General features: G+C 44.5%; 40 protein-coding genes and 1 tRNA gene. 23 read left to right on the top strand and 18 right to left on the bottom strand.

The annotated features are described in order from the left end of the window. Window positions 1-175: 175 nt before the first annotated feature. Entirely contained in the window at window positions 176-1,681 is a 1,506-nt protein-coding gene (locus HMPREF9446_RS01450; protein WP_009123657.1) for a sensor histidine kinase, read from the bottom strand. Window positions 1,682-1,744: 63 nt separating this feature from the next. Further along, complete coding sequence (locus tag HMPREF9446_RS01455; protein ID WP_009123658.1) at window positions 1,745-3,418, bottom strand: nucleoside kinase; 1,674 nt, start codon at window positions 3,416-3,418, stop codon at window positions 1,745-1,747. An 83-nt stretch (window positions 3,419-3,501) separates the two neighbouring features. On the opposite strand from HMPREF9446_RS01455, the gene HMPREF9446_RS01460 reads away from it, so the two are divergent. Further along, window positions 3,502-5,199, top strand: a complete 1,698-nt coding sequence (locus HMPREF9446_RS01460; RefSeq protein ID WP_009123659.1) for a Na/Pi cotransporter family protein — start codon at window positions 3,502-3,504, stop codon at window positions 5,197-5,199. 103 nt (window positions 5,200-5,302) lie between these two features. Here HMPREF9446_RS01460 and rd read toward each other — a convergent pair whose 3' ends face one another. Further along, the gene (gene rd / locus HMPREF9446_RS18010; protein WP_009123660.1) at window positions 5,303-5,467 is read right to left on the bottom strand and encodes a rubredoxin; all 165 of its coding nucleotides are present in this window, start codon (window positions 5,465-5,467) and stop codon (window positions 5,303-5,305) included. A gap of 256 nt (window positions 5,468-5,723) precedes the next feature. Here rd and HMPREF9446_RS01465 point away from each other — a divergent pair, with 256 nt between their 5' ends. The 7 genes from HMPREF9446_RS01465 to HMPREF9446_RS01495 all read left to right on the top strand — a co-directional run bounded on the left by HMPREF9446_RS01465 (window position 5,724) and on the right by HMPREF9446_RS01495 (window position 13,193). Next, window positions 5,724-8,408 (top strand): calcium-translocating P-type ATPase, PMCA-type, encoded by a 2,685-nt coding sequence (locus HMPREF9446_RS01465; RefSeq protein WP_009123662.1) that lies wholly within the window; start codon window positions 5,724-5,726, stop codon window positions 8,406-8,408. Window positions 8,409-8,412: 4 nt separating this feature from the next. After that, window positions 8,413-9,033 (top strand): HAD family hydrolase, encoded by a 621-nt coding sequence (locus tag HMPREF9446_RS01470; RefSeq protein ID WP_009123663.1) that lies wholly within the window; start codon window positions 8,413-8,415, stop codon window positions 9,031-9,033. Further along, the gene (locus HMPREF9446_RS01475) at window positions 9,017-9,943 is read left to right on the top strand and encodes a bifunctional riboflavin kinase/FAD synthetase (protein ID WP_039968241.1); all 927 of its coding nucleotides are present in this window, start codon (window positions 9,017-9,019) and stop codon (window positions 9,941-9,943) included. Before HMPREF9446_RS01470 ends, HMPREF9446_RS01475 begins: the two co-directional genes overlap by 17 nt. 130 nt (window positions 9,944-10,073) lie before the next feature. Beyond that, entirely contained in the window at window positions 10,074-10,730 is a 657-nt protein-coding gene (locus tag HMPREF9446_RS01480; protein WP_009123665.1) for a hypothetical protein, read from the top strand. 677 nt (window positions 10,731-11,407) lie between these two features. Next, entirely contained in the window at window positions 11,408-12,205 is a 798-nt protein-coding gene (locus HMPREF9446_RS01485; RefSeq protein WP_009123668.1) for a CPBP family intramembrane glutamic endopeptidase, read from the top strand. Beyond that, window positions 12,202-12,894, top strand: a complete 693-nt coding sequence (locus tag HMPREF9446_RS01490) for a DUF2975 domain-containing protein (RefSeq protein WP_009123669.1) — start codon at window positions 12,202-12,204, stop codon at window positions 12,892-12,894. The genes HMPREF9446_RS01485 and HMPREF9446_RS01490 overlap by 4 nt, the downstream gene beginning before the upstream one ends. A 92-nt stretch (window positions 12,895-12,986) precedes the next feature. Continuing rightward, window positions 12,987-13,193: a helix-turn-helix domain-containing protein gene (locus HMPREF9446_RS01495; RefSeq protein WP_009123670.1), complete on the top strand. Its 207-nt coding sequence runs from the start codon at window positions 12,987-12,989 to the stop codon at window positions 13,191-13,193. Window positions 13,194-13,407: 214 nt separating this feature from the next. Here the strand turns inward: HMPREF9446_RS01495 and HMPREF9446_RS01500 are convergent, their stop codons facing one another. The 3 genes from HMPREF9446_RS01500 to HMPREF9446_RS01510 are packed head-to-tail and all read right to left on the bottom strand — an operon-like array spanning window position 13,408 to window position 15,824. Continuing rightward, a complete protein-coding gene (locus tag HMPREF9446_RS01500; RefSeq protein WP_039968242.1) occupies window positions 13,408-13,830 on the bottom strand; it encodes a SufE family protein in 423 nt (140 codons plus the stop codon). Between the two features lie 45 nt (window positions 13,831-13,875). After that, on the bottom strand, window positions 13,876-14,883 hold the full coding sequence (locus HMPREF9446_RS01505; RefSeq protein ID WP_009123672.1) for a M20 family metallopeptidase: 1,008 nt from the start codon (window positions 14,881-14,883) through the stop codon (window positions 13,876-13,878). An 11-nt stretch (window positions 14,884-14,894) separates the two neighbouring features. Continuing rightward, a complete protein-coding gene (locus HMPREF9446_RS01510; RefSeq protein WP_009123673.1) occupies window positions 14,895-15,824 on the bottom strand; it encodes a S66 peptidase family protein in 930 nt (309 codons plus the stop codon). A 376-nt stretch (window positions 15,825-16,200) separates the two neighbouring features. Here HMPREF9446_RS01510 and HMPREF9446_RS01515 point away from each other — a divergent pair, with 376 nt between their 5' ends. Next, window positions 16,201-17,136, top strand: coding sequence for a phosphate acyltransferase (locus HMPREF9446_RS01515; RefSeq protein ID WP_009123674.1), 936 nt, complete (start codon window positions 16,201-16,203; stop codon window positions 17,134-17,136). Window positions 17,137-17,160: 24 nt separating this feature from the next. Continuing rightward, the gene (gene buk, locus HMPREF9446_RS01520) at window positions 17,161-18,222 is read left to right on the top strand and encodes a butyrate kinase (RefSeq protein WP_009123675.1); all 1,062 of its coding nucleotides are present in this window, start codon (window positions 17,161-17,163) and stop codon (window positions 18,220-18,222) included. A gap of 336 nt (window positions 18,223-18,558) precedes the next feature. Here the strand turns inward: buk and pnp are convergent, their stop codons facing one another. Beyond that, window positions 18,559-20,703 (bottom strand): polyribonucleotide nucleotidyltransferase, encoded by a 2,145-nt coding sequence (gene pnp, locus HMPREF9446_RS01525; protein ID WP_009123676.1) that lies wholly within the window; start codon window positions 20,701-20,703, stop codon window positions 18,559-18,561. 328 nt (window positions 20,704-21,031) lie between these two features. On the opposite strand from pnp, the gene HMPREF9446_RS01530 reads away from it, so the two are divergent. From HMPREF9446_RS01530 to HMPREF9446_RS01540, 3 genes are all read left to right on the top strand, one after another. After that, window positions 21,032-22,183: a TlpA disulfide reductase family protein gene (locus HMPREF9446_RS01530; RefSeq protein WP_009123677.1), complete on the top strand. Its 1,152-nt coding sequence runs from the start codon at window positions 21,032-21,034 to the stop codon at window positions 22,181-22,183. Between the two features lie 191 nt (window positions 22,184-22,374). Next, window positions 22,375-22,839 carry a transcription elongation factor GreA gene (gene greA, locus HMPREF9446_RS01535; protein WP_009123678.1) on the top strand — a complete coding sequence of 155 codons (465 nt, stop codon included), beginning with the start codon at window positions 22,375-22,377 and terminating at the stop codon, window positions 22,837-22,839. Between the two features lie 54 nt (window positions 22,840-22,893). Further along, entirely contained in the window at window positions 22,894-23,286 is a 393-nt protein-coding gene (locus HMPREF9446_RS01540; protein ID WP_009123679.1) for an HIT family protein, read from the top strand. Between the two features lie 103 nt (window positions 23,287-23,389). Here the strand turns inward: HMPREF9446_RS01540 and HMPREF9446_RS01545 are convergent, their stop codons facing one another. Further along, window positions 23,390-24,475, bottom strand: a complete 1,086-nt coding sequence (locus tag HMPREF9446_RS01545) for a mannose-1-phosphate guanylyltransferase (protein ID WP_009123680.1) — start codon at window positions 24,473-24,475, stop codon at window positions 23,390-23,392. Window positions 24,476-24,632: 157 nt separating this feature from the next. On the opposite strand from HMPREF9446_RS01545, the gene HMPREF9446_RS01550 reads away from it, so the two are divergent. The 9 genes from HMPREF9446_RS01550 to HMPREF9446_RS01590 all read left to right on the top strand — a co-directional run bounded on the left by HMPREF9446_RS01550 (window position 24,633) and on the right by HMPREF9446_RS01590 (window position 31,713). Continuing rightward, a tRNA-Leu gene (locus tag HMPREF9446_RS01550) sits at window positions 24,633-24,719 on the top strand. A 237-nt stretch (window positions 24,720-24,956) separates the two neighbouring features. After that, the gene (locus tag HMPREF9446_RS01555; RefSeq protein ID WP_009123681.1) at window positions 24,957-25,865 is read left to right on the top strand and encodes a hypothetical protein; all 909 of its coding nucleotides are present in this window, start codon (window positions 24,957-24,959) and stop codon (window positions 25,863-25,865) included. 125 nt (window positions 25,866-25,990) lie between these two features. Then, window positions 25,991-26,278: a helix-turn-helix domain-containing protein gene (locus HMPREF9446_RS01560; protein ID WP_005633171.1), complete on the top strand. Its 288-nt coding sequence runs from the start codon at window positions 25,991-25,993 to the stop codon at window positions 26,276-26,278. Beyond that, a complete protein-coding gene (locus tag HMPREF9446_RS01565; RefSeq protein ID WP_005633163.1) occupies window positions 26,278-27,357 on the top strand; it encodes an AAA family ATPase in 1,080 nt (359 codons plus the stop codon). The genes HMPREF9446_RS01560 and HMPREF9446_RS01565 overlap by 1 nt, the downstream gene beginning before the upstream one ends. A gap of 163 nt (window positions 27,358-27,520) precedes the next feature. Further along, window positions 27,521-28,486, top strand: a complete 966-nt coding sequence (locus HMPREF9446_RS01570; RefSeq protein ID WP_005633162.1) for a toprim domain-containing protein — start codon at window positions 27,521-27,523, stop codon at window positions 28,484-28,486. A 146-nt stretch (window positions 28,487-28,632) separates the two neighbouring features. Beyond that, window positions 28,633-29,016, top strand: coding sequence for a MobC family plasmid mobilization relaxosome protein (locus HMPREF9446_RS01575; RefSeq protein WP_005633161.1), 384 nt, complete (start codon window positions 28,633-28,635; stop codon window positions 29,014-29,016). After that, entirely contained in the window at window positions 28,982-29,902 is a 921-nt protein-coding gene (locus HMPREF9446_RS01580; RefSeq protein ID WP_005863304.1) for a relaxase/mobilization nuclease domain-containing protein, read from the top strand. Before HMPREF9446_RS01575 ends, HMPREF9446_RS01580 begins: the two co-directional genes overlap by 35 nt. Window positions 29,903-29,906: 4 nt before the next feature. Continuing rightward, a complete protein-coding gene (locus HMPREF9446_RS01585) occupies window positions 29,907-30,626 on the top strand; it encodes a hypothetical protein (protein ID WP_009123682.1) in 720 nt (239 codons plus the stop codon). 94 nt (window positions 30,627-30,720) lie between these two features. Further along, window positions 30,721-31,713, top strand: coding sequence for an IS481 family transposase (locus HMPREF9446_RS01590; RefSeq protein ID WP_009123683.1), 993 nt, complete (start codon window positions 30,721-30,723; stop codon window positions 31,711-31,713). 213 nt (window positions 31,714-31,926) lie between these two features. Here HMPREF9446_RS01590 and HMPREF9446_RS01595 read toward each other — a convergent pair whose 3' ends face one another. From HMPREF9446_RS01595 to HMPREF9446_RS01610, 4 genes are all read right to left on the bottom strand, one after another. After that, window positions 31,927-32,619: an SIMPL domain-containing protein gene (locus HMPREF9446_RS01595; protein ID WP_005863300.1), complete on the bottom strand. Its 693-nt coding sequence runs from the start codon at window positions 32,617-32,619 to the stop codon at window positions 31,927-31,929. Between the two features lie 23 nt (window positions 32,620-32,642). Beyond that, on the bottom strand, window positions 32,643-34,646 hold the full coding sequence (locus tag HMPREF9446_RS01600; RefSeq protein ID WP_009123684.1) for an energy transducer TonB: 2,004 nt from the start codon (window positions 34,644-34,646) through the stop codon (window positions 32,643-32,645). A gap of 259 nt (window positions 34,647-34,905) precedes the next feature. Continuing rightward, window positions 34,906-36,024 (bottom strand): PDDEXK nuclease domain-containing protein, encoded by a 1,119-nt coding sequence (locus HMPREF9446_RS01605; RefSeq protein ID WP_009123685.1) that lies wholly within the window; start codon window positions 36,022-36,024, stop codon window positions 34,906-34,908. A 25-nt stretch (window positions 36,025-36,049) separates the two neighbouring features. Continuing rightward, window positions 36,050-37,273, bottom strand: coding sequence for a site-specific integrase (locus HMPREF9446_RS01610; RefSeq protein ID WP_009123686.1), 1,224 nt, complete (start codon window positions 37,271-37,273; stop codon window positions 36,050-36,052). A 437-nt stretch (window positions 37,274-37,710) separates the two neighbouring features. Between HMPREF9446_RS01610 and HMPREF9446_RS01615 the strand changes: the two genes are divergently transcribed. After that, on the top strand, window positions 37,711-38,676 hold the full coding sequence (locus HMPREF9446_RS01615; protein ID WP_009123687.1) for a CfxA family broad-spectrum class A beta-lactamase: 966 nt from the start codon (window positions 37,711-37,713) through the stop codon (window positions 38,674-38,676). 92 nt (window positions 38,677-38,768) lie between these two features. Here HMPREF9446_RS01615 and HMPREF9446_RS01620 read toward each other — a convergent pair whose 3' ends face one another. From HMPREF9446_RS01620 to HMPREF9446_RS01645, 6 genes are all read right to left on the bottom strand, one after another. Next, window positions 38,769-40,172 (bottom strand): hypothetical protein, encoded by a 1,404-nt coding sequence (locus HMPREF9446_RS01620; RefSeq protein ID WP_009123688.1) that lies wholly within the window; start codon window positions 40,170-40,172, stop codon window positions 38,769-38,771. Window positions 40,173-40,395: 223 nt separating this feature from the next. Continuing rightward, the gene (locus HMPREF9446_RS01625; RefSeq protein ID WP_009123689.1) at window positions 40,396-41,346 is read right to left on the bottom strand and encodes a toprim domain-containing protein; all 951 of its coding nucleotides are present in this window, start codon (window positions 41,344-41,346) and stop codon (window positions 40,396-40,398) included. 231 nt (window positions 41,347-41,577) lie between these two features. Beyond that, the gene (locus tag HMPREF9446_RS01630; RefSeq protein ID WP_009123691.1) at window positions 41,578-42,768 is read right to left on the bottom strand and encodes a primase-helicase family protein; all 1,191 of its coding nucleotides are present in this window, start codon (window positions 42,766-42,768) and stop codon (window positions 41,578-41,580) included. Between the two features lie 4 nt (window positions 42,769-42,772). Next, window positions 42,773-43,087 (bottom strand): helix-turn-helix domain-containing protein, encoded by a 315-nt coding sequence (locus tag HMPREF9446_RS01635; protein WP_005797547.1) that lies wholly within the window; start codon window positions 43,085-43,087, stop codon window positions 42,773-42,775. Between the two features lie 169 nt (window positions 43,088-43,256). Continuing rightward, complete coding sequence (locus tag HMPREF9446_RS01640) at window positions 43,257-44,207, bottom strand: DUF6043 family protein (protein ID WP_009123692.1); 951 nt, start codon at window positions 44,205-44,207, stop codon at window positions 43,257-43,259. Between the two features lie 6 nt (window positions 44,208-44,213). Continuing rightward, window positions 44,214-45,551: a site-specific integrase gene (locus tag HMPREF9446_RS01645; protein ID WP_009123693.1), complete on the bottom strand. Its 1,338-nt coding sequence runs from the start codon at window positions 45,549-45,551 to the stop codon at window positions 44,214-44,216. Window positions 45,552-45,884 lie beyond the last annotated feature (333 nt).

Genomic DNA, 45,884 nt, shown 5'->3' on the forward strand with positions numbered 1-45,884 from the left:
TATAACAATCCCAGGGCATCCGCTCAATAAAGTTGACTTTTTTAATGAAAGAGCCGTGGCTTGCAGGATATTCGTTTCGTGTTTACACGATATTAATAAGATACGGTACTCGTTATTAATATCGTGTAGTGCCTGTTGTTAATATCGTGTATGACAGGATATTGGTTTGTTGTATTTATGCATGCAGTTCCAGCACAAACCTTGCCCCTTTGGTGTAGCTGCTATCCAATGTCAGTGAGCCGTTCATCTTGGTAGCCATTAACGAGCAGATGGGCAGTCCCAAACCGTCACCTTGTGTCAGGTCCTTGATTTCGGTAAAAGGCTTGAAGATGTTTTCGCGCTGTTCTTCCGGAATGCCGCAGCCGGTATCGCTGATTATGAACTGGTGGGTATGGGCGCCACGTTTCTTGAAGTCCAGCCAAATCTTTCCTCCGGCGGGAGTATATTCGGCGGCGTTTTCCAGCAGGTGCAGCAGGATACGTTCCAGATGTTCGGGGCTTATTTTCACATTCAATTTGGGGGCATTGACGGTCAAGGACACATCTTCCTGCGTCTTTCCTTTCATCCTGTCCATCACGGTTTCGCAGAATGTGGCTATGTTCTTCTCCTGCATTTCATAAGGTTCGGACAGGGTGCTCTCGAGCTCTGACAACTCCTGGATGTGGTTGGAGAAGCCGCGCAAAGCCTTGACACCCGGCAATGAAGCGTCCAACGTATCCAGAGTAGGCTCCATCTGGGCGGATATGTTCCGGATGAATTGGGTTTTCAGTTCGTTGTGCTCATTGGCGATGCTGATGGCCTTCTTCTGTTTACGGGTCAGCACGATGAAGCGCAGCAGTACGATGGCACCGAATACCAGTGCGGCGGCAAGGATGGCGGCAAGCACGCAAAGCCCGATGATGATGTATTGTTTGGCGCTCAGCGAGTCGTCCTTGTCCTGGATGGTCGCCAGGCTTTCGTCATATTTCTGTTTCAGTACGTTCAGCTCATCCCGGGCGGTAAGGGCTTTCACGGAATCGGTCCATAAGATATATTTGTCGTATGTGCGGGCTGTCAGTGCGGCATTGTTGGCTTTGCGGGCAATGCCGATAAGGGTTTTGTAGCACTCGTCCACTTTGGCGTAGTTCTTCTGTTCCTTGTACTTCCCGATCAGGCGGTTGATGGCGTCGTCGCCTTGTGCGTTCTGTCCGAAAGTGTAGTAGTAATTGGCCTGGGTGTACAGCAGGTCGTTGTTCAGCGAGTCGTTGCGGGAGGCCTTGGCGGTTTCTTCCAGTCTGGCCAGCTGCTCCTTGGCACGTGCGGGGTTTTTCAGCCCTATGTACATTTGCAAGCGCTCCTTGCTGATGCGGAAACGTAGTTCCGGCAGGGGTTTCCCGCTTTTTTGCTCACCGGCGGCCACTACCATGTCTGCACCGCGCAACAGTTCAAAAGCTTCTTTGTAATAGTTCTCCCGATGGTAAAGGGCACTTGCGTTGACGCCGCATTCCACGGCTTTGTCATACTTGTCCTGCGAGGAAAAAGCATTGTAGGCTTGCAGGAAAAGATAGCGGGCTTTGATATATTCCCTTTTCGCAAGATTCTCTTGTGCTTGTTTCATTAATTCATCGGCGCGGTTTTGTGCGTGAACCTGGCTGTAAGCGCACAAAACCGCTAACAAAAGGGCGGTTGCTATTTTTTTCATTATGTAAATTTGTTTGTTTTGTCCACAAAGGTATATCTTTTAATGAATATTTGGTAATGGAATTTAATATTTAAAACTGCTGCCGCCCAGGAATTCCCTTAACAATGAGGTGGGAGGGATTTCCTTGTCCTGCACGGGAGTGAAATATTTGATGAACTTCAGCAAACGGTATGCTTCCGCATATTCCGGGCAATTGCGCGGAACACTGGTCAGTATCGGCTCTGCGTGGCAACGCAATACGGCAAACTCAAACAGCAGGGCGGAGTTGAACATGACGTCGGCGTTTTCCTGATAGGGAAATATCCATTTGTCCTCGCCCGCCCGCACACTGGGCCAGCGGGAGATGGTTTCCTGCGCCGAGTAACCGCGATAATTATAGTCCCGTATGATGCGGCGCAGCAGGCGGTTGTCTGTGGTGGGAATCCAGTTGTGGTCGTCCAGGGAGATGGTGGTCAGGGCCGACACATAGATTTTGTATTTGTTCTCGGGCGGAATCTGGGGGGTCAGTTCGGGATTCAGTGCATGGATGCCTTCCAGTATCAGGATGGTATGTTCGTCGATGCGCAGCCTGTCACCTTTGTACTCCTTTTTCCCGAGGGTGAAGTTGAACCGCGGAAGTTCCACCTCTTCGCCCCGGAGCAGTGCTTGCAGCTGGGTGTTGAAAAGTTCCAGGTCGAGGGCGTACAGGGATTCGTAGTCATAGTGGCCGTTTTCGTCGCGTGGAGTGTCCTCGCGGTCAACGAAATAGTTGTCCAGCGAGATGGGGTACGGGCGCAGGCCGTTGGTCATCAGCTGTACGCTGAGGCGTTTGCTGAAAGTCGTCTTGCCCGAAGAGGACGGTCCGGAGATGAGGACAAGCTTTACACGGTTGCCGTTTTCGCCGCGGTGGTAGATGTCGTCGGCTATCTGGGCTATCTTCTTTTCCTGCAGGGCTTCGGCCACGTTGATGAGGTCGGTGGCATGCCCGGCCTCGCACGCAAGGTTGAAATCGCCTACGTTGCTCAGCCCCATGATGTAGTTCCAGCGCAGGTGTTCCTTGAAGACGTCGAGCATCTTTTCCTGCTTCACCACCTCTTCCAGTGCGTTGGGGTTGTCTTTGTCGGGGATGCGCAGCAGCAGGCCGTCGTAATATTTCACGATGTCGAACAGCTTGACGAAACCGGCACTGGGCAGCAGGTTGCCGTAGTAGTAATCTACAGTGTCGCCCAAGGTATAATAATAGGTATAGAGCGAACCGGAGGTCTCCAGCAGCTTCACTTTATCGTTCATGCCCCTTTCGCTGAAGATGCGCACGGCTTCGGTGGTGTGGCATTCCACACGGTGAAAGGGTATGTCCCCGGCAATAATCTCCTGCATCCGTTTCTTGATGGCTGCCACGTCTTCCAGTTCGATGGGGCGCCCGATGCGCAGGTTGCAGAAATAGCCTTTGGAAACGGGATGCTCCACAAACAGTTTGCCTTCGGGGAACAGTTCGCTGACCGCTTTGTAGAGTATGAAGCAAAGTGAACGTACGTAGGTGCGCATGCCCGAAGAGTCGCGCACATCCAGAAACTCTATGTCCTTGTTGTTGTAAACACGAAAATTCAGCCCTTCGGAACGGTTGTTTACTTTGGCGCTGACTACTTGATAGGGGAAGTTTAGATTAAAACCGTAATAAATATCCAAAAGTGAGCTTCCTATAGGGAATTCTTTGGAAATATTATTATTTTTGCAACAAATTTGTAACATGTGTTTCATGATGCTCCGTTTTTTATTGGTTGATACGTTAAATATAGGACATTATAACACACGAAGGAACGAAACACCTTAAATAATTAAAGATGGAATATTCTTTTTATGATTTTTTAAAGTTGCTCGGCTCGTTGGCTTTATTCCTGTATGGTATGAAGATCATGAGCGAGGGACTTCAAAAATTTGCCGGCGACAGGCTGCGGAAAATATTGACCGCGATGACAACCAACAGAGTGACCGGAGTATTAACGGGCGTGCTGATTACGGCACTTGTGCAGTCTTCCTCTGCAACCACGGTGATGGTTGTGAGTTTTGTCAACGCCGGGTTGTTGACGCTCTCGCAGTCCATCGGTGTCATAATGGGTGCCAATATAGGTACGACTGTTACGGCATGGATTATTTCAGCTTTAGGCTTCAAGGTGGACATTGCCGCCTTTGCCCTTCCTCTCCTCGCTTTCGGCATTCCTCTCCTTTTCTCCCAAAAAAGCAACCGCAAGTCTGTCGGTGAATTTATTTTCGGTTTTTCATTCTTGTTCATGGGGCTGTCTTATCTGAAGAACAACGCTCCCGACTTGAGCCAGAACCCAGATATGCTGTCTTTTGTGCAGAATTACACTGACATGGGATTCATATCCATACTTCTTTTTGTGGGCATCGGAACGGTATTGACGATGATTGTGCAGGCGTCTGCGGCCACGATGGCCATTACGCTCATCATGTGCGCCAATGGCTGGATCAGTTTCGAACTGGGAGCCGCGCTGGTGCTGGGCGAGAATATCGGTACCACCATTACGGCGAACCTTGCGGCGCTGACCGGCAATACGCAGGCAAGGAGGGCTGCTTTGGCCCACTTGGTGTTCAACGTGTTCGGCGTGATATGGGTATTGTGCCTTTTCACCCCTTTCACCGAAGCGGTGGCATGGTTTGTGGAGAATGTGATGGGTACCAAAGACCCGGCTGTGGCGGTATCTTTCAAGCTGTCGGCGTTCCATACTTGCTTCAATATCTGCAATGTGTTGATACTGATCTGGTTTGTGAAGTTTATAGAGCGTACGGTTTGCGCCATCATCCCGATGAAGGAGCAGGACGAAGAATACCGGTTGCGCTTTATATCGGGAGGTATGCTTTCCACGGCGGAGCTTTCCATTCTGCAGGCAAGCAAGGAGATCCATCTTTTTGCCGAGCGTACCCGCCGCATGTTCGGGATGGTGCAGGACTTGCTGCACACGGACAAGGATGATGATTTCAATAAAGTGTTCAGCCGTGTGGAGAAGTACGAGAATATCAGCGACAGCATGGAACTGGAGATAGCCAACTATCTGAATCAGGTGTCGGAGGGGCGCTTGAGTTCGGAAAGTAAGTTGCAGATACGTGCCATGCTCCGTGAGGTAACGGAGATAGAAAGTATCGGGGATAGCTGTTACAACCTGGCCCGTACCATCAACCGCAAGCGCCAGACCAATCTGGACTTTACGGAAAAGCAATATGAACATATCCATTTTATGATGAAACTCACGGACGACGCTCTGGCGCAAATGATCGTTGTAGTGGAACGTCCCGAGCATCAGAGCATCGATGTGAACAAGTCTTTCAATCTGGAGAATGAGATAAATAACTACCGCAATCAGTTGAAGAACCAGAACATCCTGGATGTCAACAACAAGGAATATGATTATCAGATGGGTGTGTATTACATGGATATCATTGCGGAATGTGAGAAGTTGGGCGACTATGTGGTGAATGTAGTGGAAGCCAGCAGCGATATCAAAGAGAAGAAGGTTCCTTGATAGGGGAACAAGAATCAGGGATTAAGGGGATGCTTGCATCTGTGCTTTATGGCAGGACAAGCAGCCCTTTAATCCCTGATTCTTGTTTTCTGTTTCTGACTTACTATTCTTCCAGTTTTTCGAAATCTTCTTTGCCTACTCCGCATAATGGGCAAACCCAGTCTTCCGGAATGTCCTTGAAAGCTGTTCCCGGTTCGATGCCGCTGTCGGGATCACCTTTTTCCGGGTCGTAAATGTAGTCGCAAACAGTGCAAATGTACTTTTCCATAATCTTTCTTTTTTGTTTTTATTCTCTATTTGTTCTCTAATTGAAACAAATAAAGTTTCCTTTTTGTTTTATTCCGGGCAAAAAAAGTTACTTGCTCTATCTGCCTGGCCATGCTTTGCAGATTGGGTGGAGCGTTTGGGAAGAACGAGGATGCAGGCAAAGGTTCCCTTGCGACAAACTTAAAAAAAAATAATAACATTGCTTTACCAATATATTATTGTAATTTTGCGAATCAAAATTAAACCTAAAGACTTGCATGACTGCAATAAAGGACGATTATTATCACATTGGGCTCACGGATGAAGAAGTGAGCAGAAGCCGCACCGAGCATGGTGTAAATTTATTAACGCCTCCCAAACGCCCCTCGCTGTGGAAATTGTATCTGGAGAAATTTGAAGATCCCGTTGTCAGAGTACTGTTGGTGGCCGCTTTCTTTTCTCTGGTTATTTCCGTTGTTGAAAATGAGTATGCCGAGACCATTGGTATTATAGCTGCCATCTTGTTGGCTACAGGCATCGGCTTTTTCTTTGAATACGATGCCAACAAGAAGTTTGACCTGCTGAATGCGGTAAACGAAGAGACGCTGGTGAAAGTGATCCGTAACGGACACGTGCAGGAGATCCCCCGCAAGGATGTAGTGGTAGGAGACATCATTGTCCTGGAAACCGGTGAGGAGGTGCCTGCGGACGGTGAACTGATAGAAGCTATTTCTCTGCAGGTGAATGAATCGAACCTCACGGGCGAGCCGGTAGTGACGAAGACCACCGTTGAATCCGAATTCGATGACGAGGCAACATACGCTTCAAACCGTATCTTGCGTGGTACCACCGTTGTGGACGGACATGGTACTATGCGCGTGGATTCCGTGGGCGATGCTACGGAAATCGGAAAGGTGGCACGCCAGAGCACCGAGCAGAATACAGAGCCTACTCCGCTGAACATACAATTGACCAAATTGGCGAATCTTATCGGAAAAATAGGTTTCTCCGTGGCTGGACTGGCCTTCCTCATTTTCTTTATTAAGGATGTAGTCTTGGTCTATGACTTTGCGTCATTCCATACTTTCCGTGACTGGCTGCCTGCCCTGCAAGCTACGTTGCGCTACTTTATGATGGCGGTAACACTGATTGTGGTGGCCGTGCCGGAGGGCTTGCCGATGAGTGTCACGCTCAGTCTGGCATTGAACATGCGCCGTATGCTTTCCACCAATAATCTGGTTCGCAAGATGCATGCCTGCGAAACGATGGGAGCGATTACCGTTATCTGTACCGACAAGACGGGTACGCTGACACAGAATCTGATGCAGGTACACGAGCCTAATTTCTATGGCTTGAAGAACAAGGGGGAAATAGGTGAGGATGATCTCAGCAAACTGGTGATGGAGGGTATCAGCGCCAATTCCACGGCATTCCTCGAAGAAAGCGTGCCCGGTGAGAAACCGAAAGGGGTAGGCAATCCTACGGAGGTGGCCTTGCTCCTGTGGCTGAACGGCCGGGGATGCGACTATCTGGCGCTGCGTGAGAAAGCGACGGTTGTTGACCAGTTGACTTTCTCTACGGAAAGGAAATTCATGGCTACCTTGGTGCAATCTCCCCTGATTGGGAAGAAGGTGCTGTATGTGAAGGGAGCTCCCGAAATAGTTTTGGGTAAATGCAAGGAGGTTATGTTGGACGGCAAGCGTGTGGATGCGGGGGAATACCGTTCCACCGTTGAGGAACAGTTGCTCAACTACCAGAATATGGCTATGCGCACACTTGGCTTTGCATTCAAGATTGTGGATGATGCGGAAGTGTCTGATTGTGTGGCATTGGTTGCTGAAAATGACTTGTCGTTCTTGGGTGTGGTTGCCATCAGTGACCCGATCCGCCCGGATGTGCCTGCGGCGGTGGCAAAATGCCAGTCGGCCGGTATCGGTGTCAAGATCGTGACGGGAGATACACCGGGGACGGCAACCGAAATAGCCCGCCAGATAGGTTTGTGGCAGCCGGAAGATACGGAACGCAACCGCATTACAGGGGCTGCGTTTGCCGAACTGACGGATGAGGAAGCGCTGGACCGCGTGATGGATTTGAAGATCATGTCCCGTGCGCGTCCTACGGACAAGCAACGTTTGGTGCAGTTGCTGCAACAGAAAGGCGCGGTAGTGGCTGTGACCGGTGACGGTACGAATGATGCTCCCGCCTTGAACCATGCGCAGGTAGGACTTTCCATGGGTACGGGAACCTCCGTCGCCAAAGAAGCGAGTGACATTACGCTGCTGGACGACTCGTTCAACAGCATCGGTACTGCCGTCATGTGGGGACGTTCCTTGTATAAGAATATCCAACGTTTCATCGTGTTCCAGTTGACTATCAACTTTGTGGCGTTGTTCATCGTGCTGCTGGGCTCTTTGGTGGGAACCGACTTGCCTCTGACCGTTACCCAGATGTTATGGGTGAACTTGATTATGGATACTTTTGCCGCATTGGCGTTGGCTTCCATTCCCCCGAGTGAGAGCGTGATGAAAGAGAAACCGCGTAAAAGCACGGATTTTATCATAACCAAATCCATGCGGTACTATATCTTAGGTATGGGAACGGCCTTTCTGGCATTGCTGATGGGCATGCTGTTCTGGTTTAACCATCAGGAAGGCGGTATGACTACACAGCGCCTCACCGTTTTCTTTACCTTCTTCGTCATGCTGCAATTCTGGAACCTGTTCAATGCGCGTGTGTTCGGTACCTCGGACTCTGCGTTCAAGGGAATTTCCAAATCATACGGCATGGAGTTGATCGTACTTGCCATCCTGGGCGGACAAATACTGATTGTGCAGTTTGGCGGGGCAGTGTTCCGTACCGAGCCGCTTGATTTTATGACGTGGATAACGATTGTTTCTTCTACCTCTTTGGTTCTGTGGGTGGGTGAGCTTATACGTTTCATCCGGCGTTTAACACAAAAATAGGAAGATGAAAAACAAAGGAATCAAAAACCTTATTCTCGATTTCGGCGGAGTCTTGATAGACTTGGACCGCCAGCGTTGTGTGGAGCATTTTAAGGAACTGGGATTACCCGATGTGGAAGTGGCATTGGACTTGTATCATCAGCAGGACTTTTTTCAGAAATATGAAAAAGGCTTGATTACCAGTGCCGATTTCCGGGATATCATCCGCGGCAAAATAGGAAAGCCGGTAACCGATGCCCGGATAGACGAGGCCTGGAACAGTTTCTTGGTCGGTATTCCCGATTATAAATTGGAACTGTTGCTGGAATTGCGTAAGAACTATGTGGTCTATCTGTTGAGCAATACCAACGAGATACATTGGCAATGGTCGTGCCGGCATGCTTTCCCCTACAAGACTTTCCGTGTAGAGGATTACTTTGAGCACATCTACCTTTCCTACGAGATGAATATGGCGAAGCCGGATGCCGGAATCTTTCAGAAGGTATTGGATGATACGGGTATCTCTCCCCGGGAAACTCTTTTCATTGATGATTCCGAAGCCAATTGCCGGACGGCGGAAATGTTGGGCATTTCGACCTATACTCCGAAAGCCCATGAAGATTGGAGCCATGCAGTTAGTTTCTGAGACATCGGATATTGTTCTTCGCCCAAGTGTGGCTACCATCGGATTCTTTGATGGAGTACACCGGGGACACCGCTATTTGATAGGGCAAGTGGCTGAAGTGGCCGCCGCGCGTGGCATGGCTTCATCGGTCATTACTTTTCCCGTGCATCCGCGCAAGGTGATGCAACCCGGCTATCATCCGGACTTGTTGACCACTTGTGATGAAAAGGTGTCCTTGCTTGCCGGAACCGGAATGGATTACTGCATGATGCTTGACTTTACTCCGGAACTGGCGCGACTTTCGGCACAGCAGTTCATGGCCATTCTGAAAGAACGGTACCGGATAGAAGTTTTGGTGGTGGGTTATGATCACCGGTTCGGCCACAACCGTAGCGAAGGCTTCGATGACTATGTGCGCTACGGCGGGGAGCTGGGCATAGAGGTCATGTCGGCGCGTGCATATTCTTATAATGAAGACAGGACGGTCAGTTCTTCCATGATCCGCCATTGCCTGCGGGAGGGCCAGGTTTCGGAAGCCGCGGAATATCTGGGCTATGATTTCTTTCTGGACGGTACGGTGGTGGGCGGTTACCGGGTAGGCCGTAAAATAGGTTTCCCCACGGCAAACCTCCGTGTCAACGACCCGGACAAGATGATTCCTGCAGACGGGGTATATGCCGTCTATGTATATCTGGACGGGATAAGGTATGGAGGAATGTTGAGTATAGGCTATCGTCCCACTCTTGCCAACGGTACGGACCGCAGCATTGAGGTTAATATCTTTCATTTTAAAGCTGATATCTATGGCCGGCCGATGCGGATATCTTTCGTGCGCTATATGCGTCCGGAACTGAAATTCAATACGGTTGAAGAACTCGTGGCCCGTATTCGCCGGGACGAAGAGGAGGTCAAGGCGGCACTTTCCCTGTAATTTACTTTTCAGATTGGTAACTCTTGCATGATTTCTTTTCTCTTTTCTCGTCAGGGGAAGAGATACATCTGTTCTTTTTTCTGTTTCTCAAAAGTCTCTTTTGTAAAAGAGAGTATCATGTTATGTAACGATGGCCTTGAGAGATCCTGCAACATGGCATGGCATCCAATTAGAACTTGCTGAAAACGGTTTGAAGGTGGTCAAGGGAATACACCTTGATTTTAAGTTGGAAGCTTCCGGTTGTTATATACCCGAGTCAATAGGGCGTTTGAAGTATCTCAGCTCATTTGAAATTGAGAATTTCTCTTGTTTGTCCGGCAAACTTCCGGAGTCACTTTTTGATTGTCCGCTCGAAAGTTTGATTATCAAGAACGTAGAATGTTTGGTTGGCCCGCTTTCTCCTAAAATAGAAAAGTTGAAAGAGACATTGTGTTTTCTGGAAATAGAAAACTGCCCTAATTTTGGTGGGGTGATTCCGCCGGAGTTAGGAGCATGTAGAAAAGCTTGTGTTTCATTGTCCGGGTGTGGATTTTATGGTTGTCTGCCTTTTGAAGTGACCTATTTATTGAGGTCAGGCTTCAATAATAACCATTTGACTAGTATTGACTGGCGCTTTTTTACGGATAGCGAAGCGTATCTCCCACCTATGAGGAATAATGATTTTTCAGGCAATGTCCCCGATGAGGTTCTTTCTCTACCTAAATGGAAGAAGCATGCACGCTACTGTTTTTTACCTTTTAATGAAGGCTATGGATTTTGTAATGTAACATTAAAACCTTTAGACTAATAAAACTTATGAAAACAAGAAACATTAATTATCTTTTATCTTTTGTTGTTTGCTTCCTGTTCTTTGCTTGCAATGAAGCGGAAGAAACTCTGTGATGATTCGGCTGACGCGCAAATCTTGAGATCCGGACGGTATAGAAAACCCTATATTGTGAATACAAGAACTTATCCTTCAACAACTTCGTTGCCTGCCAACTTTCAGTCTTCTGAAACAGTAGAGAATCTGCCGTATCTAAATAATTAGAATAATATAGCCTGCATCCATTGTTTTTGTCTTCTATATCCTGATTGTCGGGATTTAGTCTTTTGGCGGAAATGATGGATGCAGTTTATTTATACTCCTCTTTCTGTATTCTTTCTGCATTATTATCGTAAAACGTCTCTTTTTTATTGTTTTTCGATAAATATTTTTTGTTTTTCTTTGTCACATCAATAAATACTCTTTTCTTTGTATATCGAAAAACGATAAAATATTATCGTAATTCAAGTGTTTAGTGAGTAAAAAAAGAGCATTATTTATTAAAAAGGTTGAGGTTATGAGAAGAGCATTCATGAGTATTACGTTATTGGTACTGTCACTTTCTATGGTGATGATGTTGTTGATGGGAGCTGTTGCTTCTGCTTGACGAATTGATAGAAAAAATATGTATCTTTGCAGGAATTTAAGAAAGAGGGCAAATGAAAACGGCGATAAAACTGGTCTTGATTTACTTTTTGATGCAGCTGTTAGGCGTATTAGTGGCAGGGCCTCTGTGCTTGGCATATACATATTTGGCGGAGGGGGTGTGGAATAGAGGTCAGGCGGAAGCCATTGCGCTGGCACCGGCTATGTTGATGGGCTTTATTTTTATGGGGATATACTTATGGAAGAATAATTACCTGACTGCCGACAGGCACCTGTATTCTCCTGTCTCTTCTTCTTATTTGGCGTGGAGTTTGGCGGCGGGAGCTTCCTCCATCTTCTTGATAGATGCATTGATGTCGTGTCTCACGTTCTTGCCCGATTGGTTGAGCGATACTTTTAGCTTGTTGCAGACAGGGTGGCTGGGAATTCTTTGCATTGCAGTGTTTGGACCTGTCTTGGAGGAATTGCTGTTCCGGGGCGCCATCACGAAAGTGTTGCTGAAGAGATATAGTCCGGGTAAGGCTATTCTGGCTTCCGGTCTGATATTCGGACTTTTCCATCTGAATCCGGTGCAGGTGGTGGGAGCTTGTTTCTCAGGATTCTTGTTTGCCTGGATTTATTATAGGACTCGAAGCCTGATACCCGGCATCTTGATACATATCTTGAATAATAGCCTGGCAGTGTGGCTGGGATTGAATTTCAAAGAGGCGGATACGATGGCTGAAGTGTTGGGAAAGCCGGTTTATATGATTGCTCTGGCAGCTTCCGTGCTGCTGTTCTTTCTGTCCCTGAAAATACTGAATAACTATAAATTATCTGATACTAATACGACTACAATAACTGAGCGATGAAAAGAAGATTGAATATTTTTTGTGTGATTGTGATGCTGGTGCTGTGCTATTCCGTAGTGGAGTCGGCCTATTACATGTGCATGGGCATAGGTTTGGGGGCAAAGGCCGGTATGGAGGCGGCCAAGGAAATGAAAGATTGTGATCATTTGGAGCAGCACAATGATTACCGTGCATTGACCAATATGAAGTATATTGCCTTGATTCCCCATTCATTGGACGGGAAAGTGCAGGAGTTGCTTTGTGATTCCGTATATAATGAGAAGAGCGGGGAGTATGTGCCGGCTATGCACGCTATGATGGCGGTCAGTGTGAAGACGCAGGAAGGTGCGGTCAGCAGGGTGGTGTCCGGTTTGTTGGATTTCGTCCAGTTGGCAGCCATTGTCTGGTCCATAGTGCTTTTTGTCAAGCTAATTGTGGCAATCAACCGTTCGGACATCTTCAATTGGCGGAATATACGCCGTTTACGCCGTTTGGGAGTGCTGCTGATAGTAGGCTTCGGCTGCTCGCTGTTGGTGGAATACTTGTCTCTTTGCAGTCTGAGGGAAGTACTTTCTTTGCAGAACTATGATTTGGTACTGTCGGATATGGTGGATATCACGACCTTTGTGCTTGGGCTGACGGCACTGATTGTGGCGGAGGTGTTTGCCATAGGACTGAAGATGAAAGAGGAACAGGAGTTGACTATTTAATGAAGTTGGAAACGCATTATTCTCATTTTGTTTCCTGCCTTTGAGGGGTAAGTGGGAAAAGAAAGAATAATTGATAAATAGAACACAATTATATGATTATAGTAAACCTTGACATAATGATGGCTCGGAGAAAGATATCTTTGGGAGAGCTGGCGGAGAAGATTGATATTACGCCGGCCAATCTCTCTATTCTTAAAACGGGAAAAGCCAAAGCCATCCGTTTTTCTACTTTAGAAGCCATCTGTAAGGAACTCGATTGCCAACCGGGGGATATACTGGAGTTTAAGGAGGATAAATAGGGAGAAGAAGGCGTAAGCAGAGGTTGAAACGCTTACTGCCTTAAGAGGTTCCGTTTACATACTACGGTAAATGTCGTTACTTTATAATGTAAAAGCCGTTACATTATGGAGTAACGACTTTTACATTGTAGAGTAACGGCTTTTACATTATAGAGTAAACATCTGGTAAATATAATCTGTTGATTATTAGATTATATGTTGCCGGACGCACCCTTTAGATGCCTTTTGCTTTGAAGGCCAGCGCATACATTCGCATCTGCTTTACCATAGACAGCAGTCCGTTGCTACGGGTGGGCGACAAGTGTTCCTTCAGTCCTATTTTATCAATGAAATAGAGGTCAGCGTTCAGTATTTCGTCCGGCGTGTGCCCGGAGAGTACTTTGATAAGCAGTGAAATGATTCCTTTCACAATCAGTGCGTCGCTTTCGGCCTGGAATATGATTTTTCCGTCCACATTGTCTGCCTGTAGCCATACACGGCTTTGGCAGCCTTCAATCAGATTTTGTTCCGTCTTATATCTTTCGTCGAGCGGTTCCTGCTCGTTGCCTAAATCGATGAGAAGCTGGTACCGGTCCATCCAATCGTCAAAATCATTGAACTCGGCAATTACTTCATCTTGTACTTCGTTGATTGTCAACATGTCATTTATAATTTATTGTTTTACGATTTACTGTTTGATTGTCTATTTTTCGTTGTAGATTACTTCCAGTATGGTTTGTCCCACTGCATTGAGTGTGCCTTTGTCGATGATATCCATATTGTCATCTACCGTATGCCAGAAATCACCGAAACCGGTATTGGAATCGGGACTGTAGTTGATGATATCTACACATGGAATCTGGCGGAGGTTATATACGTACAGATGGTCATCGGTAACCTCGGTTCCTTGTTCTTTAGGGAAGAGGTTGCCGAACCCCAGACGATGGGCGGTATCCCATATCTTCTTCACGTACTTGCCCGCAGTTCTTTGGGAGAACCGTTCCTGGTAAAAAGTGGCATTCTTGCCGCCTACCATGTCAAGCAAGATTCCGTAACGGGCATTGTAGCCTTCCACATGGGGCACACGTCCCCAGTATTGGGAGCCAAGGCACCAGGTGTCTGGTTTATGGGTACCTTTATAGAAGTAGGGGGTACCATAGTCCTCGGCATCAAAGAAAATGATGTCGATACCGATGGCAGGTGCTTGTTGTTGCAGTTGGCGGGCCACTTCAAGCAGTACACCTACACCGCTGGCACCGTCGTTTACGCCCAGAATGGGAGTCTGGTGCTTCTTCTCGTCACGGTCCTCGTCTGCGTATGGACGGCTGTCCCAGTGGGCACAAAGAAGAACGCGTCTTTTGCTTTCCGGATTGTATGCCCCGATGATATTGCGCGACTTCAGAATGGTATTGTCGTATGCCACCAGGTCGACGTTCTGGTTATAGACTTTGGCTCCAAATTGTTCCAGTTTATTTGCCAGGAACTCTCCGCAAGCTTTGTGTGCGGCTGTATTTGGAACACGCGGGCCGAAGTCGGCTTGAGCCCGGACATAAAGATAGGCGCTGTCTGCATTGAATGGGGGTACATTAACGGTGCTCTTGGTGGTGGTTTCCTCATTGTCGTCAACAGACTTGCTGCTGTTGTTGCTGCATGCTACTATCGCTACGATCAGCAACAGTAACAGTGAGATGAATGTATAATTCCGTTTCATTCTTTTCTATATTATATGTTAAAGCTTAATTTTACTTCTTTTTTACCGGCTTCCAAGGTTACTTCTGCCCCGTTGATCATAGGAAAGTTCGCTGTGACGTGTCCTACAGGGAAGTCGAAACATATCGGATAATCGTATTCTTTTACCAAATCGGCGAGTGCGCCGTACAAATCCTTGCCCAACGATTTGTTTTCTTCATATTCGGTGAATTGCCCGATGATGAGCCCCGACAGCTTTTCGAGTACGCCTCCCAATTTCAGATTGTACATCATGCGTTCTACGGCATGCGGACGTTCACCCACGTCTTCGATGAAAAGAATGGTTCCTTCGGCAGGCAAGTCGTATGGAGTGCCGCGCAGTCCGTAAAAGACAGACAGGTTTCCGCCACGCAGAATACCTGTGCCTGTACCTTCGTGATTCAGCTTGTGCTTCGGGCAAACGTAGCCGAATGCTTCTTCACCTGCAAGTATGTTTCCGAAAAGGATGTCTTTCAATGCTTGCGTGCAGAAATCATCTTCCGGCTCAACGGCCAGGTGGCGTGCCATAGGGGCGTGGAGCGATGCGAAGCCATTCTTTTGGAATTCGTTGTGTAGGGCGGTGATGTCACTGAAGCCGATGAGCCATTTAGGATGTTCCCTGAACTTGGTAAAGTCCGATTTCCCTACTAAATGTACAGCCCCATAACCGCCACGGCTACAAAGTATGGCTTTGGCTTTTTCGTCATCCATGGCCTCTTGCAAATCTTCCAGACGTTGCCGGATGCTTCCTGCATAGGTGCCGTGGGCGCTGCCGGCATGTTTGGCAAATACGACCTCCAGTCCCCAGGATTTCAAGCGTTTATTGGCACCTTTCAGAAAGGTCTTGTCGATTTTGCTGGAAGGGGAGAGGATAATGATCCGGTCGCCTTCTTGCAGATACGGAGGAAAAATAAGACTACTCATAGGCTATCACTTGTATTTGCGGCAAAGATAGTGCAAACCGAATGCAGAATAAAATGAACTTGTTCATTTTTTATGCTGAGGTGCAGCCTGTCTTCGCTTTTTAAGCAAAGATAGTGCAAAATTCCGATTAGGCGGGATAAACTAAAACTTGTTTCTTCTTGCGGACATCAAGATTCCATCAAATCTACGGTAAAAGTACACAAAATAACGTAATTACGAGGTTTGATTGAGCAAAACGCATGTAAGAGATGTTAAATATGGTAGGTGTATGGATAAGAGACGATTTGTCAAAATGATATTAAACATATAAAATTTAAGCCTGTAATATGCTGCTTTTTTCGACTATTTTTCAGATATTTGCTAAAAATCTAACGTTATGGAACCGATACGGAACTTTGATCAGTTGACCGCTCATTTGAAAACTTTGAATAAAAGGAAGCGCATTGCAGTAGTCTGCGCCAATGATCCCAATACAGAATATGCCATTTCCCGTGCTTTGGAAGAGGGAATCGGGGAGTTTCTGATGATTGGTGACTCTGCCATTCTGGAAAAATATCCAACTTTGAAGAAGTATCCGCAGTATGTCAAGACCTTGCATATTGAAGATCCCGATGAAGCCGCGCGTGAGGCAGTCCGTATTGTCCGCGAGGGCGGGGCGGACATATTGATGAAGGGTATTATCAATACCGACAATCTGCTTCGTGCCATTCTGGACAAGGAAAAAGGGTTGCTGCCCAAAGGCAGGATCCTGACCCATCTGGCAGTGATGCAGATTCCTACGTATGACAAATTGTTGTTCTTCTCTGATGCTGCGGTTATTCCCCGTCCGACATTGCAGCAGCGTATTGAGATGATTTGGTATGCCATCCGTACTTGCCGTCATTTCGGTATCGGACAGCCGCGTATCGCACTCATCCATTGTACGGAAAAAGTCAGTGCCAAATTCCCCCATTCATTGGATTACGTAAATATTGTGGAGTTGGCGGAGGCCGGAGAATTCGGCCATGTCATCATCGATGGCCCGCTGGATGTGAAAACGGCCTGTGAGAAGACAAGCGGTGATATTAAAGGCATTGTCTCTCCCATTAATGGGGAAGCGGATGTGCTTATCTTTCCAAATATTGAATCGGGAAATGCCTTTTATAAAGCGGTCTCTTTGTTCTCTCATGCCGATATGGCAGGATTGCTTCAAGGACCTGTCTGTCCGGTGGTGTTGCCGTCGCGTAGTGATTCCGGCCTGTCAAAATATTATAGCATTGCCATGGCTTGCCTGACCAGTGCCGATGGTGGCGGCTGCCATGAGCAATTCTAATCGTAAATTGTTAAATCATAAATTATGAAGGTACTTGCTGTCAATCCGGGTTCTACATCGACCAAAATTGCCGTGTATAAGGATGAGACACCTCTTTTGGTGCGTAATATTCGCCATTCGGTAGATGAGTTATCCGGATTTCCCCGTATTATCGACCAGTTTGAATTCCGTAAGAATCTGGTTATAGATGAACTGAAGGCCAATGATATACCTTTTGAGTTTGATGCCATTGTGGGCAGGGGAGGACTGTTAAAACCCATTCCGGGGGGCGTATATGAGGTGAATGATGCGATGTTGGATGATATTGCCCATGCCATGAGAAGCCATGCATGCAACTTGGGATGTCTGATTGCTTCCGAATTGGCTGCACTTCTTCCCGGTTGCCGTGCTTTTATCGCTGATCCCGGTGTAGTGGATGAGCTGGATGAGATAGCCCGTATCACAGGTTCGCCGTTAATGCCCCGCATTACTATCTGGCATGCTTTGAACCAACGTGCCATAGCTCGCCGTTATGCAGCGGAGAACAATACCCGCTATGAGGACTTGAATCTGATAATCTGTCATCTGGGTGGCGGAATCTCTGTGGGTACGCATTGTCGCGGGCGTGCCATTGATGTGAACAATGCTCTTGACGGGGAAGGCCCTTTCTCGCCGGAACGTGCCGGAACTCTTCCTGCCGGCCAGTTGATAGATCTCTGTTACTCCGGCCGTTATACCAGGGATGAACTGAAGAAACGTATTTCCGGCCGTGCGGGACTGGCGGCTCACTTGGGTACTACGGATGTTCCTGCCATAGTTAAACGGATAGAGGAAGGGGACATGCATGCCGAACTGGTCTTGAATGCGATGATTTATCAGATTGCTCGAAGTGTGGGGGCGGCTTCCGTAGTCCTTTATGGTAAGATAGATGCCATTCTGTTGACGGGTGGCATGGCACATTCGGAATATATCATTTCCAGGTTGCAAGAGCGTATCTCTTTTCTCGCTCCCGTTCATGTCTATCCCGGTGAGGATGAGTTGGAAGCGTTGGCGTTGAACGCTTTGGGCGCTTTACGCGGAGAATTGCCAATACAAGTTTACCAATAATAAAAAAGAGGTGTCTTTGGGGAGTGGTCATTTATGAGAAGGGATAGTGTGATTTTCATAGTTCACAATAATTGCTTAAATTCTAAACTTTTTGGATCAAAAAGTCCCTTCAAAGAAAATTTTCTCATATCTTTGTCACTGTGTTAAGTTAATAAATTGATTAAGGTCGATTTTTGACTGTTTCGGATCGGAAAGTATGGGGGTACTTTCCGATCTTTTTTTTTATCCAAAAAGGCGGGAAGTTGATTTTCTGCTGTTTTTGCTTGTGGACTTTGACAAAAAGAAAGCCCGGCAGGATATCTGTCGGGCTTAATATAATAAGGAAGAAGAGTTATCTTATCTCTTCTCGCTTCTTTCTTGTCTTTCGGGTCTTGGCAACAAAACCTTGCGGGAAAGTTTGAATTTACCGGTTTTGGGATCAATATCGAGTAACTTCACGTCAATCTCGTCACCTTCCTTGATTCCGGCTTCCTCCACTGTTTCCAGACGTTTCCAATCGATTTCTGAGATATGGAGCAAACCGTCTTTGCCCGGCAGGAACTCAACGAATGCACCGTAAGGCATGATAGAACGTACTTTGCCTTTATAGACTTCGCCTACTTCGGGTACTGCTACGATACCTTTGATAATACGCATTGCATCATCGATACTTTTTTTGTTGGTTCCGGCAATCTCGATTCTACCGATGTTGTCCACTTCTTCAATCGTAATGGTTGCACCGGTTTCTTCCTGCATACCTTGAATGATTTTTCCGCCCGGGCCGATTACAGCGCCAATGAATTCTTTGGGAATAGTCATTGTTTCAATACGCGGAGCATGTGGCTTCAAGTCTTCACGAGGTTCTGCAAGGCATTCGGTAATTTTACCCAAAATGTACTCACGGCCTTCCTTGGCTTGCAGCAATGCTTTTTCCAGAATTTCGTATGACAGACCATCTACCTTGATATCCATTTGGGTAGCTGTGATACCGTCTTTGGTTCCGGTTACTTTGAAGTCCATATCGCCCAAGTGGTCTTCGTCTCCGAGAATGTCGGACAATACGGCATATTTGTCTTCGCCTGCATTTTTAATCAATCCCATTGCGATACCTGACACCGGTTTCTTGATTTTAACACCGGCGTCCATCAGTGCCAGAGTTCCGGCACATACGGTAGCCATGGAAGAAGAACCGTTGGATTCGAGGATATCGGAAACTACGCGTACTACATACGGATAGTCAGCAGGAATTTGTCCTTTCAAGGCACGCCATGCCAAGTGACCGTGACCGATCTCACGACGGCCTACACCACGCTGCGCTTTGGCTTCACCGGTAGAGAACGGAGGGAAGTTGTAGTGCAACAGGAAACGCTCTTTTCCATGTTCCAATACATCGTCGATAATCTTTTCGTCCAACTTTGTCCCTAAAGTGACAGTGGATAATGACTGTGTTTCACCACGTGTGAAGATGGCGGAACCGTGAGGTCCGGGCAGGTAGCTGGTTTCACACCAGATAGGACGGATTTCAGTGGTCTTGCGCCCGTCGAGACGCTTGCCTTCGTCAAGGATAGAACGACGCATGGCTTCTTTTTCTACGTCATGGTAGTAACGGTCAATGAGCGGAGCCTTTTCTTCCAGTTCTTCTTCGCTGAATTGTGCTTTGAATTCTTCGCGGATAGCGTCAAAGGCATCCATGCGTTCGTGTTTGTTCTTGTTGCCTGAAGCGGCAATGGCATAAGCTTTTTCGTAGCAAGCGTCGTGAACGGCCTTGCGAAGTTCCTCATCGTTCACTTCATGGCAGTATTCACGTTTTACGGTAGAACCGACTTCTTCAGCCAATTCCATCTGAGCCTTGCACTGAATCTTGATAGCTTCGTGTGCTGCTTTCATGGCTTCCAGTAAATCGCGTTCTGAAACTTCGTCCATCTCACCTTCTACCATCATGATATTCTCATAGGTAGCACCTACCATAAGATCCATATCTGCTTTTTCCAACTGTTCGAAAGTCGGGTTAATAACGAACTGTCCGTCGATACGTGCAACGCGTACTTCTGAAATCGGTCCGTTGAACGGAATATCTGAAACAGCCAAGGCAGCAGAAGCTGCGAGACCTGCCAAAGCATCCGGCATATCAACTCCATCTGCTGAGAAGAGGATGATATTTACATATACTTCTGCGTGAAAATTATCGGGGAATAAAGGGCGGAGAGCACGGTCAACAAGACGGCAAGTGAGGATTTCATAATCAGAAGCGCGACCTTCACGCTTTGTGAAACCGCCTGGGAAACGTCCGAATGCGGAGAATTTTTCTTTGTACTCTACCTGTAACGGCATAAAATCTGTTCCGGGAACTGCGTCCTTGGCGGCACAAACAGTAGCTAAAAGCATGGTGTTGCCCATACGAAGCATTACAGAACCGTCTGCCTGTTTTGCCAGCTTTCCCGTTTCGAGCGTGATGGTTCTGCCATCAGGAAGCTCGATCGTCTTAACAATTGGGTTAATCATAAAAAATGTTTTATATCTATTTTTCTTTCAAAATTCGTGCAAAGATACATAATTTATTCGTGTAAAATGGTGGGAATGAGATAAAAAGTTTGTATTTAGTTGTTTTTTGCAGTTTTCTATGCGGAAGATACAAGGAAAATGCTTTGACTAAACTTGAAAAGACGTATATTTGCAGGCAACTTTACAAGTTGGGACTGTGTCGGAATTCCGTCTTTTAGGATACGGAGCATCCAGTGGAAGAGTGAGTGGAGATGATGTGGAAGCGGAGAAATAGAGGCAGCCGGATATGAAAAATACATTAAGGATAAAACAAAACTAAAGATACGGTATGAAGAAAATCTTTTTTATGGCACTTGCCGCAGTCGCTTTAAGTGCATGTAATTCCGAACCGAAATTCAAGGTGGAAGGTGAAGTCTCGGGCGCTGACGGTAAGATGCTTTATTTGGAGGCTTCGGCTTTGGAAGGTATTGTTCCTTTGGATTCTGTGAAATTGAAGAGTGGCGGTTCGTTTGCCTTTAAGCAGGTACGTCCTGTTTCCCCCGAATTTTATCGTTTGCGGGTAGATGACAAGGTTATCAATTTTTCGATAGATTCTACGGAGACTGTTCAGATAAGTGCCCCTTACACGGATTTTGCTACAGCCTATACGGTAGAGGGGTCTCCAAACTGTACAAAAATAAAGGAGTTGACAATGAAGCAAATGCAGCTTCAGAACAAGGTCAACGTGTTGCTTCAGTCCATGCAGGGGCATAAAATAGGGGCTGATGTGTTCGAGGATAGTCTTGCCGCTTTGTTGAAGAGTTATAAGGATGAAGTGAAGATCAACTATATTTTTGCTGCTCCCAATACGGCGGCTGCTTATTTTGCCTTGTTTCAGAAGTTGAACAACTATTTGATATTTGACCCGTTGAACAGTAAAGATGACATCAAGTGTTTTGCTGCCGTAGCAACCAGCCTGAATAACTATTATCCTCATGCTGACCGCTCCAAGAATCTGTATAATATTGTAATAAAGGGAATGAAGAATACCCGTACCCCGCAACAAAAGGTGGTGGAAATTCCTGAAGAAGCCATATCTGAAACGGGAGTGATTGATATCAGTCTGCGTGATATGAAAGGCAATGTCCGTAAATTAAGCGAATTGAAAGGTAAGGCGGTTATTTTGGATTTTACTATTTACCAGAGTGCGGTGTCTGCTTCCCACAACTATATGTTGCGTGATTTGTATGACAAGTATGCCGGCCAGGGTTTGGAAATCTATCAGGTGTCTTTGGACGCTGATGAACATTATTGGAAAACTACCGCCGATAATTTGCCTTGGGTTTGCGTGCGTGACGCTAACGGCATTTATTCGTCGGTGGCTGCCTCTTATAATGTACAGGGAGTTCCTTCTCTGTTCCTCATCAATAAAAATAATGAGTTGAGTGCTCGCGGTGAAAACGTTAAGGATTTGGAAGCAGCAGTGAAATCTCTACTGTAACATGTTATAAATTAGAAGTTTTCTTTTAAATATGTTACAAAGCAGTGTTTTTTGCTTGACACACATTGTTTAAAAGTCTATCTTTGCAAAAGGAAATCGAAAAGAGGGTTCCAGCATGCTGACCATGTTGGAATTCTTTTTTGTTTATAGTACCATTAAAAACTAAATAATATTATAAGGAGGAAAAAAGTATGGCTTATATGTCAGAAGAAGGCTACAAAAAATTGATGGCCGAACTGAAACACTTGGAGACGGTAGAACGTCCCAAGATCTCAGCAGCAATTGCTGAAGCACGTGATAAGGGTGACTTGTCGGAAAACGCCGAGTATGATGCCGCTAAAGAAGCGCAAGGTATGCTTGAAATGAAAATCAATAATTTGAAACTGACGATAGCGGATGCCAAGATTATTGATGAATCCAAATTGAAGACGGACTCTGTGCAGATTCTTAATAAGGTAGAACTGAAGAACGTAAAAAACGGCATGAAGATGGTTTATACCATTGTTTCTGAAAGTGAAGCTAACTTGAAAGAAGGCAAAATTTCTGTAAATACCCCCATTGCTCAAGGTTTGCTTGGCAAGAAGGTAGGTGATGTGGCAGAAATAAAGGTGCCGCAGGGTGTGATTAACCTGGAAGTAGTGAACATATCATTTTAATTGATGAGGCAGGTCTGCATGCGGGCTTGCCTTATTTTATAATTACATAGAGCTATGGCAACAATATTCAGCAGAATTATCGCAGGTGAAATACCTTGCTACAAGGTAGCGGAGAATGACAAGTTCTTTGCTTTTTTAGACATTAATCCGTTGGTGAAAGGTCATACGTTGGTTGTTCCCAAACAGGAGGTGGATTATATCTTCGATTTAAGTGACGAAGATTTGGCTGCAATGCACGTGTTTGCGAAGAAGGTGGCGCTTGCCGTCGGTAAAGCTTTTCCTTGTAAGAAAGTAGGTGAGGCCGTATTGGGACTGGAAGTTCCCCATGCGCATATACACTTAATCCCAATGCAGAATGAGAAGGATATGCTTTTCTCCAATCCGAAGTTGAAGTTGACGGATGAAGAATTCAAAGCGGTGGCCGAAGCTATTCGCGCGGCATTTTAAAGGGTTTATTTTCCTCCTCCAAATAAACAGTAGCGGGAACTGAATATGATTCAATTCCCGCTATTTCTTGTCTTATGCCTTTCTCGGCTATTATTGTTCGTGTTTAGATGTAGTCTTCTCCCAGTTTGATTTGCGTATCGTTTACGTATTTACGGATGGCATGTTCTTCATCTTTCTTGCAGATGAGCAATACATTGTCCGATTCGGCAACCAGATAACCTTCCAGGCCGTCAATGACTGCAAGCTTATTGCTTGGCAATACTACGATGTTGTCTTTGCTGTTGTATAGCAATGATTGGCATTTCAAGGTTACATTGTCATTGTCGTCTTTTCCAGATAAGTCATAGAGAGACCCCCATGTGCCTAAGTCGGACCAGCCAAAGTCGCCTAATGATACATAAACATTATCGGCTTTTTCCATGATTCCGAAATCAATGGATACATTCGGGCAGGCAGGGAAGTTTTCATTTATGAATTTCTTTTCCTCAGAAGTACCATATATACCGCTGCCTGGAGCTAATTTGGATGCCAATTCGGGAAGAAGTGTTTCACATGCTTTGATGATTGTATTGACATTCCACATGAAGAGTCCCGAGTTCCAGTAGAATTCTCCACTTTCTACAAAAACTTTTGCTAATTCAAGTTCCGGTTTTTCCGTGAAGGTTTTTACTTTATAGAAATTATCACCGGCAGATTCGGCTATCTGTATATAGCCGTAACCGGTTTCGGGGCGGTTGGGCTTAATGCCGAGAGTCAATAGCTTGTCTGTTTGTGAAACGAAGGACAAACCTTTTTCGATAGCGGCAAGAAATTCACCTTCTTTTAAAATAAGGTGGTCTGAAGGAGCCACTACAATGTTGGCGTTCGGATTCAAGGCGCGTATGTGATAGGCTGCCCATGCGATGCAGGGGGCTGTATTTCTGCGCGTCGGTTCCAGTAATATTTGTTCGGGACTAAGTTGGGGAAGTTGTTCTTTTACAAGATCAGCGTACAAATCATTTGTAACGATTAGTATGTTTTCTACGGGTATTACCTTACTGAAGCGGTCAAAGGTCTGCTGCAGCAATGAACGTCCTGTACCAAAAAAATCCAAAAATTGTTTAGGAAGTGTCTTGCGGCTGAACGGCCAGAAGCGGCTACCGATCCCTCCGCCCATAATTACACAGAAATTATCCTTATTGGTTACCATGTTATTTGTTTTAAAAGTTTCTGCTAATGTACGGCATATTTTATAAACAAGGAATGGTTGAGTGATGTTTTCTCTTTTTTTTCGTCTTTTTTTTTGAAAAGTATTGCAAGTTTAGAAAAAAGCCGTATCTTTGCACCGCAATTGAGAAATCAATGATGCCCAGATGGCGGAATCGGTAGACGCGCTGGTCTCAAACACCAGTGGATTCACTTCCATCCCGGTTCGACCCCGGGTCTGGGTACCAATAAACCCTGATAATCGACTGATTGTCAGGGTTTTTCCTTTCTGTAAGGCGTACTAAATGTGTACTGAGCGACAAAAACAAGAATAGAGTGTACTTTTGTGGTTTTCATCCTTTCATCTTTATGATTTCTTAACTCTTATGCATTCTTTTCTGTCTTATTATTGCTGATGTTTTCTCGGAAAATGCGATTTCCACCTTATATTTGTATCTGAGAAAAAAATTATATAAGGTACAGTTATGGAAAATCATATAGAAACCAATTTTAGAGAGATACAGAAGATATTAGATAGTTGCGTATCGCATGGCTATAAAACTAAAGTAGATGCACTATTTTTAAAGCGTGAATATCTGACACAGGCTCAGCTAAAGGATTATTTGCGGCAGGAAATTTTCCGTGTTACCGAAAATATAGTAGCCATTCAGCAAAAATACCGTGTCGTGCGTGATATTGTACAGGATATGGATGTTCCCGATTTTTTGTGGGAAAGCGGTTATTTTGAGGACTTAAACTCTAATGAGAGGAAAAAGTACATCGTTTTCCGCTGTTCTGATTTTGATATGGACGCATATTTGCATGAACCGTCTTGCTATGATGAACGACTTCCCTATTTTTCCATCATTGTTAGCCTTGTGGTACTTTCCAAGTATTTGTACTTTCTGCAAGAACAGGAAAGCAAATACTATACAGATTCTATTGTCTCCCAAGAACAAGTCTTGCCAAAAGAAAAAGATGAAAGTGTAGAAACCACTCCAGCCAAGATTGTGGGTAAAAGCAATCCCTTCAAATCCACTTTGAAAGCCAATGAAATCAAACTTCTGACTGAATGTGTGAACGAAGCGAATATGTTTACTACTACTGTCAGCACCAAAATACTTACCGATTTTTTCAACTGTAAGTTGGACGGTGTATTGAAAGTTAATAATACCCGTCTGTTGGCTTACCTAATGATGCAACTCAGCTGTTATAACTACATCGTTTATGAGTGGCAGTCAGTTATAGCAAACAACAAGTTGATATTGAAGAAGATAAAAGGAGAACCGCTTACACGCACTGACTTGTCGAGTGCGACAGACCAGGCGAAGAACATCTATCCGAAAGGATATGAAATTATAGACAAATACATCAAACAACTGCAAAAAGGTTGAGCATAGATTGAACGCTCAAACAAAGGTCAATTAGACTTCATTTTCAACCTCTTAACTTTGCTCCCGTTAACACAAAAGACGAGGGTGCGCACCTTCATATTGTTTCACCTAAAATCCCAAACGATATGGAAAAAGACTTGGAGTTAAGAGTTTCCGAACTCGAAAAGATGTTGTTCCTTTCAAAGAACGTGCTTAGCTTCGATGAAGCGAGCAGGTTCTTGAACCTTTCTAAAAGTTACCTGTACAAGCTGACTTCGGGTAACTTGATACCCCATTACAAGCCGCAGGGCAAAATGCTTTATTTTGAAAAGGCTGAGCTGGAAGCATGGTTGCGTCAGAACCCGGTGAAGACGCAGGCGCAGATAGAGCAGGAAGCGCAGAAGTATATCCTTAACCGTCCTCTAAAGAAATAATGGCTATGGAAAACAAGACGAAAGAGGAAATCGGACAAGGTACAGCCATGACGAAAGAAGATTTTGCAGCCCTTTGGAAAACCATTCGTCTAAAGGTGACGGACACTTATGAAGTACCGCCCGAAATTCTTTGGGTGAACGGTTCTACTATCGGCACGTTGGGCAATTTCAGTGCATCCACAGGCAAAGCCAAGAGCAAAAAGACATTCAACATTTCCGCCATTGTTGCGGCAGCATTGAAGAATGACGAGGTTTTGAAGTATTCGGCATATCTGCCACCGAACAAGCGCAAAATTCTCTATGTTGATACCGAGCAGAGCAAGTACCATTGCCATAAGGTCATGGAACGTATTTTGCGCCTTGCCGGACTGCCGACCGATAAAGATGTGGACGATTTTGTTTTCATTGTGTTAAGGGAGCAGACCCCCGACAAACGTAAGCAGATAATTGGCTATATGTTAGAGAATATGCCCGATGTGGGGTTGCTCATCATTGACGGAATCCGTGATTTGATGTACGACATCAACAGTCCGAGCGAATCGACCGACCTAATCAACCTTTTGATGCGCTGGTCAAGTGGGTATAATCTGCATATCCATACCGTACTGCATTTGAACAAGGGGGATGATAACACAAGAGGACATATCGGTACAGAGCTGAACAACAAAGCTGAAACCGTCCTGCAAATCACGAAAAGCACGCAGGACGGCAATATAAGTGAAGTAAAGGCGATGCACATACGTGACCGGGAGTTTGACCCGTTCGCATTTCGCATCAATGACAACGCTTTGCCCGAAGTCATGGACGGTTATGTATTCCAGCAACCCAAACAAGACAGGAACTTTCCGCTTACAGAGCTGACGGAACAGCAGCACCGGGAAGCATTGGAGAACGGTTTCGGCAAGCAGGTTGTACAAGGCTATTCCAATGTGATAGCGGCATTGAAACAAGGTTACGCAAGTATAGGTTACGAGCGTGGACGCAATGTCCTTGTGTCGCTTAACAAGTTCCTTGTGAACAAGCGCATGATTGTGAAAGAGGGTAAGGGCTATCGCTACAATCCCGATTTTCATTATTAAAAGTCGGTTTGGTTTAGTCCGGGTGTATATATAAGCGGAACGGACTGTCTGTTTCCCGGTATCGACAGCAGGCAGGTTTAGTATGGTACGGGTATATATATGACGGACTAAACAGGACTGGCGCACTTTTCAACGATTTTTTAATCCCCAAAAAGAAAATATTATGAACATCGAAGATGTGAAACAAATACCCATCGCAGATTATCTGCATAGTTTAGGTTATTCGCCCGTCAAGCGGCAGGGTAACGGTTTATGGTATAAATCACCATTGAGAGAGGAACACGAAGCGTCCTTTAAGGTGAATACAGACCGCAACCTTTGGTATGACTTTGGCGCAGGAAAAGGCGGCAACATCATTGCCCTGGCAAAGGAACTTTACTTTTCCGACAGTCTGCCCTACCTTTTAAAGAGGATAGAAGAGCAGACCCCGAATGTTCGCCCAGTCAGTTTTTCTTTTCCCCAGTGTAGGACAGAACCAAGTTTCCAACATTTGGAAGTCCGGGACTTAACTCATCCGGCATTGCTCCGTTATTTGCAGGGACGGGGTATCAATATTGAGCTGGCAAAAAGAGAATGTAAGGAACTTCATTTTACCAATAACGGGAAGCCATTCTTTGCTATCGGGTTCCCGAACATGGCAGGAGGTTACGAGGTTCGCAATTCCTTTTTCAAAGGCTGTATTGCCCCGAAAGATATCACCCATATACGGCAGCAGGGAGAGCCGAGAGAGAAGTGTCTGGTATTCGAGGGATTCATGGACTACCTCTCTTTCCTTACGCTCCGCATGAAGAACTGTCCGACCATGCCTGACCTTGACAGGCAGGACTATGTTATTCTTAACTCGACTGTCAATGTGCCGAAAGCCATTGATGTGCTATACCCGTATGAACGCATCCACTGTATGCTTGACAATGACGAGGCGGGGTATAAGGCGACACGGGCTATCGAATTAGAATACTCCTACCGTGTGCGTGACTTCTCGCACAATTACAGAGGGTATTCGGACTTGAACGATTACTTGTGCGGCAGGAAGCAGGAACAGAAAAACGCAGCCAGCCAAGTACAGGAAACGAAGCAGAAAACCGGACAATGTGCCGTCCAAAAACAAAAGAGAGGTAGGGGCATTTAATCCGGCAGGATTGCCAGCGGCTGGCGGTTTCATAGGGAGAGCAAGGTTATGTTTCGGTAGACCGAAACCACCTTGCTTTGCTCACCGCAAAGGAAACCGCTCCCGTTGGTCGCAATTTCTAAGATACCATCAAAAAGTAAAAAGACATGAAAAGGATACAGGATAAGCCGGGCGGTCGTCCGGCAAAGAAACGGACGGAAAAGCAGAAAAAGGTAGTCAGTACGAAGCTGACCGAGTTGCAGTATTACGCCATCAGGAAGCGAGCCGGGGAAGCCGGGGTGCGCATCAGTGAATATGTCCGGCAAGCAGTTATTTCGGCAGAGGTCATACCCCGGCTGAACAGGCAGGATGCAGATGCTATCCGCAAGCTGGTAGGGGAAGCCAACAACATCAACCAGCTGGCGCATAGGGCAAATGCCGGAGGTTTCGCATTGGTGGCGGTGGAATTGGTGAAACTCAAAGATAGGATTGTTGAAATCATAAACCATTTGTCGGATGATTGGAAAAATAAAAAAAGGAAGCGGTTTTAAGGGCTGTGTGAACTATGTGCTTGGTAAGGAGCAGGCGGTTTTGCTTCATGCGGATGGGGTTCTGACCGAGAGCCGGAGCGATATAATCCGCAGTTTCTGTATGCAGACCGGGATGAATCCCGACTTGAAAAAGCCGGTTGGACATATTGCACTAAGCTATTCGGCAGTGGACGCACCCAAATTGACAGACGAGAAGATGGTACAGCTTGCACAGGAGTATATGCGTGAAATGAAAATCACCGATACGCAGTACATCATCGTGCGCCATCAAGACCGGGAGCATCCACACGTGCATATCGTGTTCAACCGTATAGACAACAACGGCAAGACTATTTCGGACAGGAACGATATGTACCGTAACGAACAGGTATGCAAGAAGCTGAAAGCCAAACATGGGCTTTATTTCGCCAAGGGGAAAGAGCAGGTGAAACAGCACCGATTGAAAGAGCCGGACAAGTCGAAATACGAGATTTACACGGCTGTGAAAAATGAAATCGGCAAATCCCGCAACTGGCAGCAGTTGCAGCACAGGTTAGCGGAAAAGGGTATCACTATCCAGTTCAAACGAAAGGGACAGACCGATGAAATACAGGGCATATCCTTTTCCAAAGGAGAATACACGTTCAAAGGCTCGGAGATAGACCGCAGTTTCAGTTTTTCCAAACTGGATAGATATTTCGGAGATACAGGTTTGAATGTTGCCGAAAGTCAACGGCAAACAGCTTTCGCACCCATTCGGGAACAAATACCCACACGGAGTAACGCAGAAAGTCCGTTTATAAGCGGTTCGCTCGGTCTGTTTTTTGCATCACCGTCCCCGGTGGATGAAGAGCCGAACTTGAATTTGAGAAAGAAGAAGAAAAAGAAAAAACGACTTAAATTGTAAAGACATGGAAGACAACTTGATTTTAGAGGGGCTTCTCTCTATGGTAACAGAACTGAAAGAGAAGTTGGAAGCGCAGGTAACGCCAGCCAGCCGGGAGGAAACTCTCGAACGGTTTGGAGCGATTGAACAGGCATTGTCGAGGCTGCATAGTAATCCGGCTGTTCCTGTGGAGAAGTTGCAGACTATCCAAAGTCAACTTGACGATGTACGGAACAGGATGCAAGGTCAGCAGCAGCACATCGAGGACACCAAGAGAATATCATTGGAAATCTATCGTAATTTTAAAATAATGGTTGATACCTTGAATTCCTACAAGACGGATAAAGAGGAAGTTGCCCCCTTGCCGTTCTATCAACGGATTTACAACAAGGTTACTTCTTGGATTCGTCCGGGATTGTTTATTTTTTCGGCAGTGCTGGTTCTCTGTTCCGCTTCCATATGGTTAAATATCCGTTTGGCTACACGGATGCAGCAGTTACAGGACAATGATATGAAATACCGTTTTTTGCTGATGCAGGGTTGGGCAAACGGAGAAGTCCTTGATATACTGGAAACCAAATTCAACTGGCAGAGGGATAATGATTTCATTCAAATTCTGACCGATTCTGTGATAGATTTTGAATATCGCAGCAAGAAACAGGCGGAAGCATTGGAACGTGCAAGGCTGTTGAACGAGCAAGCCGAACAGCTAAAGAAAGAAGCCGATAAGTTGGGTAAACCATAAACGAAGTAAAGCTGGAGTGATGAAATGTAAAGTATCAATAGATACGCTACATTTTTTCTTTTCGTAGGCAAATCTTAATCTGTATCTTCGTAGCATGAAAGAAGATATACGGAAAATACGGATGCGCCAAAAATGGCTTGAGCTATACGCCGAAACGGGTTCTGTGACAAAAACTGCCCTTCGGTGCGGGATTGCCCGTTCCACGTTATACCGTTGGATAAATCGCGAGAAAGAACAAGGCAAGTCGGAATTGTCCGATAAGTCTAAACGTCCATCAAGACTTGCCAATATGAAGATAACACCTGAAATTGAAACCATTATCCTTAATCTGCGTGAGACGAGAAGATGGGGAGCGCAACGGATTGCCAACTATCTACTTAGGAAGAGAATAAAGTTCTCAGCCATGACAGTGTGGCGTGTGCTGAAAAAGCATCAGGTCGAAGCTGTTGTGAAACGGCGTAAAAAGTCAGACTATATCCGATATAGTAAAGAAATTCCCGGGGAAAGGGTTCAGCTGGATGTAATGAAAGTACGAAACGGAGCATACCAGTTCACGGCCATAGATGATTGTACCCGTTTGAGAACCATTCGTATATATCCCAATAAAAAAGCGGAAAGTACAATTCATTTTTTAGGAGAGATACTAAATACCTTTCCTTTTCCCGTTCAACGGATACAAACTGATTGGGGAACAGAATTTTTCAATTATGACTTCCAATATGAACTGCATGACCATTTTATCAAATTCAGACCAATCAAACCAAAGACTCCGCATCTGAATGGCAAAGTCGAAAGGTCTCAGCAGACCGATAAGACAGAGTTTTGGAATCTTATAGATTTGTCGGACAAGACACTTGATTTGAATATGATGGCTATGGAATGGCAGGAGTTCTACAATAAGAAACGACCACATTCTTCACTGAACGGCAAGACTCCGATGCAAAAATTCAAGTCTGTCGAGCACCGTGTTCCGATCCAGCCCGATGTGAGTGAAAAATTCTGGGAGTCAAACGAAGAAATTCTTCCACGTAATTACAAGTATCTTAAATTCATAAAACATCGAAATAAGAAAACTGTTATTCGATAATCCGTGGAGAATCAAAATATATCGCAGATTATTTTACGTTTTTAAACTCATCGGTCGGGGAACGGCCAGCGCCAAGGGGCGGGACCACCCGTCCCGACGAGCGTAAAAATCCAGTAAGCTAATGTAGCGAATCTGTTGTTATAGCACAGATGAAATGAAAACTTTCTTACTCCAGCTATTTCGTTTTTGATATGTAATTTTGTGCTTAGCTTACTAATCAACAATTTCAAAACGCACCAGCATGGAATAGTCCTTTTTAATGGTACGGAAATTGTCGAATGAGGCAACATTCGATGATAGGACATTGCTTTGCGCTATCGGAAAAGCATTACCGCTATCTTTTTCCACAATGCGTATGACATTGCCTAATCTTTTACCCAAGGCTTCAACCAAATAAGTAGCTTTTCGCTGTGCAGCTTTTAGTGCTTCTATCTTTCCTTTTTGGTGATATGCCAACATATCTTTATTTTCCAATTCACCGATGCGCATCGTATTAATGCCTTTCGTATCTATGTGCTTGATTATTTCATCTATCTGTTTGAAATCAGTCAGTGTAATATCAAATTGCTTGGATATTAAAAAATCCTGTCCTTGCTTTCGCCAATAATCGCCAATCTCTTGTGTACGGATTACATCTTGCGTAATACCTACTTCGGAAAGTTTCTTTCGCAATCCTTGTTCTATTTGTGACAATGGCACTTTGGTGTGATACTCTTCGGGCTTAGACTTTCCATCAAATTCTTCCTCGAAGTATTCACGAATTTCAATGATGTAGTGAATTTTGTCCGGCATGATTTCTATTTCCGATGTACCTGTCACTTCAATGTAGTGTTCATTAACTTCTTGCGCTTGCGCAGTTAGAACCATAAAGAAGACAATAGCGGATAAAAATAGTTTTGTTTTCATGATGGTTAGGTATTTATTTGTTTTTAATCAGTTAAACGCCTGTTTTTCTTATCTATATAAAACCAAGTTTCGCTTTCCCAATAATGTTTTTCTCCGTCTGATTCAGGAACTACCTTTCGTTCACCTTTTAAAGTTGCTTTGGCTTTTCCTCCTTTAAATGGGTAGGCAAACTTAAATTGAGGTTCAATTATTACATTACCCAATGAATCGGCAAAACCTACCAATCCATCCTCGTCCATTATACGGAAAAGCCCTTCTTGTATGTAGTCGGGACCATTATCATATTTGAATACATAGAAAAGTTCTTTGCCCGCATCATTGATGCAGATTATTCGAGCGTCCTTTGGCTTGTTCTCATAAACAAAACCTATTTTTTTGATAGTATCTGTTTGACAGTATCTGTACTTGCCGTATGGCACAATGGTATCGCCCCGTTCATTCAGATAACAGACCGGAACACCCACCTCCAAATAAGGCTCTGTGGTATGGGCAGTCAGTGTGGCGTCATATCGCATCAGAATAGGAGTGTCACAAGAACTGTAGCCGATTATCAAAACATCAGTATGAGGGTTGATAGGAGTTGTCGGTCTATCCAATTTAAATTGAAAAACAAGAGTGTCCTTTGGGGCTGGTAAAGTTATAGAAATACCCGTTACAGCATTGAATGCATTTAGTGCAGCTCTTTTGAATTTTCGGTTGTTACACGAAATAACTTGGGGGTTGGTAATATATCCGTTACCATCTAATTTATATGTAACATAGACCATCCCTTCTCGATTCTTTTTCTGTAATTTAGGTGGATACTTACATGATTTGCTTAGAGTTTTGATAAGCCAATTATAGTTATTAACTTCATTTTTTGTTGGACTATCATTCTTGAATAAAACAGGTACAGTCCAAACAGAGTTCCGATATTCACCTTTACCATGAAAATTGATGGTAGGAGTCCACCGTGGCATACCTTTTATGATTTGCAATACTTGGTTGTCCCATTCTTGTATGCCACAACCTCGTAAGGTCTCTACCTTTATTATTTCTCCGTAAGAATCAATGCGTATCGTATAAATCCCTTTGATTTCTTTTTTACCGTTTAATAGATTGGAATCGTATGTTAGGCGTTCATTAATGTAGTTGGTAATTGCATACGGATTTGCTTTTTCAAAATAAGACACAGCTTCCCATTCCACAAAACTTTGTTTCAATTCTTCTTCCCTAACGCTGTCCGCCTTTACCCTATCCCTATAATGTTGGGGCAGGAAAGGGACATATACCGTATAAAGACACTCCATTCGTTTGCCGTTTTTGTTCCTGCAAGGCAGGCAGTGTGGAAGCTCTTTGGTCAGTCTGATGACCTCTTTGTCAAAATCTTCATGGATGGTCGTCAAAATGGTATTCCAGCGTGGTAGCCCTAATGTGTCAAGAGCAAACATCACTACGGAATAACCTGCCACATTCTTTTTTAGCAACTCTTCTGGGTATTTCATTTGGGAAACATAGTATTTTGTCAAATCGTAATCCCATACCGCCCATCGGGGAGGTTCTATCGTGGATAAATCTTTAATTGGTTCTCCGGTTATTTTAGCAACACCTTTATTCCAAATATCCTCTTTACGCCAAATACTATCCAAGCGTTCTTCGTTCTGCCTTTGTCCTTGAACACTGTTATCTGTTGTACATCTGACAGGTGTAACTCCGATTGTCAAACTTTCCGGCAGATATTGGAGAACCAACGTACTATCTGTCAGTTCTTGAATAATGTAATTCTTTTGAAAAGATTTTATTGTATCTCCATGCAAAGAGTAAGAATCGCATATTTCAGTTTGTTTTTCATCATATAGAAAGGTCTGTTTCCATCCAGCGCTGCGGAATTCCATTTCCATAGCATAGTGTTTGTCTTTGGGAAGTTGCACTTTCCATATTTTATTCTCTAATAAAGCAGACATATCTGCCGAATTCTTGTCTTGGGCTAAAAGTGGGCTGACAAGATTGAGAGAAAATATAAATAATATGGATAGAAAATATTTCATTCAACCAATTATATAAACAACATCCAAATATAATGTAAATGAGTAATAGAATAGCGTATTAAATAATTTATTTCTTCCTGTATTTGAATAAATTAACTTTTAATACTCAAGTAAAAATCAGTACATTTACAAGTTTAGTTCATACCTTTGTTTATATATCCAAAACGGACTAAACCTATTTTTTGTCGGCAGATTATATGTTGCTGGCGAAAAGAAAAACAGTATTCTTCTTTTCGCCAGTATTACTTTTTATGATAGGTTAGTAATTTGAGGAAGCAATGAACTCCTTTATTTCTTCCTCGCTTGGAAGTTCTATCATGTACTTCTGTACGAAGATATTCGGGTCTAATCCGGCAGTGGCATACTTAACCAATGTATCTCCCTTTTCTGTGCAAAGCAGAATACCGATAGGCGGATTATCATCCGGCTGCATCACTTCCGCCTTGAAATAGTTCAGATACATATTCAGTTGCGAAGCATACTCATGGCGGAACTTGTCTATCTTCAATTCCACAATAACATGGCACTTCAAGATGCGGTGATAGAACACAAGGTCGGCAAAGAAATAGTCCTCATCAATCAAGATACGCTTTTGCCGAGCTTCAAAACAGAATCCATGCCCCATTTCCAGCAGGAAGTGTTGTAGGTTGTCAAGAATGGATTGCTCCAAGTCGTTTTCTGTTACTAAGGCTCGTTCATTCAATCCTAAGAACTCTAAAGTAACAGGGGTGTTGATAACATCTTTAGGTTGTAATAGGGTTGCTTGTTGCTGGACTAAAGCGGAGAGGGCTTCTTTGTTCTTGGATAGTCCGCTACGTTCATAGTATAAAGACGCTATTTGCCGTTCCAGTTCTCTTGCAGACCAACAGCCACGTATTGCTTCCATTTCATAGAAAGCACGCTTTGTCGGATTTTCGATTTTGGAGATGAACTTTAAGTGAGAATAAGGTAATTTATTGAACAACCTTTCAGCAGGAATACTCCACTTATTATATTGTATTTCTGATGTTTGTAATTCGGCACACACTGAGTGCCGAATTGGTTCCGTGAATTCGGCGGACAGCGTGTGCCGAATTTCATTTCCTGCCATGATGTAGTGTAATACTTGTTCTTTCAGTTGTGGATAAACAAGGTACAGCCGCCTAAATTCACGGAATCTACGTTCATTCAGACCTTTTGTTTTCAGCCGTTGTTCCAGCTTTTTCAACAGTTGTTCACCGTATGCGGCACGGTCTTCTCCGTTCTGCTCAAACTCTACGATATAGCACCCCATAAGCCAGTTACGGGAAGTAAGTGCAAGGTTTACAGCGTGTGCGGCTTGTGCCTGCAACGTGTTCTGTATCGTACAGATATGTTTTACTAATGCTTCAAAGTCCATAGTTACAAAGATAAGTCTTTTGTGGTTAAAACTTTAGTTCGGGTAGGCTGTTTATTGCTTCCTCTTTCAATTTATCCACGGCACGGGTGTATTTCTCGGTATGCTTCAATCCGCTATGTCCTAAAAGACTGGCTACCGTCTTGATATTTGCTCCATTGTTCAGAATGTTCACGGCAAACGAATGGCGGGCGCAATGCCAGCTTATATGCTTGTCTATTCCGGCTCTCTTTACCCAACGTTTTACTGATTTGCAGCAGCTTTCGTATGTAGGCAAATCGAATATCAAACAGTTCTTATCTGCCGGAGCTTCGCCAATAATGGATAATAGACCGTCATTCAAGGGGATAACCACACCGCTACTGGCTGAATGTCCCTTGGTCTTGCTTTGCTCGAATTTCAATAATCGGTTGGCATAATCCACATTTTTATAAGTAAGGTCTTTTACATCACAGAAGCGCAGACCGCAATACAGACAAAAGATAAACGCTCGTCTGATTGTGGGGTTTTCGTTGTCATAATGACAAGCTATCAGCTTTTGTATTTCTTCGGGAGAAAGCACATCTTTTCGAAGCATTTGGCTATCCACTTTACAGGTAACACTTTTACATGGGTCTTTCAACATTACATCATGGTCAATCGCATATCGAATAACTTTCTTGAAACGCTGGTAAATGCTTTTAGCACCTTCACCCACACTTCGGGATTGCAAATAGGCTACAAACTTCTCCATCATTTCTTTGGTGATAAGTTCCGGTTTGATACTAAACTCATTCATGGGGTATTGCTCTTTTAAGAAGTCCTTAAAACGGCTAAGCGCAATTTGCACCATGCGAATATCTTTCTTGGTATAGCTATTGATATAGGCTTGAAAGTAGTCCAAGAAATTAACAGCCCTGTCTTTCTTTAAGCGGTAACCCAACATGCTTTCTTTAAACTCCTGTTCACGCTCTGCACGTATGCGCATGGCGAGTTCCAAAGTTTCCTTGTTCTGTTGCCGTTCCGCAGGAGTACGGGGTTTGTCTATCAGATACAGGCTAAGGTTTTCTTTTCGCCTGTTATGCTTTACTGCAAACTTGGGCTTGCCTTGCATTTTCCCACTATCGTAATACACCTGATTACCGTTTTCATCCAATACGGGCTTTTCCTCTCTACCTAAATAATACTCTAAGTAAAGGCTTATTCTACCGTCCGAGAGCTTATTTTGCTCCAACTTGGGGTTCTCTTTCGTTTTATTTTCTAACTTTGCCATTGTTTAGAGGTTTTATCCCGATTTAGGTACCGTAACCGGGTAATTACACTAAATAGTTGATTTTCTTTTGTTTTCCGATATTGCAAAGGTACAAAAGAAAATGAGATTTCAAAGTGTACTAAAAGTGTACTGAATAACAGAAAACGGGCAAAATAGGGCAAAAATGGAGAAAATAGGAAATATGCAAATAACTGATAATAAGGAAAATAAATTCTTTTGTTTTCCTATTATTTCTATGGCTTGTACCGGGTCTGGGTACAGATTAAAAGGCTAAGTGATTAATTGTCAGTCACTTAGCCTTTTTAATTATCTGATTTTTCCCCACATTTTCCCCACAACTGTCTATTTATCTATTTTAGAAACATATTTTTCCGTAAAGTTATGTACCTTTGTCGGCAAATAAATATCCTCGTCAAACAAATATAAATAATATAAACATGGAAAAAAACAGAAAAAAACAAATCGTAGTTTTGTGTATAGCTTTAGTTTGCATTTTCATCTTGGTATTTTCATTGTTCCATAAATCAGCGACAAAAGATAGCGCAAATCCTCCTTTAACAAATGTTTTGACTGATAGTATTTCTCAAATTGTCTCAGCTTGTCCTGGTGAAATTGGTGTGGCGGTTATTGTTAATAACAGAGATACGGTTAAGGTCAATAATAAGAGTGTTTATCCTATGATGAGTGTGTTTAAGGTTCATCAGGCATTAGCTCTTTGCAATGACTTTGACAATAAAGGAATTTCACTTGATACCTTGGTAAATATAAATAGGGATAAACTTGACCCAAAGACTTGGAGTCCTATGCTGAAAGATTATTCAGGACCAGTCATATCATTGACAGTAAGAGATTTGCTGCGTTATACTCTTACTCAGAGTGACAACAATGCAAGCAACCTTATGTTTAAGGATATGGTTAATGTCGCTCAAACAGATAGTTTTATAGCCACACTCATCCCTCGTTCAAGTTTTCAGATAGCTTATACGGAAGAGGAAATGTCGGCTGACCATAACAAGGCTTACTCTAACTATACATCTCCTCTTGGTGCTGCAATGTTGATGAATCGTTTGTTTACTGAAGGTCTTATCGATGATGAGAAACAAAGTTTCATTAAGAATACGTTAAAAGAATGCAAAACAGGTGTAGATAGGATAGCAGCTCCACTTCTTGATAAAGAAGGGGTTGTTATAGCGCATAAGACAGGTTCAGGTAATGTTAATGAAAATGGCGTTCTTGCAGCTCACAATGATGTTGCCTATATATGTCTGCCTAATAATGTCAGCTATACCTTAGCGGTATTTGTTAAGGATTTCAAGGGAAATGAATCACAAGCGTCACAATATGTTGCGCATATATCAGCTGTAGTATATTCTTTATTAATGCAGACTTCGGTAAAATCTTAAACTGCACTTGCTTTGATAATTAATGATAAACAATCTAAAAGCACTCTGATCGTTATCGGAGTGCTTTTAGATTACTAATCAATTTGCTTCTATTACAATTTGAATCCTCTACTTTTTCTTTCTTCCTGTTGTGGCAGCCTTGTTCCGTATCTGAGCCTGTGCCATTGTTCCATGAACCAGTCGGCAATCGGCTTCCTGTTTATTGTCAGGTTCAGCCTGCTTTCATCGTCAGGGTCATTTTCCACCCTTAAAATATCATCCTTTATATCAAAGTTCCGTCTGTGTTGCTCGGAATAGATTTTACCGCTACATTTCAGGGCTTCTTTCTTGACCAAAAGACTTTCAGTCATTTCTTTAGTGAACCCCAGCATGGCACAGAACTTTTCCATGCGTAGCATTTCCCTGAACATCGGGAACCATCTGAAAGCCTTGTCTATGATTCTGGCGAGCCGTGACAGTTCTTTTTCCTTCATGTCAAGTTCCTGTCTGTGCATTTCCTTGAGATTGTGGATTTGCGTATCATGCTGTTTCTGCATCTGCTGTATCTGGCTCTGTAATTTTTCAATATTGGTGTTCCGTTTTGAAACCTCGTCTTGCAGTTTCTCGTTGGCATGTTCCAGTTCTTTCAGTTTTCCGCTTCCGAAAAGAGAAGCAACTCCGCTTGTTATGGCTGTCGCTGCCGTGGTGGCTGTCTTCTTTAGCTTGTCAGTGCGTATTTCTGATTTTACCTGTTTCAGTTCCTGCTCGGCAAGATTTATCTGTTCTTCTTTGTGCCGTTTGGCTGCATCCATGCGTTGCAGTTCGGCTTTCTGTTTCTCAATGATAAAGTCGTTCCGGTCCAGATGCTCCTTACCCGTGACAGCCTTTGACTGCCCACGCTCCATCAGCAGGATGTCTGATGCAAGGGTCTGCATCTGCATCATGTCATCGTCATTGAGCTTTCGGCTCTTTCCGGTTTCGTGGTTCATCCAGTCGAAAACGATATGGGCATGATAGTTCGGCTTGAACCATCTGTCCCCGACCTTGAAGCTTTCCTTGTCTTCTGCTTCCGGCTGACCGTTCAGCCAATGCCCTTCGTCCTTGTGCAGGAAGATTTGCAGCGGTGTGATTCCCCAGCGTCTTTGACATTCTTCACCGAATTTACGCACGTCTGCCAGTGTGGTGTCTGACCTGACAAGCAGCACTCCTTCACGTATGGGTGAGCATCCAGCAATTTTGATTATTTTGCCGTTCTTGCCTTTGCGCTCCCGTTCCTTTTCCTGCATGGCACGTCCGGTCTTTTCCTTTACCATCTGTCTGATATTGTCATAATGCGTCCGCAAATCCGGACTTCCGAAGTCGGGATTTATCCACTGCTCGTTGTCGGTGGAGAGTTCAGAAACCACATAGATTCTGGACTCTCCGATGTGGCGCATGTATTCGGCAGTCCTTTTGTTGTGAGCCTCGCTCGATGCGATGTTGCAGGGCTTGATATGTATGCTTGATTTTGTTGCCATAGATACTTGTTTTTTGTTTTGTACTTTATTGTTTGCTTTTCCGCTGTCCGTAAACGCATGGGGTTCTTAGGGGTGCAACCCATAAGCGGAGATTGCAAAGAGAGGGTCACTCTTTGCTCTGGGTTCTCAGGGGAGAAACGCCCTGAGTGGGTTATTAGGGTAAAACCCTAATCCCCTCGGGAGAGCCCACAACTACGTAAGCGAAGCGTGTAGTTATAGTGGGCTATAACCGAAAGCCTCCCGGTTTATTGGGCGGTGTCTTCACTTTGATGGATTGAGCTTGTTTCTTTGTCTCTGTCCGTTTTTGCAGGTATTCGTTCAAATCCTTGCATCCGCTGTAAATGTGTGAAGCGTCACGTATATGTCTGGTATTGTCATACTCCTTTCTGATTTGCTGCAGGGCTTCCATTCCTGCACGGTCATTGTCAAGGAAACAGTGGATGCGTTCATAGCTGCCCAGCGGATAGAGTGCCTTGGAAACATTGGCAACAGAGTTCAGAACCATGTAGTCCTGTCTGTCGAAATCGGGGAATTGCGGACAGCTTTCAAGCCTCAGTGTCAGAAAGGAAAGGTAGTCCATGAACCCCTCAAAAACGTAACATGCTTTTCTCGGTTCTCCCGATTGTCTGATATGTGATATTTCCTTCGGTGCGATGCAGCCCTTGAAATATCGGTTGCGGATTTCATATCCGCCCGATATGTTCGGAAAGGCAATGGCAAAATACCGTTTGCCGTTGTTGGTGAAGTGTGCCTCACGGCATTCTCTTTTCGCCAGTGCCGTATTTATCCCCCTTTCCTGCAGGTAAGAGAGCAGGGCAGGAGAAGACAGCTGCACGATGTCAAGCTTCTGGAAACTCGGCTCGGTGGCAGACTGCCTGCGAAAAGAGAAAGACACGGGACGGACATGCGGTGTCTGTTCCTCTATGCGTTTCAGGATATACGGAACACTCTCCGTTGCGTAGAGGTGTGCCGCCAGTGCGATGATGTTGCCGCCCTTTCCCAGACCGAAGTCGAACCATTGCTCACGCTCGGTGTTTACCTTGAATGAGGGCTCGTTCTCTTCCCTGAACGGGGATTTGTACCAGAGGTTTACCCCCTGCTGCTTTACTGGGGAATACCCCAGACTGTGCAGATAGTCTGCGATTCTTATCTTTTTTGCTTCTTCTGTTGTCATTTTCGTACGGTTTTGTGATGAGTGAAAAAACGATGATTTGATGAATTTTGCTTGTAATAAGCTGTTATACAGAACGGTAACGCTTCATCATTTTTTCATCAGACTGCTTGCCAAAAAAGAAATGATGATTTCTCTTTTCATCAGCATTATATTCCGATGAATGAATGATGAGTTTATATTGCACTGTAATACAATGTATTATATGCCGTATTCATCATTTCATCAAAATAATCATATAGCGGTCAGCTGTTCCTTGGTTATCGTGTAGAACCTTCCTATTTTCCTTTTCGTCTCGTAGTGGCAGTCACGGTGGGGAGCAATCTCATAGGCGGTGTAGGAAAGCGAGTTCGGTGCGGAAGTCAGCTTCCATACTTCCTGAACCACTTTCCGCACCTGATATTTCTCTGCCTTTACCTGCGAATAGATAAGCAGTGTCATGAGGTCGTTCAGGCAGAATGATACGCTTTCCACATCCATGTTTGACATGATGTCAAGGAACAGTTCAGCCATTTCTATCTCCAGACGGTTGCGGTTGCTCCGGATGATTTTCTGCAGGGCTGCCGTATGTGTCAGCTTCGGGTTGAACCACATACGGCTTTCCTTTTCCGTTGAAAGCTCCCTTTGCGTCAGGAAGAACAGGAAGGCGGGGATTTCCTCTTTCAGCTTTTGCAGGAAATTTGTGTCATCGTTCTGCAGCGGATTTATCTTCCTTACCCAGTATCGTGTTTCCCCTGCGTCTATGATTACAGGCAGGTACTCGTTGTTTGAACACAATACGAACTTGGCGAAGAAGGCTATTTCCGTGCGGTCTTTCCCTTTGGCTTCCACCTTGTAATTGAAAGTGGTGCTCAGGTTTTTCAACCGCTCGCTGTCTTCCCTGCGGTTGAGCAGCACCTCGTCCACGACAATGAGCAGCTTTCCGGCCCAGTCGGAATTGAACTGGCTCCGGAAATCCTCGTTGGTGTTGAATGTCACGTTATCCCCGAATACGGCTTTCAGGAAATTAAGAAATGTACTCTTGCCCGTGTTCCTCTCTTCCGATACCAGCAGGAGTATGGGAAGTTTCTGCAACGGCTGCAGGAACAGCAGTTGCAGATAGTCCAGTCCCAGATTGTACTGCTCACCGAAAATGTGTAGCACCAGAGAACGTATGTTCGGGAAATCTCCTATCTGCGGAGTATGCTCTATCGGTTCGTACAGATTCAGAAAACCGTCAATTTCCTTCCGGTAGTTCAGATGGTCGGGAACGGTACAGAATCCGTCATACTTCGGGACGGTCGCAAGATAGTTTTTCCCGTAGTCCTGCCTGAGTGTGCTGTTGTTCCATATCACACGTCTTTTCTCATACCCTCCGCTGGCGCAGGGCTGGTTTACGACCTTGTACAGTGTCGTTCCCACACGCATGTATTCTTCCTCTTTCATAGGCTCAGATTGAAGGATTGCGTTCACCCAGGATTTTCTGTATGTCCGACTGTCGGTATCTGACCTTGTTCCCCACCTTCACGGGTTTCAGATAGTTCTTCTTTGCCCAGTGCCAAAGGGTGGTGTCGCACACGTCGCACATTTTCTTCACTTCCTCCTTTGTGAGGTACTTTTCCTTTCTCGCTTCCGCAATGGCGGTGGAGAGTTCATGCTTGGCACGGCTTATCAGCTGGTTTGAAAACATGAGCAGGTCTTCGCCTGTCACTTCCAGTTTGATGTTGCCGTTTCCGCTTTGGATAATTGCCATCAGGTCTGTCATAGGCTTGTTGAAACTGCCGGTTGTAAAACTTCCCGTTTCGGCAGTATTATAAACGAAAAGCCACTACCCCGATTAGGATAGTGGCACAAATATATAACGAAAAATAATCGTAAATCAATGGATTTCAATGCGTTAAATTCGTAAAATCCAAAAACGAATTAAACGAGTTTCAAGCGGATAGATAAGCCTTCAATTCCTCTATGGCAACATGGTCTTCCCCGATGTCCTTTATCAGTTTTTTGCTGTCTCCGAAAGGTGTGGTAAGGTTCCTGTACGCTTTCTGTATTCCCCTTTCGTGTACGATGCTGAGGTCTGTGTATTGCTGTTGCAGTGCGTTCCGGAAAGTCTTTATGGGACAAGGTCGCATGAAACGGTATTCCACCAGTGCGATGTACAGACGTGCAATGTCCGTTTCGGTCGTATGCGTTTTCAGCCTTGTTCCGATTCTTTCCAGAATGACATCCCTGTTCTCTATCAGCAGCTCCGGCAGGGTGCGTGTGTCGGCTTTTCGTCCTGCGCTCTTGGGCTGTCCCTGCTGCAGGCTGTCCGTATCTTCCGTTTCGGTTTCTTCAATATCCTCTTCATCCTCAATAGACCATTCCACGAGGTTGTTTTCCTCAATGGCTTTCTGCTGCTTTCTGAAAGCCACCCAGTCTTCTTTGGTTCTCATGCCGCTGCTGATGCTCTTCTTGATGATGAACCTGACCATGTAGGAGACAAGCCATTTGTATAGTCTGGTAATACCTTTTCTTTTGGCCAGTTCCTCTCCCTGTTCCACCATGCACTCATAGCTCCGTCCGTAATACAGCCATGCGAGCATGGCAGGTATGATGCTCCGCCTTTTTGAATGATGGAACTCGTTTACAATCTTTTGGGCAAGGTCAGAATCCAGAAGCACATTCTCCAGTTCCTCGAAATCGGAGATTTTGTCGTCTCCGATCCGTCTGCGTGTCGCTTCCTTGTATCTCGGTACCAAGGTTGTGGCAACCTTGAAAACCTTAACAAATCCCTTGAACTCCTTGTCGTTCATTTCTTCCACGAAAGCCGCATATTCATCGGGGTGGCTGTCAAGCCACTCCCTTATCAGTCTTTTGAAATTGTCGTATTCCTGTTGTCCCATATAGGTTTAGTCTAAAAGTTTAACGAGGTCTTTCTTCATCTCTTCGTCAATATCCCTGTACCGTCTGAAAGCCTTGCTGCCTTCCTTGTGTCCCGACAGTGCCGAAACAAGATTCGGGTCTTTCACCTTCTTATAAATATTACCGATGAAGGTGCGTCTTGCAAGGTGGCTGCTTGCCACTTCATAAAGCGGTTTTTTGACTTCATCACGTGTCAACGGGTCTAATATAGTGACAATCCTGTCCACTCCTGAAAGTTTGAATATCTTTTTTATTGCCTCATTATATTTTTGTTCTGAAATGAATGGCAGCAGTTTTCCTTCATGGCCTTTATACCGTTCGAGAATTTCCTTTGCCTTGTCGTTTAACGGAACACGTACCGTTACAGGATTGCCCTCTTTGGTTTTCTTAGGTATGTATTCAATGGCTTCATTCACCACGTTCAGTTTGGTCATTCTGTACAGGTCGCTTACTCTGCATCCTATAAGTGTCTGGAAAATGAAGATGTCCCTCTGTATCTCCAGCTGTGGAGTGGCTGACAGGTCAGCATTGAAAATCCTGTCCCTTTCTTCAAGGTTGATATAAACAGGGGTTCCGTATTTGCACTCCTCTATCGGAAACTTGTCAAACGGTCTGTTGGCGGTCAGATTGTTGTCGAGGCACCACAGGAAGAATGTGCGTATTCTTGAAAAGCAGTCTATCAGAGTGTTTTTTCCACGTGGTTGCGGAGTTCTCTTTTCTGGAATGGCTTCATAAATGCTCGGGTACAATTCATAATATTGGTATTCGTTCTCGAAGAAGTCCCACATGTCCCGAAGAGTTTCGGGTGTGACGGTATCAACATCAAGAACAAATCCTTTTTGCCCTCTTTTTGTTTCCCGTACATACAGTTCATAACGCAATAAGGCTCTTTTTACCACCCTGAAATTCTTTTTCCTTACTTCCGATAACGGATGCTTTTCCAGAAAGCTGTCAAACAGCTCTCCGAAAGTCGGTTTGATGACAATCTCTTCCGGTGTGAAATACTTTTCAGGATGATAATATCTGTCTAAGGTCAGTTTCAGCCATTCTTTATCTACGGATTCTTTTTCCGTATGAAAGGATTTTTCCACATAGGTTTTCAGCTTTCGTATCTCTTCATTTATGCCAGTCCTTAAATCTTCGTTGCAGACAGCTTTTGTTTTTACGCACTCTGCTTTGTCATCCCACAGGTTGGGATTGATTGAAAGCTGGGTAGGAGCAACAGAATCAAGCTGTCTTCCATTTCTCAGACGGATATAAATAGTTGCGGTTGATTCGGTATCATACCGTTTGGCCGCTTTTTTAATGATGAAAGTTACTTTCATAGGCTTACAGGTTAAATATCTATCTGGATGCAAATATAGATATTTTCCCCACATTTTCCCCACATCTGCTAAATAATTTGCAATCGGATTAATTCGGATTAAAATTTAATATGATTGTAAATAGTTGATATATAGTTATATTGCTGTGTTTTTCTGCATTTTTCTTTTTACCCACATTTTCCCCACTTTAATTATTTCAAATGCGGGTCTGGGTACAAGTAAGAGCGGTTAAGTAGTTGATAATAAAACACTTAGCCGCTTTTCTTTTATTCAAATATCTAAATTTGACCTACTTTTGTGGGATCAACGTAAAAACCTGAGGGATTTTGTATT

It is taken from the genome of Bacteroides fluxus YIT 12057 (assembly GCF_000195635.1).
Taxonomy (GTDB): domain Bacteria; phylum Bacteroidota; class Bacteroidia; order Bacteroidales; family Bacteroidaceae; genus Bacteroides; species Bacteroides fluxus.

Excerpts from the sequence above, each read along its gene's own strand:
- HMPREF9446_RS01530 (WP_009123677.1), top strand. The coding sequence starts at position 21,032 with ATGAAGAAAATCTTTTTTATGGCACTTGCCGCAGTCGCTTTAAGTGCA.
- HMPREF9446_RS01555 (WP_009123681.1), top strand. The coding sequence starts at position 24,957 with ATGGAAAATCATATAGAAACCAATTTTAGAGAGATACAGAAGATATTA.
- HMPREF9446_RS01465 (WP_009123662.1), top strand. The coding sequence starts at position 5,724 with ATGACTGCAATAAAGGACGATTATTATCACATTGGGCTCACGGATGAA.
- HMPREF9446_RS01570 (WP_005633162.1), top strand. The coding sequence starts at position 27,521 with ATGAACATCGAAGATGTGAAACAAATACCCATCGCAGATTATCTGCAT.
- HMPREF9446_RS01475 (WP_039968241.1), top strand. The coding sequence starts at position 9,017 with ATGCAGTTAGTTTCTGAGACATCGGATATTGTTCTTCGCCCAAGTGTG.
- HMPREF9446_RS01510 (WP_009123673.1), bottom strand. The coding sequence starts at position 15,824 with ATGAGTAGTCTTATTTTTCCTCCGTATCTGCAAGAAGGCGACCGGATC.
- HMPREF9446_RS01630 (WP_009123691.1), bottom strand. The coding sequence starts at position 42,768 with ATGAAAGAGGAAGAATACATGCGTGTGGGAACGACACTGTACAAGGTC.
- HMPREF9446_RS01480 (WP_009123665.1), top strand. The coding sequence starts at position 10,074 with ATGGCCTTGAGAGATCCTGCAACATGGCATGGCATCCAATTAGAACTT.
- HMPREF9446_RS01610 (WP_009123686.1), bottom strand. The coding sequence starts at position 37,273 with ATGGCAAAGTTAGAAAATAAAACGAAAGAGAACCCCAAGTTGGAGCAA.
- HMPREF9446_RS01485 (WP_009123668.1), top strand. The coding sequence starts at position 11,408 with ATGAAAACGGCGATAAAACTGGTCTTGATTTACTTTTTGATGCAGCTG.
- HMPREF9446_RS01605 (WP_009123685.1), bottom strand. The coding sequence starts at position 36,024 with ATGGACTTTGAAGCATTAGTAAAACATATCTGTACGATACAGAACACG.
- HMPREF9446_RS01455 (WP_009123658.1), bottom strand. The coding sequence starts at position 3,418 with ATGAAACACATGTTACAAATTTGTTGCAAAAATAATAATATTTCCAAA.
- HMPREF9446_RS01515 (WP_009123674.1), top strand. The coding sequence starts at position 16,201 with ATGGAACCGATACGGAACTTTGATCAGTTGACCGCTCATTTGAAAACT.
- rd (WP_009123660.1), bottom strand. The coding sequence starts at position 5,467 with ATGGAAAAGTACATTTGCACTGTTTGCGACTACATTTACGACCCGGAA.
- HMPREF9446_RS01615 (WP_009123687.1), top strand. The coding sequence starts at position 37,711 with ATGGAAAAAAACAGAAAAAAACAAATCGTAGTTTTGTGTATAGCTTTA.
- HMPREF9446_RS01560 (WP_005633171.1), top strand. The coding sequence starts at position 25,991 with ATGGAAAAAGACTTGGAGTTAAGAGTTTCCGAACTCGAAAAGATGTTG.
- HMPREF9446_RS01625 (WP_009123689.1), bottom strand. The coding sequence starts at position 41,346 with ATGACAACAGAAGAAGCAAAAAAGATAAGAATCGCAGACTATCTGCAC.
- HMPREF9446_RS01540 (WP_009123679.1), top strand. The coding sequence starts at position 22,894 with ATGGCAACAATATTCAGCAGAATTATCGCAGGTGAAATACCTTGCTAC.
- greA (WP_009123678.1), top strand. The coding sequence starts at position 22,375 with ATGGCTTATATGTCAGAAGAAGGCTACAAAAAATTGATGGCCGAACTG.
- HMPREF9446_RS01495 (WP_009123670.1), top strand. The coding sequence starts at position 12,987 with ATGATTATAGTAAACCTTGACATAATGATGGCTCGGAGAAAGATATCT.
- HMPREF9446_RS01490 (WP_009123669.1), top strand. The coding sequence starts at position 12,202 with ATGAAAAGAAGATTGAATATTTTTTGTGTGATTGTGATGCTGGTGCTG.
- pnp (WP_009123676.1), bottom strand. The coding sequence starts at position 20,703 with ATGATTAACCCAATTGTTAAGACGATCGAGCTTCCTGATGGCAGAACC.
- HMPREF9446_RS01505 (WP_009123672.1), bottom strand. The coding sequence starts at position 14,883 with ATGAAACGGAATTATACATTCATCTCACTGTTACTGTTGCTGATCGTA.
- HMPREF9446_RS01620 (WP_009123688.1), bottom strand. The coding sequence starts at position 40,172 with ATGGCAACAAAATCAAGCATACATATCAAGCCCTGCAACATCGCATCG.
- HMPREF9446_RS01470 (WP_009123663.1), top strand. The coding sequence starts at position 8,413 with ATGAAAAACAAAGGAATCAAAAACCTTATTCTCGATTTCGGCGGAGTC.
- HMPREF9446_RS01590 (WP_009123683.1), top strand. The coding sequence starts at position 30,721 with ATGAAAGAAGATATACGGAAAATACGGATGCGCCAAAAATGGCTTGAG.
- HMPREF9446_RS01600 (WP_009123684.1), bottom strand. The coding sequence starts at position 34,646 with ATGAAATATTTTCTATCCATATTATTTATATTTTCTCTCAATCTTGTC.
- HMPREF9446_RS01450 (WP_009123657.1), bottom strand. The coding sequence starts at position 1,681 with ATGAAAAAAATAGCAACCGCCCTTTTGTTAGCGGTTTTGTGCGCTTAC.
- HMPREF9446_RS01545 (WP_009123680.1), bottom strand. The coding sequence starts at position 24,475 with ATGGTAACCAATAAGGATAATTTCTGTGTAATTATGGGCGGAGGGATC.
- HMPREF9446_RS01565 (WP_005633163.1), top strand. The coding sequence starts at position 26,278 with ATGGCTATGGAAAACAAGACGAAAGAGGAAATCGGACAAGGTACAGCC.
- HMPREF9446_RS01595 (WP_005863300.1), bottom strand. The coding sequence starts at position 32,619 with ATGAAAACAAAACTATTTTTATCCGCTATTGTCTTCTTTATGGTTCTA.
- HMPREF9446_RS01575 (WP_005633161.1), top strand. The coding sequence starts at position 28,633 with ATGAAAAGGATACAGGATAAGCCGGGCGGTCGTCCGGCAAAGAAACGG.
- HMPREF9446_RS01460 (WP_009123659.1), top strand. The coding sequence starts at position 3,502 with ATGGAATATTCTTTTTATGATTTTTTAAAGTTGCTCGGCTCGTTGGCT.
- buk (WP_009123675.1), top strand. The coding sequence starts at position 17,161 with ATGAAGGTACTTGCTGTCAATCCGGGTTCTACATCGACCAAAATTGCC.
- HMPREF9446_RS01580 (WP_005863304.1), top strand. The coding sequence starts at position 28,982 with ATGATTGGAAAAATAAAAAAAGGAAGCGGTTTTAAGGGCTGTGTGAAC.
- HMPREF9446_RS01635 (WP_005797547.1), bottom strand. The coding sequence starts at position 43,087 with ATGACAGACCTGATGGCAATTATCCAAAGCGGAAACGGCAACATCAAA.
- HMPREF9446_RS01585 (WP_009123682.1), top strand. The coding sequence starts at position 29,907 with ATGGAAGACAACTTGATTTTAGAGGGGCTTCTCTCTATGGTAACAGAA.
- HMPREF9446_RS01645 (WP_009123693.1), bottom strand. The coding sequence starts at position 45,551 with ATGAAAGTAACTTTCATCATTAAAAAAGCGGCCAAACGGTATGATACC.
- HMPREF9446_RS01640 (WP_009123692.1), bottom strand. The coding sequence starts at position 44,207 with ATGGGACAACAGGAATACGACAATTTCAAAAGACTGATAAGGGAGTGG.